Annotated in this window: 48 protein-coding genes; 27 read left to right on the top strand and 21 right to left on the bottom strand. The window is 38.3% G+C overall.

Translation table 11 applies throughout. The features are described from left to right. Nucleotides 1–123: 123 nt before the first annotated feature. Genes BLS35_RS27990 through BLS35_RS25965 form a run of 3 tightly spaced genes read right to left on the bottom strand, consistent with a single transcriptional unit; the run spans nucleotide 124 to nucleotide 1,161 of the window. Nucleotides 124–351 carry a hypothetical protein gene (locus tag BLS35_RS27990; RefSeq protein WP_165973430.1) on the bottom strand — a complete coding sequence of 76 codons (228 nt, stop codon included), beginning with the start codon at nucleotides 349–351 and terminating at the stop codon, nucleotides 124–126. Next, entirely contained in the window at nucleotides 317–571 is a 255-nt protein-coding gene (locus BLS35_RS25970; protein ID WP_090787114.1) for a hypothetical protein, read from the bottom strand. Before BLS35_RS25970 ends, BLS35_RS27990 begins: the two co-directional genes overlap by 35 nt. A 41-nt stretch (nucleotides 572–612) precedes the next feature. After that, nucleotides 613–1,161, bottom strand: a complete 549-nt coding sequence (locus BLS35_RS25965) for an NADPH-dependent FMN reductase (protein ID WP_090787111.1) — start codon at nucleotides 1,159–1,161, stop codon at nucleotides 613–615. Nucleotides 1,162–1,350: 189 nt separating this feature from the next. Here BLS35_RS25965 and BLS35_RS27985 point away from each other — a divergent pair, with 189 nt between their 5' ends. Then, nucleotides 1,351–1,524 (top strand): hypothetical protein, encoded by a 174-nt coding sequence (locus BLS35_RS27985; protein WP_165973431.1) that lies wholly within the window; start codon nucleotides 1,351–1,353, stop codon nucleotides 1,522–1,524. A gap of 3 nt (nucleotides 1,525–1,527) precedes the next feature. After that, the gene (locus BLS35_RS27980) at nucleotides 1,528–1,686 is read left to right on the top strand and encodes a hypothetical protein (RefSeq protein ID WP_165973432.1); all 159 of its coding nucleotides are present in this window, start codon (nucleotides 1,528–1,530) and stop codon (nucleotides 1,684–1,686) included. Nucleotides 1,687–1,728: 42 nt separating this feature from the next. Here the strand turns inward: BLS35_RS27980 and BLS35_RS25960 are convergent, their stop codons facing one another. Together BLS35_RS25960 and BLS35_RS25955 are read right to left on the bottom strand one after the other, a co-directional pair. Further along, entirely contained in the window at nucleotides 1,729–1,938 is a 210-nt protein-coding gene (locus BLS35_RS25960; protein ID WP_090787134.1) for a hypothetical protein, read from the bottom strand. A gap of 89 nt (nucleotides 1,939–2,027) precedes the next feature. Continuing rightward, entirely contained in the window at nucleotides 2,028–4,388 is a 2,361-nt protein-coding gene (locus tag BLS35_RS25955) for a mechanosensitive ion channel family protein (protein ID WP_090787108.1), read from the bottom strand. A gap of 281 nt (nucleotides 4,389–4,669) precedes the next feature. Between BLS35_RS25955 and BLS35_RS25945 the strand changes: the two genes are divergently transcribed. After that, on the top strand, nucleotides 4,670–5,746 hold the full coding sequence (locus BLS35_RS25945) for a glycoside hydrolase family 76 protein (protein WP_254779138.1): 1,077 nt from the start codon (nucleotides 4,670–4,672) through the stop codon (nucleotides 5,744–5,746). A 168-nt stretch (nucleotides 5,747–5,914) separates the two neighbouring features. On the opposite strand, the gene BLS35_RS25940 is transcribed toward BLS35_RS25945, so the two are convergent. Then, nucleotides 5,915–6,262, bottom strand: coding sequence for a TfoX/Sxy family protein (locus BLS35_RS25940; RefSeq protein ID WP_090787102.1), 348 nt, complete (start codon nucleotides 6,260–6,262; stop codon nucleotides 5,915–5,917). Nucleotides 6,263–6,916: 654 nt separating this feature from the next. Between BLS35_RS25940 and BLS35_RS25935 the strand changes: the two genes are divergently transcribed. From BLS35_RS25935 to BLS35_RS28110, 3 genes are all read left to right on the top strand, one after another. Further along, nucleotides 6,917–7,429: a DinB family protein gene (locus tag BLS35_RS25935; RefSeq protein ID WP_090787099.1), complete on the top strand. Its 513-nt coding sequence runs from the start codon at nucleotides 6,917–6,919 to the stop codon at nucleotides 7,427–7,429. Between the two features lie 90 nt (nucleotides 7,430–7,519). Further along, nucleotides 7,520–8,101, top strand: coding sequence for a DUF4833 domain-containing protein (locus BLS35_RS25930; RefSeq protein ID WP_090787096.1), 582 nt, complete (start codon nucleotides 7,520–7,522; stop codon nucleotides 8,099–8,101). Between the two features lie 36 nt (nucleotides 8,102–8,137). After that, the gene (locus BLS35_RS28110) at nucleotides 8,138–8,314 is read left to right on the top strand and encodes a hypothetical protein (RefSeq protein WP_217634952.1); all 177 of its coding nucleotides are present in this window, start codon (nucleotides 8,138–8,140) and stop codon (nucleotides 8,312–8,314) included. A gap of 109 nt (nucleotides 8,315–8,423) precedes the next feature. Here BLS35_RS28110 and BLS35_RS25925 read toward each other — a convergent pair whose 3' ends face one another. From BLS35_RS25925 to BLS35_RS25910, 4 genes are all read right to left on the bottom strand, one after another. Beyond that, nucleotides 8,424–9,362 carry a sulfite exporter TauE/SafE family protein gene (locus BLS35_RS25925; RefSeq protein ID WP_090787093.1) on the bottom strand — a complete coding sequence of 313 codons (939 nt, stop codon included), beginning with the start codon at nucleotides 9,360–9,362 and terminating at the stop codon, nucleotides 8,424–8,426. Between the two features lie 131 nt (nucleotides 9,363–9,493). Continuing rightward, nucleotides 9,494–10,879: an MATE family efflux transporter gene (locus BLS35_RS25920; RefSeq protein ID WP_371328265.1), complete on the bottom strand. Its 1,386-nt coding sequence runs from the start codon at nucleotides 10,877–10,879 to the stop codon at nucleotides 9,494–9,496. Nucleotides 10,880–10,978: 99 nt separating this feature from the next. Then, nucleotides 10,979–11,602, bottom strand: a complete 624-nt coding sequence (locus BLS35_RS25915; RefSeq protein WP_090787090.1) for an AlbA family DNA-binding domain-containing protein — start codon at nucleotides 11,600–11,602, stop codon at nucleotides 10,979–10,981. A gap of 19 nt (nucleotides 11,603–11,621) precedes the next feature. After that, nucleotides 11,622–12,107: a DUF4442 domain-containing protein gene (locus BLS35_RS25910; RefSeq protein WP_090787087.1), complete on the bottom strand. Its 486-nt coding sequence runs from the start codon at nucleotides 12,105–12,107 to the stop codon at nucleotides 11,622–11,624. 80 nt (nucleotides 12,108–12,187) lie between these two features. Here BLS35_RS25910 and BLS35_RS25905 point away from each other — a divergent pair, with 80 nt between their 5' ends. The 8 genes from BLS35_RS25905 to BLS35_RS25870 all read left to right on the top strand — a co-directional run bounded on the left by BLS35_RS25905 (nucleotide 12,188) and on the right by BLS35_RS25870 (nucleotide 21,735). After that, on the top strand, nucleotides 12,188–12,493 hold the full coding sequence (locus tag BLS35_RS25905; RefSeq protein ID WP_090787084.1) for a phosphoribosylpyrophosphate synthetase: 306 nt from the start codon (nucleotides 12,188–12,190) through the stop codon (nucleotides 12,491–12,493). A 65-nt stretch (nucleotides 12,494–12,558) separates the two neighbouring features. Then, on the top strand, nucleotides 12,559–12,759 hold the full coding sequence (locus BLS35_RS25900) for a coproporphyrinogen III oxidase (RefSeq protein WP_090787080.1): 201 nt from the start codon (nucleotides 12,559–12,561) through the stop codon (nucleotides 12,757–12,759). A gap of 189 nt (nucleotides 12,760–12,948) precedes the next feature. After that, nucleotides 12,949–13,845, top strand: a complete 897-nt coding sequence (gene hemF, locus BLS35_RS25895; protein WP_090787077.1) for an oxygen-dependent coproporphyrinogen oxidase — start codon at nucleotides 12,949–12,951, stop codon at nucleotides 13,843–13,845. A 129-nt stretch (nucleotides 13,846–13,974) separates the two neighbouring features. Beyond that, on the top strand, nucleotides 13,975–16,584 hold the full coding sequence (gene gyrA, locus BLS35_RS25890) for a DNA gyrase subunit A (protein WP_090787074.1): 2,610 nt from the start codon (nucleotides 13,975–13,977) through the stop codon (nucleotides 16,582–16,584). 39 nt (nucleotides 16,585–16,623) lie between these two features. Further along, the gene (locus BLS35_RS25885; protein ID WP_090787071.1) at nucleotides 16,624–17,700 is read left to right on the top strand and encodes a tetratricopeptide repeat protein; all 1,077 of its coding nucleotides are present in this window, start codon (nucleotides 16,624–16,626) and stop codon (nucleotides 17,698–17,700) included. Between the two features lie 85 nt (nucleotides 17,701–17,785). After that, entirely contained in the window at nucleotides 17,786–18,934 is a 1,149-nt protein-coding gene (locus tag BLS35_RS25880) for a tetratricopeptide repeat protein (protein ID WP_090787068.1), read from the top strand. 173 nt (nucleotides 18,935–19,107) lie between these two features. Next, complete coding sequence (locus BLS35_RS25875; RefSeq protein ID WP_090787065.1) at nucleotides 19,108–21,267, top strand: FUSC family protein; 2,160 nt, start codon at nucleotides 19,108–19,110, stop codon at nucleotides 21,265–21,267. Between the two features lie 57 nt (nucleotides 21,268–21,324). Beyond that, nucleotides 21,325–21,735, top strand: a complete 411-nt coding sequence (locus tag BLS35_RS25870; protein ID WP_090787063.1) for an organic hydroperoxide resistance protein — start codon at nucleotides 21,325–21,327, stop codon at nucleotides 21,733–21,735. On the opposite strand, the gene bioB is transcribed toward BLS35_RS25870, so the two are convergent. Genes bioB through BLS35_RS25850 form a run of 4 tightly spaced genes read right to left on the bottom strand, consistent with a single transcriptional unit; the run spans nucleotide 21,732 to nucleotide 25,865 of the window. Beyond that, nucleotides 21,732–22,742 (bottom strand): biotin synthase BioB, encoded by a 1,011-nt coding sequence (gene bioB, locus BLS35_RS25865; RefSeq protein WP_090787060.1) that lies wholly within the window; start codon nucleotides 22,740–22,742, stop codon nucleotides 21,732–21,734. The genes BLS35_RS25870 and bioB overlap by 4 nt on opposite strands. Before the next feature lie 12 nt (nucleotides 22,743–22,754). Further along, nucleotides 22,755–24,104 carry a magnesium transporter gene (gene mgtE / locus BLS35_RS25860; protein WP_090787057.1) on the bottom strand — a complete coding sequence of 450 codons (1,350 nt, stop codon included), beginning with the start codon at nucleotides 24,102–24,104 and terminating at the stop codon, nucleotides 22,755–22,757. Between the two features lie 27 nt (nucleotides 24,105–24,131). Then, a complete protein-coding gene (corA, locus tag BLS35_RS25855; RefSeq protein ID WP_090787051.1) occupies nucleotides 24,132–25,250 on the bottom strand; it encodes a magnesium/cobalt transporter CorA in 1,119 nt (372 codons plus the stop codon). A gap of 3 nt (nucleotides 25,251–25,253) precedes the next feature. Next, the gene (locus tag BLS35_RS25850) at nucleotides 25,254–25,865 is read right to left on the bottom strand and encodes a WbqC family protein (protein ID WP_090787048.1); all 612 of its coding nucleotides are present in this window, start codon (nucleotides 25,863–25,865) and stop codon (nucleotides 25,254–25,256) included. Nucleotides 25,866–25,903: 38 nt separating this feature from the next. On the opposite strand from BLS35_RS25850, the gene BLS35_RS25845 reads away from it, so the two are divergent. After that, nucleotides 25,904–26,785: a lysophospholipid acyltransferase family protein gene (locus BLS35_RS25845; RefSeq protein WP_090787045.1), complete on the top strand. Its 882-nt coding sequence runs from the start codon at nucleotides 25,904–25,906 to the stop codon at nucleotides 26,783–26,785. Continuing rightward, entirely contained in the window at nucleotides 26,785–27,801 is a 1,017-nt protein-coding gene (locus BLS35_RS25840; protein WP_090787042.1) for a glycosyltransferase family 2 protein, read from the top strand. Before BLS35_RS25845 ends, BLS35_RS25840 begins: the two co-directional genes overlap by 1 nt. A gap of 6 nt (nucleotides 27,802–27,807) precedes the next feature. Here the strand turns inward: BLS35_RS25840 and aroQ are convergent, their stop codons facing one another. After that, nucleotides 27,808–28,227 (bottom strand): type II 3-dehydroquinate dehydratase, encoded by a 420-nt coding sequence (gene aroQ / locus BLS35_RS25835; RefSeq protein WP_175459637.1) that lies wholly within the window; start codon nucleotides 28,225–28,227, stop codon nucleotides 27,808–27,810. A 45-nt stretch (nucleotides 28,228–28,272) separates the two neighbouring features. Here aroQ and xerD point away from each other — a divergent pair, with 45 nt between their 5' ends. Beyond that, the gene (gene xerD, locus BLS35_RS25830) at nucleotides 28,273–29,172 is read left to right on the top strand and encodes a site-specific tyrosine recombinase XerD (protein ID WP_090787123.1); all 900 of its coding nucleotides are present in this window, start codon (nucleotides 28,273–28,275) and stop codon (nucleotides 29,170–29,172) included. Here xerD and prmC read toward each other — a convergent pair. Next, nucleotides 29,169–30,035, bottom strand: coding sequence for a peptide chain release factor N(5)-glutamine methyltransferase (gene prmC / locus BLS35_RS25825; protein WP_090787036.1), 867 nt, complete (start codon nucleotides 30,033–30,035; stop codon nucleotides 29,169–29,171). The genes xerD and prmC overlap by 4 nt on opposite strands. Before the next feature lie 48 nt (nucleotides 30,036–30,083). Between prmC and ribD the strand changes: the two genes are divergently transcribed. The 10 genes from ribD to mnmA all read left to right on the top strand — a co-directional run bounded on the left by ribD (nucleotide 30,084) and on the right by mnmA (nucleotide 44,729). Beyond that, nucleotides 30,084–31,136 carry a bifunctional diaminohydroxyphosphoribosylaminopyrimidine deaminase/5-amino-6-(5-phosphoribosylamino)uracil reductase RibD gene (gene ribD, locus BLS35_RS25820; protein ID WP_090787033.1) on the top strand — a complete coding sequence of 351 codons (1,053 nt, stop codon included), beginning with the start codon at nucleotides 30,084–30,086 and terminating at the stop codon, nucleotides 31,134–31,136. Next, nucleotides 31,133–31,990 carry a transporter gene (locus BLS35_RS25815; protein WP_090787031.1) on the top strand — a complete coding sequence of 286 codons (858 nt, stop codon included), beginning with the start codon at nucleotides 31,133–31,135 and terminating at the stop codon, nucleotides 31,988–31,990. The genes ribD and BLS35_RS25815 overlap by 4 nt, the downstream gene beginning before the upstream one ends. Beyond that, nucleotides 31,990–32,604, top strand: coding sequence for an IMPACT family protein (locus tag BLS35_RS25810; protein WP_090787028.1), 615 nt, complete (start codon nucleotides 31,990–31,992; stop codon nucleotides 32,602–32,604). The genes BLS35_RS25815 and BLS35_RS25810 overlap by 1 nt, the downstream gene beginning before the upstream one ends. A gap of 42 nt (nucleotides 32,605–32,646) precedes the next feature. Then, complete coding sequence (locus BLS35_RS25805) at nucleotides 32,647–33,513, top strand: nucleoside phosphorylase (protein WP_090787025.1); 867 nt, start codon at nucleotides 32,647–32,649, stop codon at nucleotides 33,511–33,513. Nucleotides 33,514–33,601: 88 nt separating this feature from the next. Next, nucleotides 33,602–33,919: a hypothetical protein gene (locus tag BLS35_RS25800; protein WP_090787022.1), complete on the top strand. Its 318-nt coding sequence runs from the start codon at nucleotides 33,602–33,604 to the stop codon at nucleotides 33,917–33,919. 477 nt (nucleotides 33,920–34,396) lie between these two features. Further along, complete coding sequence (gene hepC / locus BLS35_RS25795; protein ID WP_090787019.1) at nucleotides 34,397–36,463, top strand: heparin-sulfate lyase HepC; 2,067 nt, start codon at nucleotides 34,397–34,399, stop codon at nucleotides 36,461–36,463. Nucleotides 36,464–36,489: 26 nt separating this feature from the next. Then, nucleotides 36,490–38,607, top strand: coding sequence for a surface glycan-binding family protein (locus BLS35_RS25790; protein WP_090787016.1), 2,118 nt, complete (start codon nucleotides 36,490–36,492; stop codon nucleotides 38,605–38,607). Nucleotides 38,608–38,627: 20 nt separating this feature from the next. Then, entirely contained in the window at nucleotides 38,628–41,765 is a 3,138-nt protein-coding gene (locus BLS35_RS25785; protein WP_090787013.1) for a SusC/RagA family TonB-linked outer membrane protein, read from the top strand. A gap of 17 nt (nucleotides 41,766–41,782) precedes the next feature. Further along, nucleotides 41,783–43,474 carry a RagB/SusD family nutrient uptake outer membrane protein gene (locus tag BLS35_RS25780; protein ID WP_090787010.1) on the top strand — a complete coding sequence of 564 codons (1,692 nt, stop codon included), beginning with the start codon at nucleotides 41,783–41,785 and terminating at the stop codon, nucleotides 43,472–43,474. Between the two features lie 163 nt (nucleotides 43,475–43,637). Then, a complete protein-coding gene (mnmA, locus tag BLS35_RS25775) occupies nucleotides 43,638–44,729 on the top strand; it encodes a tRNA 2-thiouridine(34) synthase MnmA (protein WP_090787007.1) in 1,092 nt (363 codons plus the stop codon). A gap of 4 nt (nucleotides 44,730–44,733) precedes the next feature. On the opposite strand, the gene BLS35_RS25770 is transcribed toward mnmA, so the two are convergent. From BLS35_RS25770 to BLS35_RS25750, 5 genes are all read right to left on the bottom strand, one after another. Beyond that, nucleotides 44,734–45,681 carry a bifunctional metallophosphatase/5'-nucleotidase gene (locus tag BLS35_RS25770; RefSeq protein WP_090787004.1) on the bottom strand — a complete coding sequence of 316 codons (948 nt, stop codon included), beginning with the start codon at nucleotides 45,679–45,681 and terminating at the stop codon, nucleotides 44,734–44,736. Continuing rightward, nucleotides 45,659–46,417 carry a 5'-nucleotidase C-terminal domain-containing protein gene (locus tag BLS35_RS25765; RefSeq protein WP_090787001.1) on the bottom strand — a complete coding sequence of 253 codons (759 nt, stop codon included), beginning with the start codon at nucleotides 46,415–46,417 and terminating at the stop codon, nucleotides 45,659–45,661. The genes BLS35_RS25770 and BLS35_RS25765 overlap by 23 nt, the downstream gene beginning before the upstream one ends. Before the next feature lie 104 nt (nucleotides 46,418–46,521). Then, nucleotides 46,522–47,034, bottom strand: coding sequence for a glutathione peroxidase (locus tag BLS35_RS25760; RefSeq protein ID WP_090786997.1), 513 nt, complete (start codon nucleotides 47,032–47,034; stop codon nucleotides 46,522–46,524). 80 nt (nucleotides 47,035–47,114) lie between these two features. Next, nucleotides 47,115–47,999 (bottom strand): PorP/SprF family type IX secretion system membrane protein, encoded by an 885-nt coding sequence (locus BLS35_RS25755; RefSeq protein WP_090786994.1) that lies wholly within the window; start codon nucleotides 47,997–47,999, stop codon nucleotides 47,115–47,117. 62 nt (nucleotides 48,000–48,061) lie between these two features. After that, nucleotides 48,062–49,693, bottom strand: a 1,632-nt coding sequence (locus BLS35_RS25750; protein WP_175459636.1) for an MBG domain-containing protein, incomplete at its 5' end; no start/stop codon positions are given.

Here is a 49,693-nt window from a genome sequence, read left to right as displayed (position 1 = left end):
GGGCTTAAAAACTACTTTTCCTGACATGACTTTAAATTACAAAAATTTCACATCAAAAAAAAGAAGCTGCCTCACTTTTGAGACAGCTTCTTTTTGTTGCAATAATTGTAAGATAATGAGCTTTTAGAGATAGTCAATGTCGTCGTCGAGTTCTTCGTCGTCCTCATTCAGATCAAAGTCTTTCTCTTCTAAATCCTCTTCTGCGGGGAATTCTTCTTCATTATCTTGTCCATCTTCCTCGAAATCTTGTTCGTCCTCTCCATATTCCTCATCCTCATCTGGGTCAACTGGAGGAGCTTGCTGCTGGAAGATGTAATTAGCGTCTGATGATCTTTTCACGTTGTTTTTCATCGTCTTTTCTTTTGTTACCTAAATTAGTTTTTGGGACCTCTTCGTCCATTATGGTTTCATTAAGCGTATTTTCAAACTGATCATTAAGGTTTTCAATTGCCGGCAGCTCATTGCTGTTTCTTCGATCCGTGCTGCTATGGTATTTAGGAGTTGTTAGATCCTCTGTTTTTTCAACGTTGTATTTCTTTGAACCTGGTTCTGGTGTTTCACGGTATTTCATAAGCATAGGTATTTTGAAAATGTGTACAAAGATCAAGTAGTTTATTTCAACTTATTGATCAACTCAATAAAGGTAGTCCAGAGCGTAGTTATCATTTTTTTAGTTTGCTCATCTATCAGGTTTCCTTGCTCATCAAATTTATCAGCTGCTTGTGCCAGATAAAATTCTGGCTGTTGCACAGGATGCATATTGAGGTATACCAGTACCTGCCGTAAGTGATTCACTGCTCCAAAAGCTCCGAGGTTATATGGGGTACATCCCAAAACAACAGTTGCTTTCCCATCCCATTTGTTTTGTCCTGCGGGTCTTGAGCCCCAGTCTAAGGCGTTTTTTAGAACAGGTGAATAAGATCTGTTGTATTCAGGTGTAGCAAGGATAATGGCATCTGCATTTTGAATACTATTATGCAAATCTTTTACCTGCTGTGGGAGGTCTTCTTCAAGATCCTGATTTATAAAGGGAAGTTGACTAATATCAATAATCTCGACAGTTACTCCATTAGGTGCTAAATGTTGAAATGCTTTTACGAGCTTAGTCGTATAGGACTCTTTTCTTAAACTTCCCGAGAATGCTGCTATTTTAAGGCTCATAACAATTTGAGTTTATCCATATATTGAACACGAATAATCACTGATTGTTTTATGAATTTACTTCTCATTTGACTCTGATATAATTCATTTTAAAGTCATCATAGAGATTGTCTGTCTGGTATGTCATTTTATTAAGAATTCAAATCAATTACTGATTTGAATTGTTTTTCCATTACTAAATCTAAAGTTATGAAAAAGCAAAAGATATCTGGTCAAGATACGGACAAAGCGCTTGCGAAAGCGGGTAGCGTAAGTCCGCCCAAAGATAAAAAGCTACAAACTGACGAACCTCTTGCCGAAAAGGATGAGGTGAAAAAAGCAGAAGAGGAGCAGCGAAAAAGAATGAGGGGCGAAAACTCTTAGATCATGGAACGGAATAGCATCGTTGAGGGCATAGTAGTTGTCCTGGTGATATTGTTGATCATTTTTTTGATCAGCAGGAATAGATCGGATCAGAAAAAAATGGAGGATGAAATCAAGAAATCTGAAATTGATCCTGAAAAACATAAAGATAAACATGTTTAATAGCAGTTGTCTTTGTCAAAGACAGGAAAAGTAGGGAAAAACTTACTCTTTAGGGGCTTTCTTTATCGGATGTACGGGCTGTTCGCCTTCTTCTCTTTTCTTGGCGGGGTTTTTAAAGTTCGCTTCATCTTTGTTGTAATCTTTATCCTCGGGCTTTTTTACGGCCTTATTTCCCACTGGAACTTTACCCTTAACTTCTTCTCTGAAATTACTGCTTGGACTTTCGTTTTTCTTCTTAGGTTCGGTATTCATCGCTAGAGTTTTAATGCCACCACAAGCGGCCATGTAGCAATATAACACGTCTTTGTTGTAAATTGTTTCGTCCTTGCCTCACTGAGCAATTATGAAATTTCTATTTCTTTCTCTTCAAAGGCTTCAAATATTTGCGCAACGATTATACTTCTTGTAAGATCTGCGTTGGAAATATCCTTGCACCAGAAGTATATTTTTATATTGCTATTTAGCTTACTTATAGGGTTGATCATAATTACCGGCTCTTTGTTGACAAAGACATTGTCATTTTTAGTGATAATATCCCTGATTTGGTTTACCACTTCAGTTGAATTGAAAGGCTTAGCAATAGTTAAAGAAATATCTATGCGCATTTGGTTATTGCTAAGGGTCCAATTGATGATATTGTTTGACAAAATGGATCCGTTCGGAATAATAACCTCTGCACCTTCATCGGTAAGCAATGTACTGGCGCGAACACCTATTTCTTTAACTCTTCCTTTTTTGTTGCTCAGCTCTACAACATCACCGATACGTATAGTCTTATCAAAAATAAGGATGATCCCTGATACAAAATTGCTCACGATATTCTGTAAACCCAGTCCGATACCTACACCAAGCGCACCAAGGATCACGGTGATTTTGTCAATTGGTAATCCAGATGCGGCAACAGCGATAAGAAATCCTCCAATGAGCAAGACCAATCGCGTGACTAGTAATTTAGAGCGCTCTCCTTTATTATCGTCGATACCATCATCACCTGTATCACCAAAGAAATAGGCAATGTATTTCTGTAAAAAATTAGCCGTCCAAATGATTCCTAAAAAGAGCACGATGCCTCCGAGGGTAAAAGAGAAATTTCCTATGGTTCTTTTTTCATTAAGAATCTCCATAACAGACTCATACAGGCCATTAAAAATATTAAGGTTCGTTGTAAATATCACAAACCAAATAATAGTAGCCCCGACACCAGTCAGTCTCTTAAGGCCTGATATTACCGGCAACCAGTCGAAATATTCAGGGTATCCTTTACGGATTCTGCTACTTTTCATTTGGAGCAGGAAAGCCTCCACCAGCACTTTTGCCAAAATGGTTAAGGATATTGCGTTTAACAACGAATTTACACCGGTAGAATAGAAAATCTGGGTAAGGGTAAAGCGTCCGAAGATATTACATAAAGTAGCTATGCACGCGAAGACTACATAGATAAATCCGGTGATCAGGATCATTCTATACCTTCTGGCTTTCTCATCCAGTTTCCTCAGGATAATGATACCATAAGCGGTAGCACTAAGACTTAAGAATAGAAGGAGCCAACGCTGATATCTTGGAGGCATTCCTAAAAGACGCAGGAAAACTGGTGCAAGGAGAAATAGTACAAATATGCACCAATAGTAAAATAGCTTTGAGGGTAGTTTTTTATAGAAAAATGCAGTCAGTAAAATGGCAAGTAGAATCTGTACCGATTCGATATATAGTGCCGGGGCCCTTAGATCGAAGATCGGTGCCAAGGTAAAGAGCATGATAAAGGTAATCAGATAAGGCTTTGGTTTGAGTAAGGAGAAATCGTCAAGCGCTTCCAATCGGTCGCGCTGCTTTATACTCCTGTAGTTGAAAAATACCCATAGAAAGAAAGTAACGCAGGTAAGAAGCAGTAACATCCGACTACTGCGGGTATAAACAAAATAATAACCTGATATTTCCTGTTCGCTACCAATAAACTTACGGAATCCAATGCTTCTGTTGGCTTTACGATTTACTGATTCCCAAAGGTAACGTCGTTCTTTCCCGAAAGCTTTTATACTTACTGCATCAAGCTGGCTATCTGTGAGGTACATTAACTCTTTGATGTTTATCAGGTTGGATGATGTTCGTGCCTGTAGATTATTAATTGTTAACGTGGTCGTCTTAAGTAGACTATCCATGACCAGGCGTTTTTTATGCAATTCTGCAAACTGATCTTTAAACATAGTTCGCATAGCAGGCAGCGTAAAGAGCTTAACCAACACCGTATCTTTTCGAAGGTTGAGGATCTCCGTTTTCAACTCCCGCAATTGTTTTTCATATTCATCGAGATCTGCCAGGCAATCTCTGTTGTTGGTTTGAAGCTCTTCAAGTAAGGTCTGGTCCATTTGCAGGTTTTGAAGATTCAGACCTCTATCACCTTGAGTCAGTCTTCTTTTGAGTAAGGCAAGGGCAGCTTCATCTTGTGTCAAATGACCTGCTATTGGTTTTAGATTCTTGAAAGAACCCACCGTAACTGGAACTTTGTTTATCGTTTCAAATACTTTCTCGAGATGGATAAGGTAATCGCCTTTTGTTAAGGTTGCAGAGTCGGAAAGGATGGAAACATCCTGACCTTTATCCATTGGTTTGCCTTTCTGTGCAAACGTAGGAATGGAAAAGGACAAGACCGTTAGTAAGACTATCGTACTGCGAATGGCTATTGAAAAAGTATATTTTGCTGTCATTTGATCTATAGGAAAGACTGAGTAGGTATCCGGCTTGTATAAATATACATGGGATTCATCAAAAATACTTAATAATCATAAGGTTCAAAAATGAAAGACAGGAATTTCCCAGCATTTAGTATTGAAATTGATATTCCCAAATTCAATTGCAGTTTTGGGAAAATTATAATACATTCGTTTAACCCTAAACCAAATATGCTGAGATATCAATCTCTTCCCGATGTCGCATTGTTTTCTCTATTATGGAAAGCGAATAAGCAAAAACCCCATTTACTGGTATAATGATGAAAGTATTTTACGGCTCTTGCTTTAGTGTTTTAATGGTGATATTTATTGCTTTAAACCTACAAGCTCAATCTATTCCTTACAAGGAACGTATCAAAACCTTGAATAGGAATATAGATCTTTATTTGAAAGATAATAAAACAGGTTTATATTTTGAAACGACCGACAGTGTACAGAAGGAAAACAAACACTCCTGGCTATGGCCTTTATGCGCTTTAATTCAGGCGGCGAATGAACAGGAAGCGCTAGAGCCTGGTAAAACTTACATGGCTCCTGTGGTGAAAGCAATAGATCAGTATTACAATTCAAAGCAGCCTCCTGCTTATCAGGATTATGTGACCTCCGAGCGCTTGAGTGGAAAGTTCTATGATGACAATCAATGGATTGCTATTGCTTATCTGGATGCCTACAAGCGGACAAAAAAAACAAAATACCTTGAGGCTTCGAAAATGATTTATCAATTTATGATGAAGGGGCTGGATACAGTAGCGGGCGGCGGCTTATATTGGAAAGAGGGGGAGCTGAATACAAAGAATACCTGCTCAAATGGTCCTGGAATCTTAGTCGCGCTCGAATTGTTTAAGGCTACTAAAGACAAGCAATATTTAACCGCAGCACTCGATATTTATAAATGGACATATAGCAAACTGGAATCTCCTGAGGGGCTGTTTTATGACGCGATAAAAATACCTTCCGGTAAGATTGATAAAGCTCTTTATACTTATAATGCAGGTAGCATGTTACAGTCCAATGTATTGCTGTACTCGATTACAGGTGAGCAACAATATCTTTTAAAAGCACAACGCTTGGCTGCCGCGAGCAGAGCTCACTTTTATAAAAATGAGCGTTTGCCGGGACATTACTGGTTTAATGCGGTAATGTTAAGGGGCTATTTGGCATTGTATGCGATAGATAAAAATAGTAGCTGGATAGATTTCTTTATTAAAGATGCTGAGCGGGTTTGGCGAGATGAGCGAGATGGAAAAGATATTGTTGGTAAACAAAAATCTCTCATAGATCAAGCTGCAATGATTGAAACTTATGCAAGATTAGCTCAATTGAAAGGAGAATAAATTTATGATCAATACTTCTTATTATCGAGACAGGTATTAAAGGAGCTTTAGGAGGCCTTTCCCGGGACTTTTATCATCGTGTTTATCTGTATTACCAGAAAAAAAGGTCTGGAGATGGCAAAAAAAATATGGCAATAAAGGACAAGGTACACGTCTTATGGCGTTCAATTATTTCTTCGCTTTTTTCTTTGACGATTTGGCCTTTGGATTAAATTCCAGACAGAGTTCAACCCAATGTATTAGTTTTTTCTGATTATCAAACGCTGTATCTTCTACGTAAACATAGTCTTTCATAAGTCTACCGTTGTTCATCATATTTCGACAGTTGCCTTTTTCCAGTTCTATCTCTACTTTTTCTGCACCAATACGACAGAGTAGTTCGGTTCCTGAGACGCAGATACACATCTTATCATCTACCATAAAACATATGCCACTAAACATTTCCTTTTCAGTTACATCTTCACGATCAAAAAGTAACTCTCGTACCCGATCAGCCAGGTGTTCGTCATAAGCCATAATTCTACAATTTAAGAATTTGCCAAAGTATCAGTGAACCTGCAGCTAAGATCAGGAATATATAATAGTTGCTCCGTTTTGATAGCGAATCCCACAAAATCTCTTTTTCGGTGAAAAGATTCTTCCAGTGTTTTAGATCTTGTTTTCTTTTACTGTTGGCTCTAGGCAACTTGTCCATAGTTAAAGCTACACAATTAAACTGAACAGTTATTAGTATAGGTTAAAGAGGTTGAGGTGTTAATTATTGTTAAACAGCAAATGCCGTCATGTTAAAATATTAGATATTTTTGATTACCGTAGTTGCAAAAGGTCTATAAAAAAAGAAAGAGGCGACTCATCCAAGCTCTCCTCTATTCTAACCAAATATAAACCTGTATGAACGGGTTTTCTCTTTAAGCTCTATCAGAGTTCTTAAAACATCTGAGTAGAAGCTGTTGTTTCATTATTTAATAAGACAAATATACGGAGTTATTTTTATATAGTGTACATGATACACTATTGAATTTTCAATTTTATGACAATAAATTAATAATTGTCGCAATCAACCCTTTTTTTGACGCATTTGAGCCCCTTTTTCTGACTTGGTTAACGTAAATTTATTTTAATAATAACATAGAATTGTTACAATTACTACACCATTAAAGTATAAGACCTATGAATAAGAATGAAATTGTTAAAGAATTAGAAAGTACAATAACAGAATTTCAGCAGTTAATTTCATCTTTTGATGAACAACAACTAAATGTAGTGCCTTTTGAGGGAAGCTGGACACCAGCTCAAGTAGCCCGACATATCTGTATGGCCAATTCAGGTTTAGCCGACGCATTAAATGGCCCGGTTAAGGATACAGATAGAGCAGCAGATCAATCAGTGAAAGAATTTGAGCGTATCATGCTTGACTTTACTACAAAAATGAACTCACCCGCTTTTATACTTCCAGAAATGAAAGTGTACAACAAGGAGCGATTGGTAAATACTTTGGAAGATATAAAGTCCGATGTAGGCAAAGCGGTTACCGATCTGGATCTTACAATGACCTGCCTGTCATTTGAATTACCCGGATTAGGCCAGGTGACCCGCTTGGAAGCAGTTTATTTTATGATTTATCATATAAAGCGACACGCACATCAACTCAAAAATATTAAAAACCGCTATGCGGTAAATTGAAATAAGGTAAACCTAATGTCAAATAACCACCGTGCCATTAAGGTATGGTGGTTTTAAGTTAAATTTGAACTCTATTAAAATGTAGGAAACATGAAATCTCTAAAATCTAACGCTCATCTTCTCATATTATCTTGGTTTTTTATTGCTTTATTTTCAAATTTCAGTGCTTATGCACAAGCTGTTGAAACCGGGAATCCATCACCATTAAAATTTCCTACGCCAAAAGGGATAGTTAATCAGCTATTTTACCTGCAAAGAGACCCAAATACAAATACAATTATATGTGAATTGAATGTAGATAAAGATGGAGAGGTAATTGCCAATAATCCTATTAAAGTTTATTGGCTTAGGTACGGTGAAAAAGGGGAGAAGGAAGATTTGAGCTATATACAGCGAAAATTTGCTTACGGCATCCAGGCCAAAGCCATTGGTAATGATCAATATGAGCTAAGGTTTGTTTCGCATAAAAAACTCCCAATGTATTTGGTGAAATCTACTGAGGATAAAAAGTACCATGTATACGTTACGGTAAACAATAAGAAAATTCAGCTGGAACGTATATTTCTTAGAATCGAAGGGGGATCATTCTGGTTGCCAAACGTGAAATACGTGGAATTAAAAGGAATCAATACTGCCAATAAAACTCCGACAATAGAAAGAATAAAAGTTTAGTTTTTACTATCTTTAAATAACCAAATATTTAAAGTCATGGAAAAAGAAGAAATTAAATCACTATTGGAGATTATAGATCAACAAGTTAGCTCTTCAATACTTGGCGGAATGGAAGAGACATACGAGGAGCTAGAAAGGATGGGCTACATTACGATAGTAAGAGATCGTGTGCAGCATTCGGCATCACTTACCCCGAAGGATTGCATTATTTAGAAATGTTAAACCGGTAAGGTTACTGGATTATAAGTGACATTACCATCCTGATTATAAATAAAAGGATGTTTTCTAAAATGAATAAAAAGATCGGGATAGCCTTTTTTGATTAGATTATCTTTCCTACAGTCATCCAAATAATACGGATACTTGACAGAATTACAATCACCGCAACACCGATAAACATCTTTTTGATGGGCAATTTGCCAACAAGACGGGCTGCTATTGGCGCAGCAACTACGCCACCGATAATCAAACCAATAATGGATTGCCAATGACTAACTCCCAATATAAAAAAGAAGGTAATGGCACTTGCCATCGTTACAAAAAATTCAGTTAGACTAACCGTTCCAATTACATATTTTGGGGTGCGGCCTTTTGATATCAATGTAGAGGTGACCAAGGGGCCCCATCCACCACCACCAAAGGAATCCAGAAAGCCACCTGCACCAGCAAGCCATCCTGCCCGTTTTACTTTTTGCTGTTTTGGTTTATTCTTAAAAGCATTGCTAAGTATTTTAACACCCAGTAAAAGTGTATACACTGAGATAACAGGTCTGATCCATTGAGAAAAAGCCTCTCCGGCATATCCAAGTAATATCGCCCCAACAATGGCACCCAATACACCTGGAATTAATAGGGTTTTAAAAAGCTTCTTATTTACATTCCCGAAGCGGTAATGGCTGAAGCCTGAAGCACCACTAGAGAACATTTCTGCAGTGTGAATACTTCCTGATATAACTGCAGGACTTAAACCTCCCGAAAGTAATAGGGTAGTAGACACGACTCCATATCCCATACCCAAAGCACCGTCGACCAATTGAGCAAAGAAACCTACTGCAAGCATCCAGAAGAATTTCTCGTCCATTTGCGCGTACATTCCCTGTCCTAAAGCAACCAGGGATTCGTACGACAAATAGGAGTAAGCAGCATAACCAACAAACAAAGCTGTAAGGATAAGCAGGCATAAATAAGCTATTTGACGCCATTTTTTTTCTTGTGATTTACCTGGAATGCTTAGTTTAATTTCGTTGTCTTGTACGCTCATTGTATTATATAATGTCTATGTAAATAGTAGACAATATTAATTCAACTTTTTGAATAAACAAAGTAATTCTACTAAAATAATAGACTTTATTTTAAAATACGTGTTTACACATAAATAGCGGATGTTTTTCTTTAAGCTAACAGTACTCTGGTTTTCTTTTGGAATCGAAGAAACAAAAGGGTAGAGGCCGTCAGCAATCCGAAAGTTAAGCCGTACCAGATTCCATCAACTCCTAAACCAAGCACAATGCCAAGTAGATAACCCAGAGGAATGCCAATTACCCAATAGGCAATAAAAGTAATAAGGGTAGGAATATTGACATCGCCAATACCTCTTAAAACGCCAAGACCAACAACTTGTGTACCATCAAATAATTGAAAAAAACCAGCAATAATCAGCAGATTTGCTGCGATATTGATTACAGCTATGTCTTCGGTATAAATATAAGGCAGCAGGTTATTGGCAAAAATAAACAACATGGCAGTAGCACACATAAACATGAGTATGACATGATAACTGGCAATTGCAGATTTTCTGAGGTCCGTAAAGTTTTTCTTGCCAAAGTTGTTACCGGTTTTAATGGTTGCTGCAGAAGCAATACCACTTGCCATCATATAGGTTACAGAAGCCAGATTGATGGCCACTTGATGTGCAGCTTGCTCAACCGCACCAATCGTTCCAATTAATATGGCAGCGCCACTAAATGCACTGATTTCAAATGAATATTGTAATGCAACCGGAGCACCAATTTTTGCAATCTTCAGACTTCTTACCTTATCAATTAAACCAAGACGGAAACTTCTGGTGTACGCTCTGAAATATTTTGAACGGAGTACATAAATCGACATCACTATAGCCATTAAGGTACGGTCTATTAAAGTACTTAAACCAACACCTTTAACACCCATTGGTGCAATACCAAACATACCTTTTACGAATATGATCCCCAGGATAATGTTGAGTAGATTTCCCCAGATGGAAACAAACATCGCCTGTTTAGTAAAGCCAAGTCCTTCAGCAAACTGTTTAAACGTTTGGAAGATCATTAGAGGAACAATGGATATAGCCAAATAACCTAGATAAGGTTTGGCGTAAGCAACTACTTCTGGTGATTGACCAATATGATCGATAGCTAACAAAGTACCGAAGTGCACGAAAATATAAAGCAGTATAGAGACCAGAATGTTTATGATCAGACTGTTAGAGAGTAATTTACCACACTCATCATAATTTTTACGACCGTTTTCTTGTGCAACCAGTGGAGTTAATCCGTAGGAAATACCTAAACCCAAAACCAGGATTAGCATAAATAAACTGTTAACCAGGGATACTGCGGCGAGCTGAACGGTTCCTGCAAAATGTCCAACAATTACACTATCTGCCAAATGCACCAATGTATGCCCCAACTGAGACACCACGATAGGCATAGCAAGGCGTAAATTATCAGAATAATAAGGTTTGTACCTTGTGTATAAGCTCTTCCACATTTTGGCAAAAGTCGGCTTTTTTGCGCTCATTTACGACCCTTGCGGTCTGGTTTATTTTGGAATCCTAATTTAAAACGTTTAAAATAATATTAGCGATTATGAAATGAATTTAAGATGACACGGCATAACTTAAATTATAGTGAAATATTCCTCTTTTTCGGACGAATGAGGCCTGATTACACCACTTAAGATCAAACTTACGAGGATCTTTTGAGCCTGTCTATAAGAGCTTCGTGTGAGCTTGCTAAATTCTTTTAAGGTGATCCTACCTTTCTCCGCAAGGTATTCGAAAAGCGCCTTTTCCTGTTCTGTGTAGGAAATCAGCTGCCCGGAAGTATCGCTACTCTTTTTTATTACATCGACAATGATTTTACTGGCCAGCAAACTTTTGTCCTTTACTCGGTAATATACCCACCATTTTTTATTTTCGTCGAGCGCATAATGAGGCTTGGTTTCGCTACGCGCAATTTTTACCACAAGCACCAGTTTTCCATCAATATGTACTTCTTCAAATTCAGGTTCAATAGCGGGTTTGCAGAACTGGTGCGCAGATTTGGTAATCATGTAACGCTCTTCATCTTCTGATTTTACCCCCTTAATACTGCCATCATCGCCAACGCCTATTAATAGTTGCCCGCCTTTATTGTTGGCAAAGGCCACCAGGCTTTTAGCTATTTTCTCATTGCTGGTAATCGTTTTCTTAAAATCCAACGTTGTGCCTTCACCTTCTAAAATTAGTCTCCTGATATTCATTTGTTTGCTCCTTAAAGCGTTAATAAGCGATACGCGATTGTTCTCCCTGATGTAAACTCCTGATATAAACTTCGTTCATTACTGTTGCACAAAGTTCTCCCTCAGCATTGGTAATTTCCATTGGGTAAGCCTTTACAAATTTGCCGTAAGTGTTTAGGGTTTCAATTGCTTCATTCAGCATATCATCTGTAACGGTAATGGTAAAATATAAGTGACCCCGGCCTGGTTTTAAGTACTGAATAGAAGCACTTTTAAGCCAAACGCGCACTTTAAAACCAGCTCTTTGCAGGAGTTGATCAAACAATAAGGCGTAAAAAGGATCTGTTGCTGCATATATGGTCCCGCCAAAAATAGAACCATTATAGTTCTTGTTTAATATGCTTTTTGCAATCTTCACATCAACTCCACGAAAGTCCTTATGGAATTTTCGAATCCAGATGCGCTGGAACAATAAAGGTGGGTATAAGCACAAGGCCCACTTAAGGGTTTTTTCTGATACAACCATGATGCTTAAAGATCAGAAAGTTTATTGAACTATAAAATTTTATATATGATGATAAAGTAATTTTTTAGTAAATTAGGGCTATGTATGTATATGACACCCTTACTGCCGCAGTTGCTGATCTCGAAAAACGAGGTTACGAACATGACTTTAATCTTTCAGCCGAGTTTATTGAGTGTAAAGCAATAGACATTCAGTTGATGCCTGAAGAATTTGAAATAGACGAGTTTTACCGATTTGAAGGGATGACAGATCCCGATGATAGTTCAGTGATTTACGCCATTTCTTCTCCAGTTGGTAATTTAAAAGGAGTAATTATAGATGCGTATGGTGCTTATGCAGAAAACATATCCCCAGAGCTATTGGATAAGCTAAAGATGCATCATTGATTTTAAATTGTTAAAACCTTTAGGGCGTTTGACTTGTTAGAAAGGTGAATTTAAAACAGAACCACATGAAAAAATTAATTTTAAGCATAGCTGTTGCCGGCACTTTCGTCGTTGCAATTTCGGCATGTAATTCGACGAAGAGCGTGTCGGGCGGTACAGATACTATGAAAGTAGATACAACAATAACTCCGCCTATGGACACCACAGTAAAGGATACAATGAAAACAATGCCGCCGGATACCACGAAAATGCCACCAGCTCAGTAAAAAAAGCGTTTAACGAGATAGAAAAGAGGTGAAATCAGCAATGATTTTTGCCTCTTTTCTTGTTTTAAGACTTTCTGGACTATATATTTTCGACTTGTAGATATATAGTGTCAAGACAATGTACTATCTACAATTTTTAGGGAAGATCATTTTTTATTAAGGTTAACTTTGAGCTTAGTTTTAATTGAAATGGTGTTTAAAGATCAAGTAGTAGCGGCCTATCAAAAAATTCAGGATGAGATTTGCAGCAGTTTAGAACTGGCTGATGGAAAGGCAAAATTTGAAGAGGAGATATGGAGCCGGGATGGTGGCGGTGGCGGCAGAACCCGGATCATGCAACATGGAAGTGTTATTGAAAAGGGGGGTGTTAATTTTTCTGCAGTACATGGGAAATTGCCAGATGCAGTTAAAAAAGCATTTAAAGTAGAAAACGATGAGTTTTTTGCAACTGGTGTTTCTATTGTGATGCATCCATCTAGTCCATTCGTTCCGATCATTCATATGAATATTCGTTATTTCGAAATGGACGAGCAGACCCGTTGGTTTGGTGGTGGTATTGATTTAACCCCTCATTACATTATAGACACTGATGTAAGGTACTTTCATCATCTTTTAAAGCAGACCTGCGATCAGTTTGATCCTTCATTTTACCCAAAGTTTAAAACCAATGCTGATGATTATTTCTTTATTAAACATAGAGAAGAAACCAGAGGTGTTGGTGGTATTTTTTACGATCGACTAAAGCCTGAGAACACAGGATTATCTTTCGATAAACTACTGGCTTTCTCTGAAGCAGTCGGAAATACTTTTATCCCCGCATATACAGAATTGATTGAGCGCAACCGCGATCAGGAATATACAGAACAAGAACAGGAATGGCAGTATTTGCGTAGAAGCAGGTATGCAGAGTTTAATCTGGTTTATGATTCGGGTACAAAATTTGGTCTTGAAACCAATGGCCGCATAGAATCTATTCTAATGAGCTTACCTCCAATGGCTAAATGGACCTATAACCATCAGCCAGTTTTAGGTAGCCCCGAAGCATACACGCAAAGTAAGCTCAAAAAGGGAATAGTATGGGCTTAATGGCTTAATAAAGCCGAGATTTCTAGCTTAAAATTTTTCCACAATGCGTCTTTATGGCGCATTTTTTATTAGATTCGCAAGGTTATAAGAATACCACATTTAAATCGTTCTTAAGGAACATTACTATTTATGGCAGAAGATTTAGAAAATCAAGAAAACGACAAAATAATTAGAATCGATATTGACGAGCAAATGAGATCCGCTTACATCGATTATTCGATGTCGGTTATCGTATCAAGGGCTTTACCTGATGTGAGGGATGGATTAAAACCGGTACACCGTCGTGTGTTATACGGAATGCTTGATCTAGGGTTAGCAAACAATAAACCATATAAAAAATCTGCACGTATTGTTGGTGAGGTACTAGGTAAGTATCACCCACATGGTGACTCATCAGTATACAATACCATGGTAAGGATGGCTCAGGATTGGAGCTTACGTTATTTAATGGTTGAAGGACAAGGAAACTACGGCTCAATTGATGGTGACTCTCCAGCAGCAATGCGTTATACGGAGGCACGTTTCCAGAAGATAGCTGAAGATATGCTTGCCGATATCAATAAAGATACTGTTGATTTTCAACTAAACTTTGATGATTCATTGCAGGAGCCAACTGTGCTTCCTTCAAAAGTTCCAAACTTGTTGATCAATGGTTCATCAGGTATTGCGGTAGGTATGGCAACAAACATGCCGCCACATAATATTACTGAGACCATTAACGCAACTATAGCTTACATTGAAAACAATGAAATCACTATAGCAGAGTTGATGAAACATATTAAAGCACCTGATTTCCCTACTGGAGCCATTATTTATGGTTACAATGGTGTTCAGGAAGCTTTTGAAACTGGTAGAGGTCGTATTGTAATGCGTGCTAAAGCCGAAATTGAAACTCATAAAGACCGTGAAACGATTATCGTTACTGAAATACCTTACCAGGTAAATAAAGCGATGATGATTGAGCGTACTGCTGAATTGGTTGGTGAGAAAAAGCTTGAGGGTATTTCAAACATCAAGGATGAGTCGAATAAAGATGGTATCCGTATTGTTTATGAAATTAAACGTGATGCCAATGCTTCTATTGTATTAAATAATCTATTCAAACAAACCGCGTTACAGACTTCATTTAGTGTAAATAACATTGCACTTGTTAAAGGTAGACCGCAATTGTTAAACCTGAAAGATCTGATCCATTATTTTGTGGAGCACAGACATGAGGTTGTTGTTCGTAGAACTAAATTTGAACTTTCTGAGGCTAAAAAGCGTGCCCATATTTTAGAAGGTTTATTAATTGCTTTAGATCATTTAGACGAAGTAATTAAATTAATCCGTAGCTCTGAAACACCTGAAGAAGCTAGATTAGGCTTAATGGAGAAATTCGGCTTGTCTGATCTTCAAGCAAGAGCTATCCTTGATATGACTCTTCGTAGGTTAACAGGACTTGAGCGTGATAAGATCAAAGAAGAATACAACGAATTGATGAAATTGATCGATTACTTACAATCTATCTTAGATGATGAAGGTAAACGTATGGAGATCATCAAGGAAGAGTTGACCGAAATGAAAGAGAAGTATGGCGATGAGCGTAGAACTACTATCGTTCACTCGGCAGAAGATATGAGCATGGAAGACTTTATTGAGGATGAAGAGGTCGTAATTACCATTTCTCATGAAGGTTATATTAAACGTACTCCAGCGACAGAATATCGCACTCAAGGTAGAGGTGGTAAAGGTTCTAAAGGAAGTGATTCAAGAAACGAGGACTTTATAGAGCATTTGTTAATTGCTTCTAACCATAATTATATGTTGTTCTTTACCGAAACTGGTCGTTGTTTCTGGTTAAGAGTTTACGAGATCCCAGAAGGATCGAGGTTAAGTAAAGGAAGAGCAATCCAGAACATCATCAATATTCCTAAAGAAGAAAAAATTAAGGCCTTTATTAAGGTTAAAAATCTGAAAGATCAGGAATATCTGGAAAACAACTACATTATCATGTGTACCAAAAAAGGAACGATTAAGAAAACCTCATTAGAGGCTTACTCGAGACCTAGGGTAAATGGTATCAATGCAATTAACATCAACGAAGGTGATCAGTTATTAGAAGCAAGCTTAACTACAGGTTCAAGCGAAATTGTAATGGCTTTACGTTCTGGAAGAGCTATTCGTTTCAATGAGGAGAAAGTTAGACCGATGGGTAGAACCGCTACAGGTGTACGTGGTGTAACTCTTGCTCATGAAAAAGATGAGGTAGTTGGCATGATTGCTGTTGATGATCCAGGAGCAACTGTATTGGTAGTTTCTGAAAAAGGTTACGGTAAACGTACTGACATCGAAGATTACCGCGTTACTAACAGAGGTGGTAAAGGTGTTAAAACTATTAACGTTACTGAAAAAACCGGAAACCTTGTTGCCATTAAGAATGTTACTGATGCGGATGATTTAATGATCATCAATAAATCAGGTATCGTAATTAGAATTGTGGTAAGTGAATTGAGGGTAATGGGACGTGCAACACAAGGCGTACGCTTGATTAACCTGAAAGGTAACGACGAGATTGCTTCTGTAGCGAGAATCGAGCATGAAGAGGATGAGGTTGAAGAAACAGAAAGCTATGTAGTGTTGGATGGCGAGCCAGCAGGCGAGGGTGAGATTGAAGATGAACCTGCTGATGATGCAACTGAGGAGAATGACGAAGAGGAGGGAGATGCTGATGAAGACACTACCGAAGAAGAAAAATAACAATAGATATCAATAATTGTCGAACATAAATAGTAGAAAATGAAAAAGGTACTTTTAAGTATTTTGTTTGTAGGTGTTGCCTCATTTGCAAACGCTCAAAAAAGTGAAATTAGTGAGGCTAAAAAAGCATGGAATCTTTTAGGTATCACTGGAGGCAAAACTTTAAATGATAATTTAAAAGTGTTAAACGGTGGATTGGCTCATGCTGATCTGGCTGTAACCAATGAGAAGTCTAAAGAAATAGCTGAAGGCTGGGGTTATAGAGCTTTATTTGCTTCAAGAATCGCTTTAGTTGACACTGTTGACTTAAAAAATGCTAAAGCAAAGCAGGTTATAGCTGAAGAATCAATTGCTAAAGCTAAAGAATTGGACAAAAAAGGTTCTGAAAAAGAGAACATTGAGCAAGCAAGAGTGAATGTAGAGAACGCTGTTAGAAATAGAGCGATCATTGCATACAAAAAGAAAGACTTTGCAACAGCATTAGAAGCTTTCAACGAAATCACTACTAAAAATCCAAAGGATACAAGTATGTATGTAAATGCAGGTGTAACTGCTAAAGAAATACAGAACTATCCGGAAGTAATTAGAAATTTCAAAAAAGCGATTGAATTGGGTTATCCTGATTCGAAAGTATTGTACTCTGAGCTTATCAATATCACTTTTGATAAAGTTAAAGATACCGTTGCTGGATTAGCCTTACTTAAAGATGCAGGAGCAAAATACCCTGATGATTCATATTTCATTGGTTTAGAGACTGATCTTTACATCAAAAAAGGTGACATCGCAAAATCTCAGGAAATGCTTACAAAGCTGATTGCTAAGGATCCTAAAAATGCAATTTATCAGTATTTAATGGGCGATACTTATTACAAACAGGCTTTAGCTATCCAGACACAAAGAAATGCTTTGGACGTGAAGAAAACTAAAGAGTTTAATGAATTAGGTGCTAAGATGACTAAGTTCATTGATTTATCAGTTCCTTATTACAAAGCTGCTTTAGAAATAGATCCTAAAAATCTTAACGCACTTGAGAATCTGAAAATCATTTATTTGTTTAAAGATGACAAAGTGAATTACGAATTAATGAACAAAAGATTAGAAGCGCTGAAGAAATAATTTTAGCAGCAATAATTAATTAAAAAGAGGGGTAATTTTTATCCCTCTTTTTTTTTTATAAGTTTGTACCAAGAACATGTTTTGTATGAGTAAGATATCTTTTGTTTTCAGCGTATTTCTGGTTTCTATGAGCTGTAATGTTGCTTTTGCCCAAAAAAGCCAACTTCAAATTGCACGTAACAGTGTTGGTAAACTACAAGTTGCCATTAATACGAAGCAGGACACTAAAAAGCAGTTGAGTATACTAGGAGAGGGGGTGAAGGCTGCTGATGCGGCTCAGAATGATAAGAAGACTAAAAAATGGCCGGAAACATGGGCGTTAAAAGCGTATTTAAGTGCTTACGTTTCAATTATTGACAGTGATGAAGGTAATGCGGATAGGTATTACAATTTTGCTGTACAAGCTATAGATTCTGCCCGTAGGTTAGATAAGTTTCAAGCAAATTACCGCTTAATTTCGGCCGCTGCTTACAATATAAACATCAGAAAGCAAAAAAAAGGAAGTGTTGCTTTTGCAAATGGCGACTATGCGGCGGCTTACGAATTGCTTAGGGAAGTGAGCGATTTTGTCCCAAAAGATACAACATTGGCAATAAATACAGCATTGTCAGCCCTAAACATTCAATACTTTGATAAAGCTTTGGTGTATTTTAAACGCGCAAAAGAAAACGGAATTATAAATCCATTGGTTTTTCAAAGTATGGCGAATATTTACACTTCAAGGTTTGAACACGAATTAGCTATACGTACACTTGAGGATGGTATAAAACTTAATCCGTACAGTATTTTTCTGACAAATGATTACATTAATCTTTTGCTTGACAATGAAAAATACACAGAAGCCATGCGCGTAATTGAATCTACGCTAAAAGTTGAATCGAACAATAAATTGCTTTATTTTTTATACGGATACCTGCAACAACATAAAGCAAATAATAGTACAGCAGAATTAGCGTACAACCGAGCGCTGAATATCGATGAGAATTATTTTGACGCGCTGTATCAACTGGGATTGGTTTATGTAAATTCTGCAAACGAATCCCTTAAATCTGGAAAATCTGAAAACGCACAGAAATTCAAGTCTTTTATAAATAGAGCTGAAATCGCATTACTGCAAGCTCATGAAGTCAACCAAAACGATAAAGCGACTGTACAATTGTTGATCGAGATCTATACACGTAAAAATAGATTAGATAAGGTTCAGGAGCTTAAAGGCAAACTCGAAGAGTTTTAAAGTTTGCCATCATTTCACAGCCATTTTTTCATACACCATGTTAGTTATATAATTAATATTATGTTAAGTAATAAATTATAATGCCTCTTTATTGCTATTGTACCTCAAAAAATGTTGATATTACTATCTATAATGGTCAAGTAATTGATATGCATTAATTATAAATTTGCAGTATGTTAAATCGCCCTATCAGAAGTATTCATGATTTTTTGTTAAGTACTTATTTTGCTGATGGATTGCGTATTACTCTTGGCGTGCTTTGTCCGTCGCTTATTATGGCGCAATATGGTCATATTGAGTACGGTATGACACTTTCACTTGGTGCATTATGCGCAAGTGTTGTAGATACGCCAGGGCCAATTTTACATCGCAGAAATGCCATGCTCGTTACAACGGGACTCATTACTTTGACTTTTATCATTGTAGGTTTAACCAACAGCAATGTCTATTTTACTGGAGTACTTCTAGTGCTTTTCAGTTTTATTTTCTCCATGTTCTTTTTATATGGATTAAGGGCTGCATCTATCGGTACCGCTGTTTTGTTAATTATGGTCTTGAGTATTGACGACATCCGCCCTTGGCAAGAAGTGTTATTTTCATCCGCCCTTATCTTTGGAGGTAGCATCTGGTATACCCTACTCAGTTATTTTTTCTACCGGATCCGCCCCTATCGTATTGTACAGCAAACTTTAAGTGACTCTATTCATGAAGTAAGCTTGTTTTTAAGGGCAAAGGCTAAGTTTTATCATCAAAACACTGATTATGATGATAATTATGCGGAGCTATTGCAACTTCAAGTACTTGTCCATGAGAAACAAGACGCTGTGCGTGAGATACTATTCAAAACCAGAGAAATTGTAAGGGAATCCACGCCTGAAGGACGGTTTTTATTATTGGTTTTTGTAGATATGGTCGATTTGTTTGAACAAGTCATGTCAACCTATTACAATTACAAACAATTGCATGAGCAGTTTGATTCTACAGGCATTCTAAGGCACTATGAATCAGTTATTATCAAGATTGCTGATGAATTGGACGATATTGCTTTTTCTTTGAAAACTGGAGGTGTTCCGAGCCTTCCAACATCTCTTATTGAGGATGTGGAAACCCTAAGAACTGAAATTACTCAACTCGAAAGCAATAATACAGAGGGTAAATACAATACTTTGGGTATTATAGCGCTAAAAAATATAGAAGTCAACATTGAAAATATCCTTTCCAGAGTTAAGACCATTAACAGCTATTTCAATAAGAAAGAAAAGAAAAACTTAAAACCGAGAGAAATTCAGGTAGAAAAGTTTGTGACCAGGCAGAGCGTCGATCCTGAGTTGTTGTATGATAATATGACCTTCAGTTCATCTACTTTTAGGCATTCGCTTCGGGTGGCTATTGTAATGCTGATTGGCTTTATTGTCGCTAAATCATTGGGTTTCTCTCATAGTTATTGGATATTGCTTACCATATTGGTGATTTCTAAACCGGGATTTAGTTTAACCAAGAAGCGTAATTACGAGCGGATCATTGGAACAGTAATCGGTGCATTTATTGGGATGGGTATACTGGTTTATATTCACGATAAAAACACCTTGTTTATTATTCTGCTCTTCTGTATGATTGGAGCCTACAGCTTCCAGCGCAAGAATTATGTGGTAAGCGTATTGTTTATGACTCCTTATATCCTGGTTTTATTTGATTTCCTGGGTATGGGAAGCTTATCGGTAGCGCGTGAGCGAATCTATGATACGCTGATCGGTTCAGGTATCGCGTTGTTGGCTAGTTATTCGTTGTTTCCTTATTGGGAGCGCGATAAGCTAAAAGAAGCTATGTTGGATACCTTAAGGGCCAATATGAACTATTTTGAACAAGTCGTATTGTTATATACAAATGATATTCAAGATCTTACTACGTACAAGGTTGCCCGTAAAGAGGTATATGTAACAACGGCCAATTTGGCTTCACTTTTCCAACGTATGTTCTCGGAACCTAAGAGTAAGCAAGTATTGATGCCTGAGCTGCATCAGTTTACGGCTTTAAATCACCACCTCTCCTCTTATGTGGCTACCCTTTCATTATATAAGAAAGAGCATGCTTTTGTGGTTGAGGATTTTGAAACGCTTAAACCTGTAGTTCAAAATACCAATTACCTATTGAATATGGCTATAGAGAACTTACAGGCTAACAACGGAATAACTAGTAATGTCCCTTTAATCAGACGAAATATCAGTGATCCTGCCGAAAATCAAAATGATGAAGTTATGGTTGCTGAACAGATTGATTTGATTCAAAAAGTAGCTTATGACATCTTCAAGCTATCAGAAAAAATCGAAATATAAAAAACTTTAAGTGTTTTTTAGCTGTTGTATCAGGAGTTACAAGAACAATAAAAAATTATGGAAAAGTTATATACAGCCTCGGTTACGGCTAAAGGTGGCAGGAATGGTCATATCAAATCAAGCGATGGTACGATAGAATTTGAGGTAAGAAAGCCTAGAGAAATGGGCGGACAAGGTGGTGCGACCAACCCGGAACAATTATTTGCAGCGGCTTGGGGTCCATGTTATTTAGGTGCCTTAGGAGCAGTTGCTGAACGTGAAGGTATCGATGTTTCGGAAGCTACTGTAGAAGTGCATGTTTCCTTTAATAAAGAAGGAAATTCCTTCTTTTTATCAGCTGACCTTGATGTTCATATTCCGGGTATCCCTGCAGATGAAGCGCAAAAATTAGCTGATAAAGCGAATCATGCCTGTCCTTATTCTAGGGCTACTAAAGGTAATATTGAAACGAGAGTAACAGCTATTTAAATAGCTGTTACCTCATTGTTTTTGTTAATAGTATTTTTTGGTCTGCCATTTTTAAACGCATCTCTAGTTTTTAATCCAAGCAATTCAAACATCGCCATATCATCTACAAAAGCAGGATTTGGCGTCGTTAACAATTTATCACCTGCGAATATGGAGCTAGCGCCTGCCATAAAGCAAAATGCTTGTTCTAAGGTGCTCATCTCATTTCTTCCAGCTGATAAACGCACAACCGAATTTGGCATTACAATACGTGCTGTGGCAATCATTCTAACCATATCCCAGATTGGAACACGTGGCTGATCTTCTAGTGGTGTGCCTTTTACAGGAACTAATGCGTTTACCGGAACAGACTCTGGGTGAACTTCCATGTTGGCTAAAGTCTGCAGCATAGAAACCCTATCTTCAGGTGTTTCGCCCAGACCAATGATTCCACCACTACAAACGGTTAATTTTGCTTTACGTACGTTTTTAATAGTGTTTAAGCGGTCATCATAAGTCCTTGTGGAGATGATGCGTTTATAATCATCCTCTGAGGTATCAATGTTGTGGTTGTAGGCATAAAGTCCGGCATCAGCAAGCTTTTGGGCTTGACTTTCTGTAAGCATACCTAAAGTACAGCAAACTTCCATGTCCATCTCATTTACGGCTTTAACCATATCAATTACACGGTCAAAATCACGGTTGTCACGTACTTCTCTCCATGCAGCACCCATGCAAAGACGCGAGGCTCCACCCTCTTTTGCTTTCACAGCAGCGCTAACCACCTGGCTTACCTGCATTAAGGGTTGAACTTCTAAGTCTGTATGGTAACGAGCTGCTTGTGGGCAGTAAGAGCAATCTTCAGCACAACCACCAGTCTTAATAGAAATCAGGGAGCTCACCTGAACCTCATTGTAATCTTTATTTTCACGATGAATAGTTGCAGCTTCATAAACCAAGTCTAGAAAAGGCTTATGGTAAATAGCCGAAATTTCTTCTTTAGTCCAGTTGTGTTTTGTTGGTTGCATATAATAGGTTGATTAAAGTAAAAGTTTGCTTGCTAGTCCTAGCAAGAGTAAAAATCCGAAAACGTCTGTAAAAGTTGTAATAATTATTGAAGATGCAATGGCTGGATCGATTCCAACTCTTTTTAGGGCTAATGGAATACCAGCCCCGGTGATACCTGCAATTAGTAAGTTGCCGGTCATTGCTAAAAATATAACCAAGCCCAGCATCGGATTGGAATCAAAGTATAGTGCAAATAAAAACACGATCGCTCCAGTACATGCTCCATTAATTGACCCAACAGTGAATTCTTTTAGTACGGTTCTGTATGCCTGGCTATCAGTTAGGTCGTATAGTGAAATCCTTCTTACCGTTACTGCTAGTGCTTGCGTAGCCGCATTACCACCCATGCCCGCAATAATGGTCATGTAAGCTGGTAAGACCACGATCTGTTTGATGGTGTCATCAAAGTGGCGCACGACTGAGGAGGCCAAAAATGCAGTACCCAAGTTTAAAATAAGCCAAGGCAAGCGCGATTTTACAGCCTCTATCCAGTTACCGCTCAGCTCCTCATCTTCAGATACCCCGGATATTTTCAGGAAATCTTCTGTGTTTTCATCTTCCAGTACGTCAATAACGTCATCAAACGTAACCCGTCCTAAAAGTTTATGGTCCTTATCTAATACCGGAATACTAGTGATATTGTATTGGGAAATCAATCTGGCTACCTCTTCCTGATCCGTATCAGGGTAAACCCAGGCCACTTCTGCCTTTACCAGTTCAGTGATTTTGGCATTTCCTTTGGCCTTGATGATGTCTTTTAAAGAAACGATCCCTTGAAAAATATTGTCATTATCTACGACAAAAATGGTGTAGAACTCTTCAATTTCTTCACTTTGCCTAATGATTTCATCAATGGCATCCTTTTTTGTCAGGTTAAGATTGATACGGATAAACTCCGTATTCATCAAACCACCCGCAGTTTCTTCGTGATAACTTAGCAAGTTCCTGATACTCGAGGCATCATCTTCGCTTAGATCAGCAAGAATCTCTTTCTGCTCATGTTCTTCCAGTTGGGAGATGATATCTGTCGCATCATCGTAATCCAACTCTTCAACAATTTCTGTACGTTTATCGGGATGAAGTTGTAGTAAAAGCTCCTCAGGATGAGACTCTTCGTGCATTTCCGAGATAACCTCGGAAGCAATTTCTACATCCAGCAAATTGATGATTCTTTGCTGCTCTTCCTTGGTTAAATTCTCAAATAAAATAGCAATTTCCGAGGCGTGATACTCCCCCAGAATAACTTTTAGTTGTTCATCATCACCGCCTAAGGCTAGCTTAATCCTGGATACATCTGTTTTATCTAGTTCGAAGGATTGCATGAGGCGATAAAGGTAAGAATAACCCTGCTATTTAAACCATCCTTTACGCCAGAAATATATGATTTGTAATACTGCAATAAGGCCCATGATGATCATGGTGTACAAATATCCGTGTTCTTGATAAAGTTCGGGCATATTTTGTGGTAAAACTTTACCAGTCACAGGATCCTGAATTGCAAAATTCATCCCATAAATACCCGCAATAAAAGTTAAAGGAATAAAAATGGATGAAATGATGGTCAGTACTTTCATGATCTCATTCATCCTATTGCTGATGATTGAAAGATACATATCAATATTACTGGCCGAGATTTCTTTTAAGGACTCTACCATATCGATAATTTGAATACAGTGATCGTAGGCGTCACGGATGTACATTTTAGTCTGATCAGGAATCAGTGGACTGTCGCTTCGCAGTATATCATTCAGTTTATCACGCTCTGGCCAAACTACTCTCCTTACGTTAATCAGGTTACGTTTAACGAGTTGAGTGTCATACATTACAGTTCTATCGGGCTTGTCGAATAACCGATCTTCTATCAAATCCAATTCTTCACTCCATTCTCCCAATATCACAAAATAGGTGTCGACAATAATATCCATTAAGGCATACATCAGGTAGCTGCTGCCTGCTATGCGTATATTTCCTTTTCCGGCGGTTAACCGTGCGCGAACTGGATCTAAACAATCTTTATAGCCCTCCTGGAAGGTAAATAAAGCATTTTGCATTAAAATAAATGAAAACTGATCATTATCTAGACTCTTTTGCTCGTCAAAATGAAGCATCCTGCTGGTCGCAAAATCGTATGCGCCGTATTCCTCGAACTTTGGACGTTGATATGGGCGAGTAATGTCTTCTAAAACCAATTTGTTGATTCCAAAATCAGCACTAAGTGTATCAAACAGCTCGAAGGATTTAAAACCTTTAATTTCTATCCAGTAATTAAACTCCTTGTTGGCAATTATTCCAGCTAAGTTTTCAATATTACTCAATTCCTTAACATCATAAAAATGTTCATTATAGGTATGAAAGATAATAATGGGCTTTAAAGACTGCTCATCAATAAAAACAACTCCCGGACTAGCGCCGACTGTTGGTATGGAATAATGTTTGCGTTTCCGCTTATGCTTAGCTGATTTACTCATACATCATAGATATGATTTGGTTTGTGGGCCTTGATTGAATAACAGATCAACAATACTTAGGTTTGGTTTAAAACCTTCCCTATCATCAAAGACCTGAAAATAAGGTTTAAAATCATTGGCATTTACGGCGTTTTTAAAATGGATCTTTGTTCTAAAATCTAATGTCGGGTCTATTTCTTTAATATACTCAGAGGTAAAACCAATAGTAGGTTCTTTTTTAAGCTGTTTAAACAGCCATTGTAAAAGTTCAAGGTTATAATCAAACAAATATTCGAATTTCTGATGATAGAAACGAGAAAATTCATCTTCATAAAACTCAAAATATGCAGAGTTCCTATAGCAGCTTTCAAAGCTCTTCCAATGCAGCCTTTGCCAGTTAAAATCATTGCTAATTTTAACATCTTTCATCTTGGTGTGTACATTGGCACCTCTAATTACTGGGATTATTAAATCTAAATGCCCATTAGGTGAGTATATTCTAGCACGATTTCTATACGTTTGCTTAGGGAAATGTTCTTCTTTTTCTAATAAAAAATTATAATCAAAGTCTTTCAAACCAGAGAAATAACTAACTGGTGGAAGATAAAAAAGAGGGAATATAGCGGAACTTTGCATCTGATATTTTATGTTTGCATTCTCAATTCGCCAAATTAATGATAAAAAAAAGCTTTTCTTATATAGGAATATTTTTTTTGAACTTTTTATCCCTTCTGCCTCTATCGCTGCTATATCCATTCGCAACTTTAGGGTATTACATCATATATTATATATATCCGTACCGAAAAAACGTTGTTCATGAGAACCTTTCAAATGCATTTCCGCAGAAGTCTGAAGCAGAAATAATAGCTATAGAAAAGAAGTACTTCAGATACCTTTGCAACCTTATCGTTGAAGTGGTTAAAATGAGTTCTATCTCCAGATCAGAACTCAAACGACGCGTAAAATTCACTAACCTGGATCAGATAGAACAATATTTTAATAAAGGTCAGAGTGTACTGGCTTGTACAGGGCATTATGGTAACTGGGAATTGTGTATGCTGGCCTTAGGTGCAGAATTGTCGAAACCTGAATATGTGATCTACAAACCTTTAAATAACAAGGTGTTTGATGCATGGTTTTATAAGATTCGCACCCGATTTGGCAATAAGTTTATTCCAATGCGACAGACATTAAGGACCTTAACTGCGGTTAAAAACGAGCCTACAATGTTCTGCTTTGCTGGTGATCAAACGCCTGTTGGCCATGAGACACATTATTGGATCGATTTTATGCACCAGCCGACACCAGTATTGTTGGGGCTCGAAAAAATTGCTTTACAGACCAACAGGCCGATATTCTATTTCGAGGCAAAATTAATTAAAAGAGGTTATTACGAAGTGGATTGTATTCCGCTGTGCCTTAACCCAAAGGAAACAAAGGCGCATGAAATCACCAACCTTCAATTTACTCAATTAGAAAAAACGCTCAATGAAGAACCTGCCTACTGGCTTTGGAGCCACAGGCGATGGAAACATAAACCAGTTAACGCAGGATAATGGCAATACCAAGTGTAGCAGTAGTAATTTTAAATTGGAATGGAAAGCTGCTGCTTGAGCAGTTTTTACCCAGTGTAGTTAAGTCCGTTTACCCAAATTTACAGATTATCGTAGGCGATAATGCCTCTACAGATGATTCCGTTGCTTTTGTAAAAGCGAACTATCCTGAGGTTAGGCTGATCCTAAATGATCATAATTACGGTTTTGCTGAAGGTTATGGTAAGCTCTTGGATCAGGTGGAAGCGGATTACTATGTTTTGCTAAATTCTGATGTTGAAGTTCCTGAAAATTGGATCCAACCGGTAATTGATGCCATGGAAATGGATAGTCGAATAGCTGCCGCGCAACCTAAAATTAAATGGCAAAAGAATAAAAGTCAGTTTGAATATGCCGGTGCAGCTGGTGGATACCTTGATTTACATGGCTTCCCCTTTTGCAGAGGACGCATGTTTGATACTGTAGAGATTGATACAAACCAATATAACGATCAAATCGAGGTGTTCTGGGCTAGTGGTGCAGCCTTGTTTATCAAGAGTAAGTACTGGAAAGAAGTTGGTGGACTGGATCACGATTTCTTTGCGCATATGGAAGAGATAGATCTTTGCTGGCGATTGAAAAACATGGGCTATAAAGTCATTTATTGCCCTACAGCTGAAGTCTACCATGTTGGTGGCGCAACTTTAGATGCCAGTAGTCCACATAAAACCTATCTTAATTTTAGGAATAACCTGATTTTAATGCAAAAAAATTTGCCAGCAAGTGATGCTTACTTCAGAATCTTTATCCGGATGTGTCTGGATTTTGTTGCCTGGATACATTTTCTGCTACAAGGTAAAGCAGATTTTGCATGGGCCATAAATAAAGCGCATTATCATTTCCTATCCAGTTTACAGAAGAACGGTGCAAAACGCAGCAATAGGCAAATTGTCTTTTTAAAGCACACAGGACAATACCCATCTAGTATTATTTGGGCCTATTTTATTAAAAAGATCAGGTTCTTTAGCCAGTTGAAGTAAACAATATTATTGTCTTAGCAAGCTTTCAATAGCCAAACGATAGCCATCCATACCAAAGCCTGTCAACACGCCTTTGCAGTTTTTGCCGGTAAGCGATACATGACGATACTCTTCACGGGCATATATGTTAGAGATATGGACCTCTACCACAGGCGTTTTAATAGCTGCAATGGCATCCGCAATCGCTACAGAGGTATGTGTGTAACCGCCTGCATTAATCACAATACCATCATAAGTAAAACCAACTTCATGTAGTTTATTAATCAGCTCACCTTCCACATTACTTTGAAAATAGTCTATTTCAATAATGCTGTATATATCGCGCAGCGTTTTAACATATTCATCAAAACTCTGATTTCCGTAAATACCGGGCTCACGAAGCCCTAAAAGGTTTAAATTTGGGCCATTAATAATTTGTATCTTCATCAATTCAAACTTAGCCTTAAAAACTTAGAGTATAAAATTTTTTTTGTGATTAATAACCCCTACCTGCAGTCGTACCGTAACTACCTTAAATTGGAGCGTTCCCTTTCCAGCAATTCAATTGAGGCCTATCTAGGCGATTTAAATAAATTGTTTCAATATTTTGAATCGCTGGGTCAAGTACCACAGGTAAAAGACATTAGTAGTACTGATCTAAAGTTTTTCATATCATGGATCAATGACTTGGGGATGTTAGCCAGCACACAAGCGAGGGTGGTTTCTGGATTGAAATCCTTTTTTAGTTTTTTAATGCTCGAGGATATTATTGCTACCGATCCCTCTGCCCTGTTAGAAACCCCAAGATTGACCCGTTACCTTCCCGATACGATTGATATCCACGAGATCAATGCGATGATTGACGTGATTGATGCTTCAAAACCGGATGGAATGCGCAATAAAGCCATACTTGAAACCCTATACGGATGCGGATTGAGGGTATCAGAACTGATTAATCTCAAGATATCCGATGTATTTGAGGAAAATGAATTCATCCGCGTTACGGGAAAGGGAAATAAAGAGCGTTTGGTACCCATTGGAAGTACAGCTTTAAAATACATAAACATCTATCGTTACGAAACAAGAGTGCATCTTCCCATCAAAAGGGGCTTCGAAGATTATATTTTTCTAAACCGTGGCGGTACTCGCCTGTCTCGAATCTCCGTTTTTAGTATTGTCAAGACACTTGCAGAGAAATCAGGACTAAAAAAAAGCATCAGTCCCCACACCTTTCGTCATTCCTTTGCTACACACCTGATAGAGGGCGGAGCTGATTTAAGAGCCGTACAGGAAATGCTGGGCCATTCCAGCATTACCACTACCGAGATCTACACCCACCTCGATAGAGATTATTTGCGTGGCATCATCACAGAGTTCCATCCAAGAAGTTAATAAAGTCGAGCACGCTCACACTTTATCATTCTATCCTTACCCTGCATGTCTTTTCTTAATTCGATATTAGTAAATGATTTAGCAGCTAACATTTCTATGGTTTCTTTAGCATAATGCTCATTGATTTCAAAGAATAATAAGCCCATGTCACTCAGTGATACCCAGGCAAAATCGGCGATAGCTTCATAAAACATCAATGGCTTTTCGTTAGGCACAAACAAAGCCAAATGTGGTTCGTGCGCCAATACATTATCATGCATCTCCTCTTCCTCTTTCTCCGTAATATAAGGCGGATTGCTTACAATCACATCAAATTTTTGTTCCGTTGAAAATTCACGTATATCTGCTTTTAAGAACTCAATATCTACTTGATTTAAAGATGAATTAGCTGTAGCTATATCTATTGCATCTTCAGATATATCTAATGCAAAAACCTGACTTAGGGGAAGGTTCTTTTTTAAAGAAATTGCGATACATCCACTTCCTGTTCCAATATCGATTATTCGTAAGCTAGCTCCGGTAATATCGGCCAATGAACTGCTTTCAATTACCCATTCCACCAGTTCCTCTGTTTCTGGTCGTGGTATCAATACAGCCGGACTCACTTTAAAAGGCAGACCATAAAACACGGTCTCTCCAAGTACATATTGTATTGGCTTGCCAGTTTTTAACGCTTCAAGTACCTTTAGGTATGCAGCTAATTGCTGTCCCGAAACCACCTCTGAACCCTTTAGTATCGTGTCGGCCCTACTAAATCCAGATATATGATCTGCCGTGATGTAAAAGATGGACGAAACCTCTTCAGCGCCATAAATGTTCTGTAGTTGTATAGTAAAATGTTGCAGTAGTTCCTTTAAATTCATACCCCACAAAAGTAATTAAATCAAACAATATACCTTACTTTTGCCTTAATGACGGATGAGTTATATATGCAAAGGTGCCTTGAACTAGCAAGTCTGGGCATGGGCAGCGTAAGCCCAAACCCGCTTGTTGGTTGTGTAATTGTTAATGATGGAAAAATCATTGGCGAAGGTTATCATGAGAAATTTGGTGAGGCACATGCCGAAGTCAATGCAATAACGTCTGTGACCGAAAAATATGGAGATCAGGCCGCTGCACTTCTGGCAAATGCTACAGCCTATGTGAGCCTCGAACCCTGTGCGCATTTTGGCAAAACGCCCCCCTGTGCAGATCTATTGGTTAAACACCGACTAAAAAAGGTAGTCATAGGCAATAGAGATCCATTTGAAGGTGTAGATGGCAAAGGCATCGAAAAGCTTAAAAATGCAGGGATCGAAGTGGTATCTGGTATTTTAGGGACCGAATGTAGCAAGTTGAACCGAAGATTTTTTACCCGTATTCGCAAACAAAGGCCATACATCATATTAAAATGGGCAAGCACTGCTGATGGTTATTTTGCTCGAAAAGATGACGTGCAAGAGTGGATTAGCGGTCCTATGGCAAAAACACTAGTGCACAAGTGGCGTACCGAAGAAGACGCTATACTTATTGGAAAGCGAACTGCAATTGTCGATAACCCACAGTTAAATGCAAGAGCATGGGAAGGTAAAAGTCCATTACGTATCTTGATAGATCGTAATCTGGAAGTTCCCCAAAGCAATCACATCTATAATGATCTGGCCAAAACGGTTATATTTAATGAACATAAAACCGAAGTACATAACAATATTCATTATATACAGATGGAAGATATGCAATACTATCTCCCTCAAAAAATAGCCTTTCAGCTATATCTAATGGATATTCAGTCCGTCATCATTGAAGGTGGAGCAAACATTCTGCATCAATTTATTGATGGAAACCTATGGGATGAAGCCCGTGTTTTTACTGCAAACAAAATCTGGAACGAAGGTATTCGGGCTCCACAAATTAATGGCTACATTGCCGATCAGCTCACACTTGATAATGATAAAGTAACCATCTTTCTAAACAACCATTCATGATATTCCTCCTGTTCAGTATTTGCTGTAGTGTTACAGTCGCCGTATTATTAAAGCTTGCAAAACGTTATAAAATCAACATCACACAAGCTGTTACCTGGAACTATCTCTTTGCTATAGTTTTAAGTCTTGTTTTCTACAAGCCAAGTTTAACTGATTTGATCTCTGCACCAATAGATGGCGTTTACATTGCCTTAGGGGTATTATTGCCTGTTGTATTCTTGTTTCTTGCCGGATCTGTAAGAAACATTGGCATTGTCAAAACAGATATTGCGCAACGATTATCCTTGTTTATTCCGCTCCTGGCTGCATATTTCTTGTTTAATGAGCATTTCAGTACATTAAAGATAGCAGGACTCTCCATCGGTTTTGTTGCTATATTTTTCACTTTATATAAAAAGACGGTACAGAAAAATGAAGGATTAAACTGGCTGTATCCAATTTTTGTCTTTATAGGCTTCGGTGTTATCGATATTCTATTTAAAAAGGTGGCTCAAATTAAGGCTATCCCCTATACAAGCTCATTAATTGTCATCTTCATCCTTGCTTTCATCATCTCACTCATTTCTATTTTGTACTTATCTGTGGTTAAAAAGCAGAAATTGGAGTTGATCAACTTCATTTGCGGCTGCATTTTAGGTTTCTTTAATTTTTTCAATATTCTCTTCTATCTTAAAGCACATCGGGCAATGGCCGACAACCCTTCAGTAGTGTTTGCTGCGATGAATATGGGTGTTATCATTGTAGGGAGTGTTGTAGGAATATTCATTTTCAAAGAGAAATTAAACAAATTGAACTACTGGGGCTTATTTCTTGCGCTGGTTGCAATCATACTGATCACCAATCCATTTGCCTAATGTTGTTCGACGATAATTATAAAACCATTGCCGAGCCTTCTGAAGGGGTATTTAGAGACCGCGGAAGCAAATTTATAGGCTACGCCTACCCCATTCTTTCGGACGAAGCGGTAAAAGCTATTTTATTGAAATTGAGATCAGAACATGCTAAAGCCAGACATTTTTGCTGGGCCTTGCGCTTAAGTCCTGATAGAGGCGTATTTCGTATCCAGGATGATGGTGAGCCCTCAGGTACTGCTGGCCGACCTATCTTAAATACAATGTTATCTGCTGATGTAACTAATATCCTAATAGTTGTGGTGCGTTACTTTGGCGGAACCTTACTTGGTGTCCCTGGACTCATTAATGCTTATAAAACAGCTGCAGTAGAAGCATTAAAGGCGGCAACCATCATAGAGAAAACAGTGAATGATATTTATGAGCTGCAATTCGACTATTTGGTGATGAATGATGTAATGAGGCTAATCAAAGAGGAAAAGCTGAATGTGTTGTCACAGGACTTTGATAATACTTGCAGCATAAAAATCGAGGTCAGAAAAGCTAGTCTCAATTCCATTTTGGGTAAAATAGAAAAGATTGAAGGGCTTAAAGCCAAATACCTTTTTACCGTCTAAGCATTATCACGTTATTATAGCTTGTTTTTACTAACTTTAATTATGGGACAAGAATTATCAGCAGCAGATCTAATTATCAATCCAGACGGCAGTATTTACCATTTAAACCTTTTGCCAGAGGATATAGCTCAGACTGTAATTACCGTTGGCGACCCTGACCGAGTAGGCGAAATATCTAAGCACTTAGATAAAATTGAACTTCGTAAAGGTAAGCGTGAATTTATAACCCATACCGGCTACCTCGGAAAAAGACGTATTACTATCCTTTCAACAGGCATTGGCACTGATAATATCGATATCGTATTTAATGAGCTGGACGCCTTGGTGAATGTTGATTTTCATACCCGTCAAGTAAAAGAGCAACTTACTTCTTTAAATATCATCAGAATTGGCACATCTGGTGCGATACAACCTGATGTACCTATGGGCACAATCTTAGCTTCTTCTTTTGGACTTGGGCTGGATGCACTTATGAATTATTATATCCATGAGTTGTCCGGTGATGAGCATAGTATATTAGACGGAATTAAGACTCATTTATCCCATTTAAAAGGCCTCAGTCCTTACGTTACAGCAGCCGATAGTAGTCTGTTAAAGTCGATAGCAAGTGATATGGAGCAAGGAATAACGGTGACTGCACCGGGATTTTATGCACCTCAGGGCAGACAAGTGCGGGCTAAAAATGCGGTTCCTAATTTTATTGGCTTGCTCAATTCTTTTAGGAGTACAAATCAGAGAATTACCAATCTGGAAATGGAAACTGCAGGTATTTATGCGTTAGCAAAAGTACTTGGACACAAAGCTTTATCTGTAAATGCGATACTGGCCAGCAGGGTCAATTTCGAGTTTAGTAAGGAGCCAAATAAGGTTGTTGATAAAGCTATTAAAATGGTTCTAGATAAGCTATAGTCTGCTTTAAAAGCGTATAAATTGCCGCATATTAAAAACAAATTGGCTATTGAAGCGTTATTTAGGTAGCTATTTTAATTGAAATTATATGTTACAACAAGCAAAAGAAAAGTTTACCTTATCCATCATAGAATCATTAGCGAAGTACGAAACGAAAGACTTAAACACTGGAAAAAGATTAATATCTGTAATTGCCGGAGTATATATGTTACAAAGAGGTATTCGCAGCCTAAGTAAACATACCTTTCGTGGTATTGAGGAGATAGCCTTAGGAAGTGTTTTATTGTTTAGTGCCGCTAGCGGACTTGATAAAAAGATTATCAAAAAGCCATTAAATCCATCAGACATAAGAAGAAATCAAATTCAAGGTAATGATCCGAGATCAGGCGTGCCTGCGTTTGTATAATAAGAATTTTATATTCATTAAGCTTGGGCAATTCTTGCCCAATAGCTTCTTTCCTGTCCCTTTTTAAACCTTGTCCAGGGCCTCATTTCAAGGAACTCACCTCGCGCAGCCTTAACTTCGCAGCTTTTCATGTATCTGTTATCTCAGTCGTACTGTACTTCTTCTGGCTGCCTTCATTTCCCTTTTAATTTTCAATTTGTCTGAGCTTAAACAGTAAGACAGCACTCTCCTATTATCCCCAAAATCCTGAAAATCAATTGCTCCTTAAAATAAGCGCGTTTGTTTGAAACTGAGTTTAACTATCTGAATTAGTCAATTTTTAAATCATTTTAACCAATATCTAAATGATATTAATCAAAATTAAACTCCCAAAAGCTTTATATAGGCAATCTTTGATAATGAATTGAGAGCAAGAACAAACACGTTCTTCAGCCTCTCTACAGATGGGACTAAACTAAACTAACCAAATAATAATTCATGAAGTATTTTAATCTCATTTTCGCGTCTATTCTACTTTTTTCTTGTACAAAGGAGTCTCTTAGAAAGACGTCCGGTAATTCCGGGAATACTGAAACCACCAAGTCGAACAACGTAATTAATCCTAAGATTTTTGAAGTAATTAATCTGGACTATCCTGGATTAGAAAAGGCTAAAGCCTTATATGAATCTAACAAACAATACGAAGCAACTAAAGCTATTCTTGAATATTACAGGCTACGCACCAATGTTGTAAATCCCAGCCTCTCGCTACTTAATGTAACCGCTACAGATGACGATAAACTCAAAGCAGATTTTGCATTAGATAACCGCTTTTTCGTGAACAACTATTACGAAGATGCTGTTAAAAGGATGCCCTATTCGTTAATTAGTGCTGGCGCTGTCAACTGGTTGTTTCAGCCTGCAGGTGCTGACAACGAATACCAAAAGCAATTGCACAGGCACCAGTGGTTTATACCGCAAGCAAAAGTTTACCGTACAACTCGCGACGAGAAATATATCCAATCATGGATTAACGTCTATAAAGATTGGTTGGTAAAGAACCCAATGCCCGAAACAGGTACCAATACTACCACCTGGTGGCAGCTTCAGGTTGCGGAGCGTGTTACGGGACAAACCCAATTATTTGAATACTACAAAAACTCTACAAGCTTTACACCAGAATGGTTCTCGGAATTTATGGTTCGTTTTGCCGACCATGCTGATTTTCTGGTAAAATATCCTTACCCCGACGGCAACATTCTTATATCTCAGGGTAGCGCTCTTGCGTTTGCAGGAGTTCTATATCCAGAGTTTAAGAAATCTTTCGAGTGGATGAATACCGGTTTTAAGATATTAGATACAGAAGTAAAAACGCAGTTCCTGGATGATGGAATGCACTTCGAACTAGATTTCAGCTACCATATCAGTGCTATTGGCGATTTCTACGAAGTGATGAAACTGGCAGACGCCAATAAAACCATTGTAGGAAATCTTGCAACAAATTTTAAAGACTATTTGCGCAAGGCATCACAAGTAGTGTTGAATTTCACCTATCCTAATTATTTTACCTCTGCTGCTTCAAATAGTCAGTTTGTCCCAGGTTTTAATGATACCAGACAAAGTTCATGGTCAAGATCCGTACTCAATAAGAATTTTGTAAAGTACAATGAGATGTTTCCGGATGATAATGAATTGCTGTACATGGCTTCGTATGGAAAAAAAGGAACAGTTCCTTCTACTAGTCCTAAAGCATTCACAACGTCTGGAACCTATATGTTACGTAATGGTTGGGACAGGTCATCCACTATGTTAATCCTCAGCAATAACTATTCAAAAGATCCTATGCAAGTATGGAGTCATAAACAACCGGATAATTGTACCTTTGAACTTTATTATAAAGGACGTAATTTCTTCCCGGATGCGGGGGTATACGCGTATACAAGCGATGGAGATAATAGTGCGAGGGAGTGGTACCGCCAAACGAGGGTACACAATACAATGACATTAGATAGTAAAAACATTACAAATGCTAAAGGGAAGTCCCTTGCTGTAGTATCAAACGGCCAATCCGAAATAGTAGCAACAGAAAACCAGGGTTATACCAATCTCAGACATCGCCGATATGTATTTTTTGTCAACAAGACATTTTTCGTATTGGTAGATGAAGGTATAGGTGCGGCAAGTGGAACAGTAAATCTCAACTTCAATTTATGCGAAGGAGATAATGATGTTATACTAAGCGCTGATAAAAACGGTGCCTATACAAACTTCGCAGATGGTAATAACATGGTCATAAGAACGTTTGGAAACGAAAACCTGACAACCCTTCCATTCTCTGGAAAGGTTTCCTATGCACCAGGTGTTGAATTTAATCGCAAAGCTTATGCGGTAAACATGACAAAAAGCGCCGGACAAACCGCTCGCTACATCACCGTATTATACCCTAGTGCTCAAGCTAGTGCCGCGCAAATCAACGCTACATTCAAACAGCCTTTTCAAGAAACTGGTGTTGCTTTAGAAGTTAACATCGATGGTAAACTATATAATCTTAATTGTAATCTATAAACTCAATATATCATAAATCATATATTATGAATTCAATAAATACAAAACAAAAACTAAAAGGATACCTCTCGTGGGTATTTGCATTGTTGCTCCTTACTGCGGCATGTAAAAAGGAAGAAGTTGTGGATAGCACAACTTTCACTATACACTATACCGGTATGACTGATATTGGGCCATCTATGTCAGGTGTTATTGCCGCTCCATCTTATATCGGGAGTCAACCTAATTCCTTTGAAATTGTGAGTATCACATTAGATGGCACTGCCTATTCAGGCAATAGCTTTGAAATCAATAAGGAAGATGGGACTGTAAGTATAAAGGAAACAGCGGGCATACCTGTTGGCCATTATAAACTTACGATTAGCTGTGTTTCTAATGGTAAAAGATATGAATTTAAAGATGCGATCGACATCAACATGATGAAACCTGTCCCAGATGGTATTACAGTAGTGCCAAACAAACTGACAGTTAATTATGCCGATGTTATTAATCTTCAGAGCACCGTAGAATTGCCTACGGCTCAAGTGACGACAGACAAGAATCACGTTTCTATAACAAAATATGAAATAGCAAAAAGTGATTTTTCCAAATACTTTGCCATATCTAATACCGGAGTTATTTCGGTTGTAAAAGGTGATGCGACTTTATTGCCAGGAAAATATGTGCTTTCACTTAAGTTAACAACTGGAGCATCAGGACAAGATGAAGGAATATTCCAAGATGCAGTAACAATAGATGTTATTTCTAAGCCTTTGGGATTAACCTATACCCCATCATTGGGCAAGATAGAAGAAGAATCTGCGCTAAGCGGTAAAACTTCATTTACGAGTAACGTCCCAGTACTTAAGGGGTCATTAAACGAATTGGTATACGCTATCAAAAGCATCACCCCGGCTACAAATAAAATAACGATTAATCCACAAACGGGAGTGATTTCCGTTGCAGAAAACCACGGACTTACTGCCGGACAACAATATAAAATTACAGTAAATGCAAAAAATGTTTACGACCAGGTTGGTGTAGATTTTAATGATGTTTTTGTACTGAATGTTGTTCAATTCATTGAACCGATACAATCATTTACTTATCAAAATAAGAATGCAACTCAAGCTGTTGCCTTTACTGTAACTCCTAGCGCAGGCTTCAAAGGTGACGAAGTTAAATTTGAATTTGTAGACTTACCTGCAGCATTGCAAGGTAAAGTTACTTTAAATGCTCAAGGGGGTATCTCTGCGGTTAAAGGTAACACGATTGCCTTGGGAAGCTATACCATCAAAGTAAAAGCAACAAATCCAAAAGGTGAATCTGTTGCTACCTTTACACTAACAGTGGGTGCAAATCCAAATTTCTTTACTTACGTAAGATACGGCAATAACCTTGGCTTAGCACCCGCACAAAACTATGCAAACCAATATCGCATAAGTGCAGCCAACCCTATTGCCACCATAAAGCCTACACCAACAACAGATGCTAATGTAAGCTTGACCTATGAAATTGCAATTATTCACCAAGGGGCTGGAACAACAATAAACGCTAGTACAGGACAGATCTCGTTCGCTGGTATCAATACGCCACAATCTGCAGTCTTTATGGTAACTGCTACCGCAGGAAAAGGAACACCTGAAGAGTATGCCGTACAAACTCCTGTCTTTGTTCAAAATTCAAATGCCTTAGTTGATTATTCACCATTCGTTCTTCAAGTAAATCCAAATACTGGAGGTCGCTCTGTAAAACCTTTAATTACCGGAGTTGCTGATAAGAGCAAATTTACATTGGATTACAGAAGAACTTTCAACTACTATAATTTCTTTGGTACTCAAGTAAATGGCGTACCAGCCGCAGGTACATTTTTGGGGAGGTTATTTGATAAATATGCCGAGAACACAAGTACCTCACCGAATTATGGTTCAAGAAATCCACTGTCTTATTATTGGGGTAATCCTAAAGGTATCCTTAGTCAAGCACTAGCTTACGTAGATGCCACTACTTTCGAATTGGTTGTAAACCCAAATAAATGGACTTACAATGGAGAAGCTGCCAACGGGGTATTCATTGGACAGATGACCTATATGACTGATGGAACTGACCCTCAAAATGGAACGACAGTACTTCCTATTATTTTATGGTTTGATACGAAATTTTAAATAGAACAGAAATACAACATATGATAAAGCAGATAAGTGTAAATAAGGGGATCATTATGGCCATCGTGGCGTTATTATGGTCTGTAAGTCTGTACGCACAGCAACGCACCTTAAAAGGAAAAGTTTTAGACGAAACAAATGCTCCCCTAATGGGAGCAACAGTAGTCATGGTTGGAAAAACGAATAAAACCATGACCAGTGAAAAAGGTACTTTTTCAATACGTGTCCAAAAAGGTGAAACCTTAACGGTTTCTTATATAGGTTACGCACAACAGTCCATTCGTATCGGTGATCAGGATGATATAACGATCAGATTAAAACCAGATGCAGCATTGTTAGACGAGTTCGTTGTTGTAGGTTATAGCACAGTAAAACGTTCTGATCTTACTGGATCTGTTTCTACTGTAAAAGGAAAAGATGTAGAAGGTTTTAAATCAGCATCCGTTTTAGGTGCCTTAGGTGGTCAGGTTGCAGGTGTACAAATCACCTCATTAGATGGTGAACCAGGTGCTGGATTTAATGTCAACATTCGTGGAATAGGAACTTTAACAGGCGACGCCTCTCCTCTTTATATTGTAGATGGATTTGAAGTGAGCAACCTTAATTTCTTACCAAATACAGATATCGAATCTGTAGAAGTACTTAAGGACGCTTCTGCTTCCGCTATATATGGAGCAAGAGCTGCAAACGGAGTAGTTTTGATTACCACTAAATCCGGAAAAGTAGGAAAGCCAGTACTAAACTATAGTAACTCTAGTACTTACCGTACTATCAATAAGACATTAGATTTATTGAGTCCTTATGAGTTTGTAAGACTACAGTCTGATGTAAACAGCGCTTATGCCGGTACTTATTATAAACCAGGCGTAGACGATAACGGAATACCTTACAAATACCAGTCGGCCGAAGATTACAAAGGCGTACAAGGCGTAAACTGGCAAGATGAAACATTCAGACCTACCTGGTCAAATGATCAAAACTTTTCAGTAAGTGGCGGTTTAGAAACCACAAAGTACAATTTCTCTCTAAACAGGTACAATGAAAATGGTATTTTCAACAATAGCGATTTTGGTAGAACTGCCGCTAAGATGAGAATCAACCAAAAATTGACCAACAACATTACTGTAGATGCTACGATCAACTACGGTAAAACCAATAAGTCAGGACTTGGAACTACAGCAGACAACGGAAGGTTTAATATGCTGGCGCAGATTTTTAGTGCCAGACCAACCGGTGGACTGAATATGGATAATGAAGCGCTATTGTCATCAGCTATCGACCCAGTTATGTTAGAAGATGGTACAAGTTTAGCCCAGGTAAATCCTATCGTACAAACTCAGTCTGTGATCAACAACAGAGGAGAAGAATTATGGGGTTCCAATTTATCAGTGAATTGGGAGATTATGAAAGGCTTAACTTTCCGTTCGGCAGGAACCTATAACACCACCAACACACGTATCGACCAGTTTTATAAAAACGGTTCAAAAGAGGCTTTCCGTAACGGACAAAAGCCTTATGGACAAACACAAATGGGTAAAAATGTACGTTGGACGAACTATAACAACTTAACCTGGAAAAAGAAAATTGACAACAAAAACTCTTACGATGTAATGTTAGGTCAGGAGTTGTCTTTCAACAGTTCCGAGTTTTTGTTAGGTCAGGCAATGGACTTCCCTTTTGATAACCTGGGTAATGATAATTTAGGCGTTGGTGCTACACCAAGTCGTGTAAACACAGGCTATTCAGATAAAAAACTTTTGTCTTTCTTCGCCAGAGCAAATTACAATTACGACAATAAGTACTTGTTAACTGCGACATTAAGAGCTGATGGATCCACAGTTTTCTCTGAGAAAAACAAATGGGGTTACTTCCCTTCTGTTGCTGCAGCATGGCGTATTTCACAAGAAGATTTCATGAAAAGCATCCCTGCGATTTCAGACCTTAAACTTCGTTTGGGATGGGGAGTTGTTGGTAACGATAGAATATCCAATTTCCTTTCACTCGATCTTTACGACATCAGCAAATATGGTATTGGCAACACTACATCAACAGTATTGATCCCAAAACAACTTAAAAACGCAAACCTGAAATGGGAAGGATCATCTACCATCAATATGGGATTGGATTGGGGATTCTTAAAAAATCGCGTAACTATGGTTACAGATTTCTTTATCAAGGATACCAAAGACCTTTTGTTAGCCCAATCTCTTGCTGAGCTAACAGGCTTCTCCTCTCAGTATCAAAATATCGGGAAAATCAGAAACAAAGGTTTCGAGTTGGCGATAACTGGTAAACCGATTTTAAAGAAAGATTTCTCCTGGGAAACCAATTTCAATATTTCATTCATTAAAAATGAATTGGTTGCACTGCAATCTGGTGCCAACGCAATGTACACCCGCTCTGGTTTTGATAGTAATTTTACTGAAAACGATTACGCGGCGATTGTTGGTCAATCTTTAGGATTGATATACGGTTATGAATTTGATGGTGTTTATCAATACAGCGACTTCAATACTACTCCTGATGGAAAAATGATCTTAAAAGATGGAGTTACCAATAACAAACGTCTTACAAACGTAGCACCAGGAATGGTAAAATATAAAGATCAGGATGGTGATGGAGTAATCACAACTAAAGACCGTACGATTATTGGTCATGCTATACCTAAATTTTATGGTGGTTTCAACAATACATTCAACTATAAAAACTTTGATCTAGGTGTGCAGGTACAATTCAACTATGGTAATGACATCTACAATGCAACGCGTTTATATGCCACACAATCTCGTTCTGGACGTAGAAATATGTTAGCAGAGGTTGCAGATAGATGGACACCAACGCATGCATCTAACCTTGTGCCTTCTACTAATGGATATGTGACCAACGATATTTATTCTCGCTTTGTTGAGGATGGTTCATTTGTAAGATTGAAAAGTGTTTCATTAGGCTATACCCTACCTACTAAATGGTCTAAAAAAGCTTATATGTCACGTGCCAGAGTATTTACCTCAGCACAAAATTTACTTACTTTCTCAGGATACAGTGGCTATGATCCAGAAGTGAGCACATCTGGTAACAACCCGATGACTCCAGGATTGGATTGGGGTGCATATCCAAAAAGCAAGGTGTTTACATTCGGTGTGGAAGTTCAGTTTTAATCAAAAAGAAAGAAGAAATGAAAACGAAAATATATTATATACTAGCAGCATTTGTGCTAATGATGAGCACATCATGTAAAGATTACCTGATGGAAGAATCAAAAACAGATATTGATAAAAATAAGTATATGAACAATGCGGCGGAAGCCGAAAACGTATTACTGGGTGTGTATCGTAATATGGTTACAGATGAGATATATGGTTTCAACCTATCTATCCTGTTTACTATGGGTACTGATATCTCTCAGGTTGAAGGTAGCACCAACGAAAACTTCCGTATTATCCCTACCAATTCATTTAGCCCAAATCAGGCAGAAATACAAGCCAGCTATGCTAAATTGTATAACTCTGTTTACAATGCCACTGATTTCATCGAAAGCATTGAAACGAAAATGGTAAATTATACAGATGCTGATAAGCGTTTGGCCACAATCTATATCGCTGAAGCAAAAGCTTTGCGTGGTCTATATTATTTTGAACTATTGCGTCGTTATGGACATATTGCTTTAGTTACCAATACAGCGATGTCTAGCCAGCCTCCTACGACCTTTGTACAGGAAGATCCGGCAAAAGTTTATGAGTTTATAGAGCAGGATTTACAATATGCGGTAGACAATCTTCCTTATGCTGTAGATGATACCTACAGAGTGAATAAAAGCTTCCGCCTTTCCAAAGGTTCTGCTTTAGGATTATTAGCCAAAGTATACGCAACCTGGGCAGGAAGTCCTGTTAAAGACATTTCTAAATGGGAGAAGGCAGCAAAAACGGCACAAATACTAGTAGAGTCTAACAAACATGGATTGTTGGATAGCTATGAGCAACTATGGAAAAACTCTGGTGCTGGTCTTTGGAATTCAACAGAAAGCTTAATTGAAGTTTCTTTCTATTCTCCAACAGCAACTAACGGAAGTCTTGATCCGATAGGTCGTATTGGTAAATGGAATGGTGTTAAAGCTACAACTACTGTTGATCGCGGTAGTAATGCTGCCAACGTAAAGGTTGTACATACTTTTGTATTGGATTGGCGCAACTATCCAGAGGATTTAAGAAGAGATATTTCAGTAGCCAACTATCAATATAGCCCAACTAAAACGCTATATGCAAAAGGTGCTACGGAGTCTGAGCAGGTTGGACAAGCTAATGATGCCGACCCGACAAAAAAACAAAAAGAAAAACAAAACTATACCCCAGGCAAATGGGATACGGAGAAATATGTTCCTCAAAGCAATAAGCTGATCAATAATGATAAATCTAACATCAATTGGTATGTCTTGCGTTATGCAGATGTATTATTGATCTATGCAGAAGCATTGAACGAATGGAAACAAGGACCAACTACCGACGCGTATACCGCCATCAATATGGTAAGAAGACGTGGTTATGGCTTACCTGTAGGTACAGCTAGTGCTTTAGCTGATGTACCAGCAGGTTTAGATGTGACAGCTTTCCGCGATGCTGTTCACAAAGAGCGTGCTTTCGAATTGGCTTTCGAAGGCGACAGAAAGTTAGATTTAATCCGTTGGGGTGTATACTACGAAACTGTTAAAAGTACATCGATAAAACTAGGTACCTGGTGGACTATTGCTGGTACACCTAATTATGCAGTTGCAACTCCTGGTTATACTACTAAAGGCAAACACGATCTATTCCCAATTCCACAAAGGGAAATGGATTTAGCAACTCAGTTTAAACAAAACTATCTTTGGTAATCCATAAATAATTGAATCTTTAAAAGCGGTTAGAATTTTTCTAACCGCTTTTTTTATTTACACCTAATTGACTACCCCTACTCAAAATTCCGCTTAAAAAGCCTTACTTTTGCGGCTTGTATTTATATGCCGGGCCTTGAACCCGAGTCAGTATTAAAAAATTATGAGTAAACGCGGTAGAATATTAGTCGCCATGAGTGGCGGTGTTGATAGTTCAGTAGCAGCAGTAATGTTGCACGAACAAGGGTATGAAGTAATTGGCTTAACCATGAAAACATGGGATTATGCCACTTCAGGAAGCAGCAGTAAGGAAACCGGATGTTGCAGTCTGGATAGCATTAACGATGCCCGTACGCTAGCTGTAAACTATGGTTTTCCGCATTACATCCTTGATATCAGAGACGAGTTTGGGGATTTTGTAATCGATAACTTCGTTGATGAATACCTTGCAGGTCGTACCCCTAACCCATGTGTTTTATGTAACACCCACATCAAATGGGAAGCTTTATTAAAACGCGCTAATAAATTGGATTGCGAATTTATCGCAACCGGACATTACGCCAACATCCGTCAACTGGATTCAGGTCGTCATGTGATTTCAAAAGGTAAAGACGAAAACAAAGATCAATCTTATGTACTGTGGGGTGTTTCTCAAGAAAACCTTGCACGTACTCAATTCCCATTAGGTTCTTTTGCCAAATCTGAGATCAGACAAATGGCATTGGATATGGGACAAGAAGAATTGGCTAAGAAAAGCGAAAGCTACGAGATTTGCTTTGTGCCTGACAACGATTACCGTGCCTTCTTAAAGCATAAAGTAGAAGATCTGGAGCAACGTGTTGCAGGTGGTAATTTCATTACCAGCAATGGCATGGTTGTAGGACAACATAAAGGCTACCCATTCTATACCATCGGACAAAGAAAAGGTTTAGGTATTGCTTTTGGCGAGCCTATGTTTGTTACCCAAATCCTTCCTGAAAGTAATACCGTAGTATTGGGTAGAGCTGACGAACTGGAACGCAGGGAAGCGCTGGTAAGAAATGTAAATCTGGTTAAATACGAAAATATTTTAGCACCTATGGATAATGTGGTGACTAAAATACGTTATAAAGATGCAGGTATGCTAAGTACAATTGTACAAGAGAACGATAAAATGCGTGTAACATTTGATCACAATGTATCAGCTATCGCACCGGGACAATCGGCTGTGTTTTACGAAGGAAACGACCTTTTAGGTGGCGGCTTCCTTTGCTAGGGATTTAGCTATCTAATTCGTTTGAAATAATATAAGGTGAAGCGGTTTTAATCCGCTTGCCTTTATATCGTTCAAAATAATAATCTATTCTACCCAAATTGATACCTGCAAAGCCAACCTGGTTAATGGTTGTAATGCGACCACTTAAGTTCTGTACATCTTCAGGCTGATCCATAAAAGTGTGCGTATGCCCGCCAATAATCAGATCTATGTTCTTGTTGTTTTTTGCTAGTACTTGATCCGATACTTTGTTAGAAGCATATTTATAACCCAAATGAGATAAGCAGATTACCAGATCGCATTTCAAATCTTGCTTTAGCAAATCCGCCATTTCATTGGCTTTTGCAATAGGATCAATAAAAACAGTATCCCCGTAGTTTTTACCTTCAACCAAACCTTTCAGTTCGATACCAATTCCAAATACCCCAATCTTTAATCCAGCCTTTTTAAATATCTGGTAAGGTTTAGTAGCCCCCTTAAGCAAGGTATTCGAGAAATCGTAATTGCTACACAGTATTGGGAAATTAGCATGTGGTAGCTGTTTATTAAAACCAGCCAGACCGTTGTCAAAATCATGATTACCCATTGTTGCGGCATCATAGCCCATGGCACTCATTAATTTGATCTCCAACTCACCACCAAACTTATTAAAATAAGGTGTGCCCTGAAAAATATCACCTGCGTCAAGTAACAGTACATTTGATTCCTTAGCTCTAATCTGTTTGATCAGCGCTGATCGTCTCGCAGTCCCGCCTAAACCTTGATTCTTAGAACCATCCATCGGAAAGGGTTCTATCCTACTGTGTACATCATTGGTGTGTAGGATGGTAAGCTTCAATACATCACCAGCAGCAAAACCGTTTAGAGAACTTAAACTCAATGCAGTAGCAGCAGCAGCTATCCCTCCCGTTTTGATAAAATCTCTACGATTAATCTTTTGTAATTCTTCCATCTAATTTAGGATTAATGGTTTTGCCAGCAGCCTGATTTTCTTTTACATAATTGATAAGTGCCTGGCGGACTTTTAGGTCCAACACTTTTTTTTCTATAGGGTCTTTAAAACCCAATGCATTGTCGCCACCGCCAGCTATATAATCCGAGGTGAGCACACGGTAGGTTTTATTTGGATCAAATGCTTTGCCATTGATAAATACGTCAACAGGCTTCCTATCTACGATTTTCATGCGTAAACCAGCAACAGGCTGTCCACTTGTAGCTGCAATAAAATTTAGTAATTGCTGTACATCCGTGCCTTTTAAAGTAAAAGCAATCAGCTCATTTTCGAAAGGCATCAGTTCAAATATATTCGACAATTTAATGTCGCCTTTTGGAACATCCACCCTGATCCCGCCTTTTGTAGAAGGCATGGCAAAATCGATCGTTGGGTCAATTTTTAAAGCTTGTTGCAATGCAGCATCTGAGAAGAAATTGCCTAGTATGGTTTCCGGAAGATCATTGCTTTTTACCATCAGCACATCAGAATAACCCAAAACCTGATTCATTTCTGCATCAAGCTGCTTTTTATAAGGCAAATAGGTTTTAACTACAGAACTGTCGACCGCTACATCTTTGTTAATAGCATACTCTGCCCTGTTGGACTTGGCCAACTGATAGCCAGATGAACAGGAAGCGACTAAAAGAACAGCTAATAGCGCCAGATAATTCCGGAATGATCTGAGATAATCCATAGTTAATATGGTTACAAAAATACATGAAACATTAGAATGTGAGGTTAAAAAAAAGAGAAATCCAGGTTACGAATTTCTCTTTTTTACAGCAAAGCGACCTTTACTTACAAATTCTTAGTAATCGCCTCATCTAAAGGTTTTACTTTAGAACGGAAACGATGTACTAGTTGTCCTTTTTCATTGATTAGAAATTTCTCGAAATTCCAGTTGATGTCACCTGTAAAATCAGGATTCTCAGCCGTAGTCAGGTATTTGAATAAAGGTGTAATGTCATCCCCTTTTACACTGCTTTTCTCCGCTAGTAAGAAGGTAACATTGTATTTTCCTGTACAAAATTCTTTGATCTCAGTGTTGGTAGCTAGTTCCTGTCCGCCAAAATTACCAGCTGGGAAACCAATCAATACCACGTTTTTACCATATTGCTTTTGCAATTTCTCCAGATCTTCATATTGTGGTGTATACCCACATTTCGAAGCTGTATTCACGATAAGGATCTTTTTGCCTTTAAATTTCGACAGCTTTACTTCTTTGCCGTCAATCGTTTTAAAAGAGAAATCGTAAACGCTTTTTGCCGGAGGGGTAAAAAACATCGTTAGTAATATCAATAATGTATTCATGTCTTTTTGTTTTTATGGTATGTACGAAGTTATGTAGAAATAGTTTAGAAATGCATAATGATAAAGTAAATCATCATAATTTAAATTTTCAACCTCAGGTTCAATTCAAAACTCCCATTGGTATAACTGCTTAATGCCGATGTCTGTGTGGTATAGGTTCCGCTAACCAGGTATTTCTTTTTGAAGTCCATACCTAATCCGAAGGTAGTATTCTTCGTACTATGGTACATGCCCAATAAAAATACCTGCTTATTGGCAATTGCCAGTTGCGCTCCAGCATCCCAGATGTTATCGAAGCCCTTTACCCCGCGGTAAGCCACTAGCGGCTCCAGATCCATGCCATCCGCTCCTTCACTTATGCTGATCTTATAACTTGCAGCGGTGTAAAAAGTCGCCACATCAGCCAGTTTGATCACATCCTTTTTCAATACGCTTTTCAAATTAGGGATTGATGCTTGAAGGCTCAGCTTTCCTGAGGTATAAGCAATTCCGAAATCACCATCAAGATAAGTCTTACGGTCATTGTACTGCCCCACCGTCGGGTCACTCGGATTACCATAAATATCTGCATTTTCCAGGCGCTGGCTCATCAAGCCCAATGACACGCCAAAATGTAGCTGATCATCCTGCTCGTTGAGTTTCAGGTGATAGGCATAGCTACCCACAATCCGGGTTTGTCTTTGCAGACCAGCACTTTCATTATTTACAGTTAAGCCTAGCCCGACTTTGTTAAAGCCATAATCGGCAGTCAGGTTTTGTGTTAAGGGCGAGCCCGGTACATTGCTCCATAGTTTACGGTATGCCGCATTCACTTTGAGCCCATCACCTGCCCCGGCAAATGCCGGATTAATAAGGTATTGGTTAGTATAATATTGTGCTGCCAATGGATTCAGCTGTGCTTTGCTTTGACCGCTGATCATCACTAAGATGATCAGTAGGGAGAATAGTAAACAGAATCTTTTCATCTTTCTTGTAATTTTTTTTCAAGTCTTTTAATAACTGCAATTATTGTCATCTTCCTATCGCCCTACCGTGCAATGGTAATAAATCCTTTAAAAACACGCCTTCCAGTACCAAAATCTATAATGTAATAATAGGTTCCTTCACTCAGTCCTATACCGTTGAATGTACCATCCCAACTATTGTCATATCCTTTTTTTCTGTAGATTGATTTGCCCGCCTGGTCAAAAATCCGAACCTCATTGTTTGGATAGAAGTCTATATTATCAATAAGCCATTTATCATTGTATCCATCTCCATTTGGCGTTAGAATATTGGTTGCCTTGATTTTTTCAAGATCATCAAGTACGTTAATGGTGATACTTTTGGTATCCGAACATCCACTTGTATTGGTAACCGTAACGGTATAGGTGGTGGTTTCCCTTGGTCTGGCGGACAGAACTGCTGTGGTTTGCCCGTTTAGTAGGATGTTGTTTGCAGACCATGCGTAAGTGGCACCTCCGGTAGCGGTTAACAGAAAAGTTTCCCCTTTACTGATACTTTGTCCCTTATCACTTGCAACCGTAATTACAGGCAATGGATTCACAGTAACTACAAAAGTTCTGGAATAGGTATCTACCCCTCCGTTTGCCGTACCGCCATTATCTTTAATCGTTACAGTAAGCGTTGCACTACCAACTACACCATTATTAACCGTATAATTTACTGTGCCAGTGGTTCCTGATTTGCTGGCTGTGAGGCTGGCAAACAATCCAGGGTTACTGCTACTTACACTAATGGTAGTTATTTGTGTGGTTTCCGGTCCGGCAGTAATACCGTTTAGAGGTACTGACTGCCCCGTTCTTGTATAACATATAGTTGAATTTCCAATATTATCAAGTGTTGGTGCTTCGTTGACATCAGTAAGATTGATACTGATTACCTTGTCTAATGAAAACCCGTATTGAGTTGTACTTCTTACCCGAATGTTATAAGTTGCTTTAGTTTCATAGTCAAGAATTATGGCTGAATTAACTGACGTTCCTGAAATGGCAAATGAGGCATTGTCGGTATCGCCTGCTCCGGCAACTAACGAATAAGTAAAGGTAGCACCTGGATCGTCAGATGTGCTGCTCAGTACACCTGCATTTGTTCCAATCGGCCCGTTCTCATACAGTGTAACAGCTGCCAGGTTGACACTGGTTGGTGCACCCGGTTTAATTTTAAGAATGCCATCCACATAACTAATGTTGTAGTTTGCTGCTGTAGCTCCACTGGCTTTAATCGGATAGTCGCCAATTGGACTGCCTGCTAATGCTGTAGTAGTAATGCCTGGTGCTGTGGCTAACACGGCGGCGGTTTCGCCATTAACAAATCCTGAATAGCTAACCGTTAACACAGGATTGGCTGTTCCGACAAATTTCTCTTTCTTATCTGCAGTAATTACCAATGGTGCTTTAGTAATGGCAAAATTGCCGCCTACATAAGTAAGTGTATAATTAATACCCGCAGTTAAAGTACCTTGTCCAATGGCATAAGTAGTACCGATGTTTTCTCCAACTGCCCTGCTCAACGTACCGGTAAAGGTATCGCCAGATTTTAATGGCCCGCCACTGGTGATGGTATAGGCTAATTCCGGATCGTTACTTCCATACACCTTGTTTTGTCCTGCATTAGCAGTTACAGTAATTGCTTTAGCCGTGATGGCAAAGTTTGCAGG

The organism is Pedobacter sp. ok626 (genome assembly GCF_900100435.1).
Lineage (GTDB): Bacteria > Bacteroidota > Bacteroidia > Sphingobacteriales > Sphingobacteriaceae > Pedobacter.
The sequence above is the reverse complement of the archived record's forward strand: the minus strand, read 5'-3'. Positions and strand labels throughout refer to the sequence as shown.

Coding starts and splice junctions, on each gene's coding strand:
- BLS35_RS27990 (WP_165973430.1), bottom strand. CDS start 351: ATGAAAAACAACGTGAAAAGATCATCAGACGCTAATTACATCTTCCAG.
- BLS35_RS25970 (WP_090787114.1), bottom strand. CDS start 571: ATGAAATACCGTGAAACACCAGAACCAGGTTCAAAGAAATACAACGTT.
- BLS35_RS25965 (WP_090787111.1), bottom strand. CDS start 1,161: ATGAGCCTTAAAATAGCAGCATTCTCGGGAAGTTTAAGAAAAGAGTCC.
- BLS35_RS27985 (WP_165973431.1), top strand. CDS start 1,351: ATGAAAAAGCAAAAGATATCTGGTCAAGATACGGACAAAGCGCTTGCG.
- BLS35_RS27980 (WP_165973432.1), top strand. CDS start 1,528: ATGGAACGGAATAGCATCGTTGAGGGCATAGTAGTTGTCCTGGTGATA.
- BLS35_RS25960 (WP_090787134.1), bottom strand. CDS start 1,938: ATGAATACCGAACCTAAGAAGAAAAACGAAAGTCCAAGCAGTAATTTC.
- BLS35_RS25955 (WP_090787108.1), bottom strand. CDS start 4,388: ATGACAGCAAAATATACTTTTTCAATAGCCATTCGCAGTACGATAGTC.
- BLS35_RS25945 (WP_254779138.1), top strand. CDS start 4,670: ATGATGAAAGTATTTTACGGCTCTTGCTTTAGTGTTTTAATGGTGATA.
- BLS35_RS25940 (WP_090787102.1), bottom strand. CDS start 6,262: ATGGCTTATGACGAACACCTGGCTGATCGGGTACGAGAGTTACTTTTT.
- BLS35_RS25935 (WP_090787099.1), top strand. CDS start 6,917: ATGAATAAGAATGAAATTGTTAAAGAATTAGAAAGTACAATAACAGAA.
- BLS35_RS25930 (WP_090787096.1), top strand. CDS start 7,520: ATGAAATCTCTAAAATCTAACGCTCATCTTCTCATATTATCTTGGTTT.
- BLS35_RS28110 (WP_217634952.1), top strand. CDS start 8,138: ATGGAAAAAGAAGAAATTAAATCACTATTGGAGATTATAGATCAACAA.
- BLS35_RS25925 (WP_090787093.1), bottom strand. CDS start 9,362: ATGAGCGTACAAGACAACGAAATTAAACTAAGCATTCCAGGTAAATCA.
- BLS35_RS25920 (WP_371328265.1), bottom strand. CDS start 10,879: ATGAGCGCAAAAAAGCCGACTTTTGCCAAAATGTGGAAGAGCTTATAC.
- BLS35_RS25915 (WP_090787090.1), bottom strand. CDS start 11,602: ATGAATATCAGGAGACTAATTTTAGAAGGTGAAGGCACAACGTTGGAT.
- BLS35_RS25910 (WP_090787087.1), bottom strand. CDS start 12,107: ATGGTTGTATCAGAAAAAACCCTTAAGTGGGCCTTGTGCTTATACCCA.
- BLS35_RS25905 (WP_090787084.1), top strand. CDS start 12,188: ATGTATGTATATGACACCCTTACTGCCGCAGTTGCTGATCTCGAAAAA.
- BLS35_RS25900 (WP_090787080.1), top strand. CDS start 12,559: ATGAAAAAATTAATTTTAAGCATAGCTGTTGCCGGCACTTTCGTCGTT.
- hemF (WP_090787077.1), top strand. CDS start 12,949: ATGGTGTTTAAAGATCAAGTAGTAGCGGCCTATCAAAAAATTCAGGAT.
- gyrA (WP_090787074.1), top strand. CDS start 13,975: ATGGCAGAAGATTTAGAAAATCAAGAAAACGACAAAATAATTAGAATC.
- BLS35_RS25885 (WP_090787071.1), top strand. CDS start 16,624: ATGAAAAAGGTACTTTTAAGTATTTTGTTTGTAGGTGTTGCCTCATTT.
- BLS35_RS25880 (WP_090787068.1), top strand. CDS start 17,786: ATGAGTAAGATATCTTTTGTTTTCAGCGTATTTCTGGTTTCTATGAGC.
- BLS35_RS25875 (WP_090787065.1), top strand. CDS start 19,108: ATGTTAAATCGCCCTATCAGAAGTATTCATGATTTTTTGTTAAGTACT.
- BLS35_RS25870 (WP_090787063.1), top strand. CDS start 21,325: ATGGAAAAGTTATATACAGCCTCGGTTACGGCTAAAGGTGGCAGGAAT.
- bioB (WP_090787060.1), bottom strand. CDS start 22,742: ATGCAACCAACAAAACACAACTGGACTAAAGAAGAAATTTCGGCTATT.
- mgtE (WP_090787057.1), bottom strand. CDS start 24,104: ATGCAATCCTTCGAACTAGATAAAACAGATGTATCCAGGATTAAGCTA.
- corA (WP_090787051.1), bottom strand. CDS start 25,250: ATGAGTAAATCAGCTAAGCATAAGCGGAAACGCAAACATTATTCCATA.
- BLS35_RS25850 (WP_090787048.1), bottom strand. CDS start 25,865: ATGCAAAGTTCCGCTATATTCCCTCTTTTTTATCTTCCACCAGTTAGT.
- BLS35_RS25845 (WP_090787045.1), top strand. CDS start 25,904: ATGATAAAAAAAAGCTTTTCTTATATAGGAATATTTTTTTTGAACTTT.
- BLS35_RS25840 (WP_090787042.1), top strand. CDS start 26,785: ATGGCAATACCAAGTGTAGCAGTAGTAATTTTAAATTGGAATGGAAAG.
- aroQ (WP_175459637.1), bottom strand. CDS start 28,227: ATGAAGATACAAATTATTAATGGCCCAAATTTAAACCTTTTAGGGCTT.
- prmC (WP_090787036.1), bottom strand. CDS start 30,035: ATGAATTTAAAGGAACTACTGCAACATTTTACTATACAACTACAGAAC.
- ribD (WP_090787033.1), top strand. CDS start 30,084: ATGACGGATGAGTTATATATGCAAAGGTGCCTTGAACTAGCAAGTCTG.
- BLS35_RS25815 (WP_090787031.1), top strand. CDS start 31,133: ATGATATTCCTCCTGTTCAGTATTTGCTGTAGTGTTACAGTCGCCGTA.
- BLS35_RS25810 (WP_090787028.1), top strand. CDS start 31,990: ATGTTGTTCGACGATAATTATAAAACCATTGCCGAGCCTTCTGAAGGG.
- BLS35_RS25805 (WP_090787025.1), top strand. CDS start 32,647: ATGGGACAAGAATTATCAGCAGCAGATCTAATTATCAATCCAGACGGC.
- BLS35_RS25800 (WP_090787022.1), top strand. CDS start 33,602: ATGTTACAACAAGCAAAAGAAAAGTTTACCTTATCCATCATAGAATCA.
- hepC (WP_090787019.1), top strand. CDS start 34,397: ATGAAGTATTTTAATCTCATTTTCGCGTCTATTCTACTTTTTTCTTGT.
- BLS35_RS25790 (WP_090787016.1), top strand. CDS start 36,490: ATGAATTCAATAAATACAAAACAAAAACTAAAAGGATACCTCTCGTGG.
- BLS35_RS25785 (WP_090787013.1), top strand. CDS start 38,628: ATGATAAAGCAGATAAGTGTAAATAAGGGGATCATTATGGCCATCGTG.
- BLS35_RS25780 (WP_090787010.1), top strand. CDS start 41,783: ATGAAAACGAAAATATATTATATACTAGCAGCATTTGTGCTAATGATG.
- mnmA (WP_090787007.1), top strand. CDS start 43,638: ATGAGTAAACGCGGTAGAATATTAGTCGCCATGAGTGGCGGTGTTGAT.
- BLS35_RS25770 (WP_090787004.1), bottom strand. CDS start 45,681: ATGGAAGAATTACAAAAGATTAATCGTAGAGATTTTATCAAAACGGGA.
- BLS35_RS25765 (WP_090787001.1), bottom strand. CDS start 46,417: ATGGATTATCTCAGATCATTCCGGAATTATCTGGCGCTATTAGCTGTT.
- BLS35_RS25760 (WP_090786997.1), bottom strand. CDS start 47,034: ATGAATACATTATTGATATTACTAACGATGTTTTTTACCCCTCCGGCA.
- BLS35_RS25755 (WP_090786994.1), bottom strand. CDS start 47,999: ATGAAAAGATTCTGTTTACTATTCTCCCTACTGATCATCTTAGTGATG.